Origin of the sequence: Niastella sp. OAS944 (assembly GCA_024809215.1) — a bacterium.
Classification (GTDB): domain Bacteria; phylum Bacteroidota; class Bacteroidia; order Chitinophagales; family Chitinophagaceae; genus Niastella.
In genome coordinates this window covers 2573258-2630928 of record JANUBW010000001.1, presented here as the reverse complement: position 1 = coordinate 2630928, position 57671 = coordinate 2573258, and the positions used below count along the sequence as shown (strand labels likewise).

Genomic DNA, 57671 nt, shown 5'->3' with positions numbered 1-57671 from the left:
AAAAAATAAGTGATTTTTTTCCGCCATTTGAAAACTTCCGGGTAATCCCTTAGCGAAAGGCAATAATTATTAGTAGCAGGAAACCTAATAGATTGACACTGCTTAAAGTTTGTTTATGGAAGGCAAATGGAAAGATTATTTCACTTTCTCTAAGAAAGAACGCATTGGTATTTACACCCTGTTGCTGTTGATTGTAGGAACTGCCATACTTCCTCAATTTTTAACATCTCCCTCATTGAACAAAGAACTTACGGCTTCAGCTATTCAACTGGAAAAAGCACCTGTTCAACCCGAAAAAGAATTCACCCGGCGATTGACCTATGAAAAAAGGCCGGATGTTAACCCACCAGCTACGGTTTTCCGGTTCAACCCCAATACATTGGATGAAGCCGGCTGGAAAAAGCTGGGACTGCCTGATCGTACGGTTCGCACCATCTTAAACTACAGGAACAAGGGTGGTAAGTTTAGAACTATTGCCGACCTGCAGAAAATGTATAGTTTAAAACCGGCAGACTTCAACCGCCTGCAGCCATATGTGCAAATAGAAGCGCCGCCATTCCATTATACTGGGCGGCCATCGATGAAATATGTAAAGGCGCCTCCCACAGTGATCGATATTAACCTGGCCGATACAACAGCATTTATTGCATTGCCCGGTATTGGCAGCAAGCTGGCCAGCCGCATTGTTAACTTTCGCAATAAATTGGGTGGCTTTTATTCGGTAGAACAGGTGGGGGAAACGTTCGGCCTAACCGATTCAACCTTTCAAATAATAAAACCGCGGTTACAATGTGAGCCGGTTGTGCAAAAGATAAACATCAATACGGCCGATGTAAACACCCTGAAACAGCACCCATACATTCGCTGGAATGTGGCCAATGCCATTGTGCAATACCGTCAGCAGCATGGAGTTTTTAATACCCGCGAGCAGTTGCAGCAAATAGTGCTGGTGACACCCGAACTATACCAGAAAATTGAACAATATATAGCGGTTGAGTGAGAACGTGACTGTTTACGCTAAATATTGATAATTAGGTGAGTAGGCACAATACTTCGGAACATAGTATTAAATATCCTAAAAAGAATTACTAACATTTGTTAGTGTGTCAAAAATAATATTATATTGCATCGACCTTTAACGATTCTTGCGAGTAATTCAGGTATATTTAAGTATGAACTTTCAAACTTCAGAACTTACAGATCAGGTTGCACAATCTACCCGCGATTTTGCGCAACAGCATATAAAGCCTTATGTGATGGAGTGGGATGAAACCCAGGAGTTTCCCATGCAGGTTTTTAAGGAAATGGGTAAACTGGGTTTAATGGGCGTACTGGTACCTGAAACTTATGGCGGCGCAGGTCTTTCCTATTATGAATATGTAGCCATAATAGTAGAAGTGTCCAAAGTATGCGGTTCCATTGGTTTAAGTTTAGCCGCGCACAATTCGCTTTGCACGGGCCATATGTTGAGTTTTGGCGATGAAGACCAAAAGCGAAAATACCTGCCAAAGCTGGCTACCGGCGAATGGCTGGGTGCGTGGGGGTTAACTGAACCTAATACCGGAAGCGATGCTGCCAATATGAAAACAGTGGCTATAAAAGACGGCGATCATTGGGTATTGAATGGCACCAAATGCTGGATCACCCATGGTAAAAGTGCCGATGTAGCCGTTGTAATAGCCCGAACCGGTGAACCAAGGACAAAGGATAATGCTACCGCATTTATAGTTGAACGCGGCACACCCGGTTTCAGGGGTGGTAAAAAAGAGAACAAGCTGGGGATGCGGGCCAGCGAAACCGCCGAAATGATCTTCGACAATTGCCGCATACCCGATAGTAACCGGTTGGGAAACTTCGGCGATGGCTTTAAACAATCATTGAAGGTGTTGGACGGCGGCCGCATTTCAATAGCTGCGTTGGCGTTAGGTATTGCCAAAGGCGCATACGAAGCGTCTATTCAATATGCAAAAGAGCGTCATCAGTTCGATCAGCCCATTGCTAATTTTCAGGGTATTTCCTTTAAGCTGGCCGATATGGCTACTGAAATAGCCGCTGCTGAATTGCTGATACTGCAGGCCTGCGATTTGAAAATGCGTGGTCAGGTAATGAGTAAAGAAGCCGCCATGGCCAAGTATTATGCCAGTGAAGTGGCCGTGAAAGTAGCTAATGAGGCTGTGCAGATCTTTGGCGGATATGGTTACACGAAAGACTTCCCTGTTGAAAAATTTTATCGCGATAGTAAATTATGCACCATTGGCGAAGGCACATCTGAAATACAAAAGATCGTCATTGCCCGTGAAGTGTTAAGAGCTTAATTGATGAATACTGCTCAACGGTTGCTTGTCATGACAGAGATCCTCCCGATGTATCGGGAGGATTTTTTATTTATTGGCAGCCACTTAAATAGTACAAAAAACAGGCATGGTTAAAGATTATGCGCCATGCCGTTCCTGTAGTACATTTATGGTATGAATAAAGAAGTCAATTACGTGCTGCAGGGCTTCTTACTAACGCTTGTGGTTATAGGAGCCTTTAAATTTGGTGGCTATCTATTAACAATTCCTCCGCCGCCTGAAGAACCTGAGACTAAAGGAATGCAAGACGTTTGTGGTAATGCCCCCAATCCCAAAGATCCCGCTAAGTTTTCTGCAGCAAAAGCATTATTCCTTGATAATTGTGCCTCGTGTCATTCATTATTTAAAGATATGACCGGGCCTTTGCTCATGAATGTACAGCAAAGGGTTGAAAAGAAGGTGATATATGCGTGGATTCGAAATCCGGCTGCGGTATTAAAATCCGGCGATCCTTATTTCAATGGGCTTAAACAAAAGTTTGGCGGCGCAATGATGACCGGGTTTCCCAATTTAACCGATGGGGAAATTGATGCCATACTCGAATACATCAGCGCTTATTCGGCATCGCGGCCTGTGGCGGCAAACTGAGCTTACGGCATAAAATCATCAGCGTCCTTAGGCCCATACTTATCAAACAACTTATCTATGGCGCCGCCAAAGATGGGGAATTTCTCTTTTGCAAAATTCTTTACGATCTCAACCGCTTTGTAAGCCTGTTGCTCAGTTAATCCTTCTGCCATTAGTTTCTTTATCAGTTCTTCCATAACAATATTTTGAGAGGGTAATTTAAAAAGAAATAAAAAAACGCCAGTGTGATTGCTGACGTTTTTTAATGTATTTACATCCCTTAGGGAAAGATTATGCAACTTTCAAAAGGCTCATCTTGCTCTTGTCGAAGTTCTTCTTCGCGTATTCCAGGGTCAAATGGAATACGGTTTGTTTTGAAGAAGGAAGTTCAAACATAGCATCGGTGAGAATGCTTTCGCAAATGCTGCGTAGGCCACGTGCGCCCAGTTTGTATTCCATAGCCTTATCAACCATGAAATCCAGCACTTCATTATCTACGTTCAACTGAATGCCTTCCAGTTCAAATAAACGCTTGTATTGTTTTATCAACGCATTTTTAGGTTCCGTTAAAATAGAACGAAGCGTTGCCTTATCGAGCGGGTTCAGGTGAGTAACTACAGGCAAACGGCCCAGTAACTCAGGAATTAAGCCGAACGATTTAAGGTCAGTGGCATTAATGTATTGCAGCAGGTTCTTTTTCATATGCTCCTGCAGCTCTTTGTTTACATTAAAACCAATGGCGTTGGTGTTAACCCGGCGGGCAATCACTTTATCAATACCATCAAACGCACCGCCACAAATGAAGAGGATATTTTGGGTATTGATCTTTATCAGTTTTTGCTCAGGGTGTTTACGGCCGCCTTGTGGGGGAACCAGTACATCGGTACCTTCCAAAAGCTTCAATAAACCCTGTTGAACGCCTTCGCCGCTCACATCGCGCGTAATAGAAGGGTTATCGCCTTTGCGGGCAATTTTATCAATTTCATCGATGTAAACGATGCCTCTTTCGGCAGCGGCTACGTCATAATTGCATACCTGTAAAAGACGGGTAAGAATACTTTCCACATCTTCGCCCACATAACCGGCTTCGGTGAATACGGTAGCATCTACAATAGCGAACGGCACATTCAGCAAACGGGCTATGGTTTTGGCCAGCAACGTTTTACCGGTACCGGTTTCACCAACCATTACGATGTTGCTTTTTTCAATATCAACCTCGTTATCGGCTGGTTTTTGTTGCAAACGTTTGTAGTGGTTATATACAGCTACTGCTAATACTTTTTTAGCCTCATCCTGACCAATCACATATTCATCCAGAAAGCGTTTAACCTCAATGGGTTTCTTAACATTCAGTTTGAAGGATGTAGAAGGTGGGGTACTTTCATGGCGGATCATCAGCTCCTGTTCAATGATCTCGCGTGCATGCTCAACGCAATTTTCACAAATGTGTCCTTCCTGCCCGGCAATAAGAATCTTTACTTCATCGCGGCTGCGTCCGCAAAAAGAACAGTGTAGTGTTGTTTTAGCCATGTTTAGTATAAATCGCTTACAAAGGTATCTAAATGGAACTCCAAAACCCAATTAAAAATCCCAAACTCCTTTTCTATAATATTAGTATGCGGAATTTGGGACTTTTACAGGTTTACATCTACTTATAACTTTTCAACTACCTGATCTACAATGCCATATTCAATTGCTTCTTTTGCATCCATCCAGTAGTCGCGATCGAAATCTTTCATAACCGCCTCAAATTTCTTTCCACAATTCTCAGCCAGAATGCGGGCGCCAATTTCTTTGGTCTTTTTAATTTGTTTGGCCTGAATTTCAAGGTCGGCACTAACCCCCTGCATATAACCGCCTAAGCTGGGCTGGTGTATCATTACTTCGCCATGCGGGTAGATCATGCGTTTGCCTTTAGCTCCGGCGCTTAACAATATAGAACCCATTGAGGCGGCCAAACCCATACAAATGGTGCTAACCGGACTTTTTAACATGCGCATGGTATCGTACATGACCATACCGCTGGTTACCACGCCACCGGGGCTGTTTATAAAGAATTTGATCTCTTCGCCTGGTTTGTCGGCATCGAGAAGCAACAAACGGGTTACTATATCACGTGCCGACTTATCATCTACTACACCCCACAGATACACAGCTCTTTTTTCAAAAAAGAACTTTTCCATCTTCTTCGCTAGTACCCCAAAATCCTGTTTTTCTTCTTTGCCGTTTTCTTTTGGTTCGTCTTCTTCATCCATGCGAAATGGCTGAAATAAATGATTAGAATATATCTCCATGATATTTTTATTTGAAGTTCGATATGATTTAAAAGTTCTGGTAAAGAAAGAATTAGTCTTCTTTCTTCTCTTTACGTGGGTTAATGAGCAGCACTTCGTCAACCAGGCCATATTCTTTGGCTTCTTCAGAAGTTAACCAGTAGTCGCGCTCGCAATCCTTGTCTACCTGTTTTACGGTTTTACCGGTGTGGTTAGCAATGATATCGTACAGGTTCTTTTTGATCTTTTTGATCTCCTGAACGGTGATCTCGATATCGCTGCCCTGGCCGCCAATGGCGCCGCTGGGCTGGTGCAACATTACCCGGCTGTGCCTTAAGGCTGTACGTTTACCCTGTGTACCAGCGCAAAGCAATACGGCGGCCATAGATGCTGCCATACCAATACAAATGGTAGAAACGTCGGGGGTAATGTAGTTCATAGTGTCGTACATACCTAAACCAGAGTACACATTACCACCGGGGCTGTTGATGTACATCTGAATGTCGCGTGTACGATCGGTGCTTTCGAGGAACAACATTTGGGCAGTTACGATATTGGCTACCTCGTCATTGATAGGATAGCCAAGGAAAATGATGCGGTCCATCATTAACCGACTATATACGTCCATGACAGCGATGTTCATTGGACGTTCTTCAATAATATTGGGAGTGAGGTTCGTAACCTGGTGTTTTTGGTAACTGTACAGGGTATTGCTTGAAATACCTCTGTGGTGTACCGCGTATTTTTCAAATTCTTTTCCAAGATTCATAGTACTTTTCTATTATTTGAGTGGGCAATTTAAGTCTTTGTGGAATATCAAATACCGTGCAACACAAAAAAACAGTCATTTTGGCCTAAGAACCTAATAAACAAGCCTTTTGGAGCTGCTATACAGGCAGTCGACGTGGCAAAAAAAGGCACAATTTGCCCATTCTGCAGCCTAACAGCCACTGATATGTAAAAAAGTCTGCCAGGGTAGCACGGGGCCGCCGGATCGGCTTTGAATTAGCTTATTTTGGCATGAATAATAAGTGCTTTTTTAACAATTATCTTTCGGGCCTGCTAAGAACTTAAAAAACAACATATACCGGTAAATGGTTCTACCTACGTACAAACAATTGTTTGTAGCCGAAATTGTTAAATGGCCGATTTAGTCCACTCGTTTGGTAGAAAAAATTTTTGATATCCATTTTGATACTTTATCTTTGACCTACAAATTGAGTAGACTTAAAATATGTTTCGCTCCCACACCATACACATAATGTACATCTCCACTTGCAACAAATACTGTTGTTGCTGCTAATACTCAATTGATTGATTGTTACTTTGTCCCGATCGTGCATCTTAGCTACTGGTTCCAGATTAATGAATGAAATGAATGATTAAAGCATATGAGCTCACCACTACAGTCAAACTTGTCAGTTTTAACCCACCAATCAGATAGACTAAATATCCGTGATTTTATAAAATTGCTTACTGAACAGTTCCCTGGTAAGGTTACATTTTCAACCAGCTTCAGTTATGAAGACCAGGTAATTGCACATGAAATACTCAGCAATGAACTGCCTGTAAACATTTTTACATTGGATACCGGACGGTTATTCGCAGAAACGTATTCCGTTTGGAACAATACCAATGAGAAATATCACGCAAACATCCACGCCTACTATCCCGATTATCGATTGCTGGAAGAATTCGTCACCGACAAAGGTCCCAATGCATTTTATGAATCATTGGAGAACCGCAAACAATGCTGCTTTATACGTAAAGTAGAACCGCTGAAAAGAGCGCTGGCGGGCAACTCGATCTGGATTACCGGATTGCGTGCCGAACATTCACCCGATCGCCAGGACCTCAGCGTTATTGAATGGGACGAAACCAACCAGATCATCAAATACAATCCTATTCTCCACTGGACAACTGAACAAGTAAAAAAATACATCGACGACAACAATGTGCCTTATAACATTCTGCACGACCGTGGCTTTGTAAGTATCGGTTGCGCTCCATGTACCCGCGCCATTCGCCCCGGAGAAGATTTCAGGGCCGGCCGCTGGTGGTGGGAAGACGCATCAAAAAAAGAATGTGGTCTGCATATACATAAATAATTATTAACTGAATTCCGAAATATAGAATATGAGTAAGTATAGTTTAGATTATCTGGATCATTTGGAATCGGAAGCTATTCATATCTTCCGCGAAGTAGCAGGGCAATTTGAAAGACCGGCTTTATTATTCTCCGGTGGTAAAGACTCTATCACCTTGGTACAACTGGCGTTAAAAGCATTTCGCCCCGGTAAATTTCCCTTCCCGCTGGTACACATCGATACCGGCCACAACTTCCCCGAAGCACTGAAATACCGCGATGAGCTGGCTGAGAGGCTTGGCGAAAAATTAATTGTACGTAACGTAGAAGATACTATAAAAGCAAAAAATCTTACTGAACCTAAAGGAAAGTTTGCCAGCCGTAATGCGTTGCAAACTTTTACTTTATTAGATACCATCGAGGAGTTCAAGTTTGATGCCTGTATTGGTGGCGCCCGTCGCGATGAAGAAAAAGCAAGAGCAAAAGAACGCATCTTCTCTGTACGTGATGAATTTGGTCAATGGGACCCCAAACTGCAACGCCCCGAATTATGGAATACCTATAACGGTAGAATAAATAAAGGAGAGAACGTACGTGTGTTCCCCATCAGTAACTGGACGGAGCTCGACGTGTGGAATTATATCCGCCGCGAAAAGATAGAGCTGCCTTCTATTTACTTCTCACACGAACGCGATGTTATTGACCACGAAGGACAATTGGTAGCTGTAAGCGATTTTATAAAATTAGATGCTACTGATACCGTGCTGAAGAAAACAGTACGCTATCGTACCGTAGGTGATATGACCTGTACCGCAGCGGTAGAATCAAAAGCTGATAATATCGATGATATCATCAGCGAGATCACAGCCACTAAAACCAGCGAACGCGGTGAAACCCGTATCGATGATAAAGTGTCTGAAGCAGCGATGGAAGACAGAAAGAAAAACGGCTATTTCTAATTACAGCAACCCAAACTCAAAATTCTTTTTAATAATGGATTTACTCAGATTTATAACCGCCGGTAGTGTTGATGATGGCAAAAGCACATTGATAGGCCGTTTATTATACGATAGCAAAAGTATAATGATCGATCAGCTGGAGGCAATTGAAAAACAAAGTAAGAATAAAGAACAGGGTGAAATAGACCTAGCTCTGTTAACCGATGGGTTACGTGCCGAAAGAGAGCAGGGTATCACTATAGATGTAGCGTATAAATATTTCTCTACGCCTAAACGTAAGTTTATCATTGCCGATGCGCCCGGGCATATTCAATATACCCGTAACATGGTTACCGGTGCATCAACAGCCGACCTGGCCATTATTTTGGTTGATGCGCGTAACGGTGTTGTTGAACAAACCCGCCGTCACTCCATCATCGCTTCATTATTGAAGATCCCGCATGTGGTAGTGGCCGTAAATAAAATGGACCTGGTTAATTACTCGCAGGATGTTTACAACAACATTGTGATTGATTATGTAGAAGTGGCAAAATCACTGGGCCTGAATGATGTTACTTACATTCCCCTCAGCGCCATGTATGGCGATAACATTGTTGAAAAATCTGAAAAGCTGGCCTGGTATGAAGGTCCTTCTTTATTAAGCTTCCTCGAAAGCGTAGAAGTAGAGCAGGATATCAATCTTACCGATCCCCGCTTCCCTGTGCAATATGTGATCCGCCCGCAAACCGATGATCTGCACGATTACCGCGGTTATGCCGGAAAAGTGATCAGCGGTATTTATAAAAAAGGCGATGCCATTACGGTTCTGCCTGCAGGCAAGACCAGCAAAATTCAAAAAATTGAACACAACGGGGTAGAAGTAGATGAAGTGTTTGCACCGCAAAGCGCCATCCTTCACCTTGAAGATGATATAGACATCAGTCGTGGCGATGTTATCGCAAAAAGCGATAACCTGCCAAAAACAACCCAGGAGCTGGATGTTGTATTGTGCTGGATGGATAACAAACCTTTGACAACAGGTAATAAATATTTATTACAGATCAACAGCCGGGTAGTAAAAAGTGTGATCAAGGAAATTGAGTACAAGCTCGATGTGAACACCCTGCAAAAGACAGATGCTACTTCAGCCGGCTTGAACGATGTAATAAAAGTGAAAATAAAAACAGCGTCGCCCATACCGTACGATTCATATAGCGATTTGCGCGAGAACGGTGGCGCCATTTTGATAGATGAAACAAGCCACGTAACAGTAGGCGCCTGTATGATCCAATAATTCTATAGTTGAGTGTAACCAGGTTGTTAAACTTTGAACAATGAAACTATGAGCACGAAGGAATTTATACAGCATTTATTTGCACAGCATCAAAAAGTGGATAGGTCATTTCCCGATAAAGAATTGGCCGAGCAGTTCATTGATCAAATGTTCAACCTGTTGTTTCTTCCCAGCAGAAAGTGTCATCAGCCACACGACCTTGAAAAAGAGTTCACCTTATTAAAAGGTCATTTATTAAGCCTGGCGTACGATGTAGTGCATAAAGAAGAAAAAGCGGTACACATTGCCGAAACCTTCTTTGAAGCAATACCTGAACTGTATGCCAAATTGATAAAAGATGCGCAGGCATTGCTGGCATTTGACCCCGCTGCGCGTTCGGTTGAAGAAGTGATAGTGGCTTATCCGGGTTTTTATGCAACAGCCGTTTACCGCTTATCGCACCAGTTATGGGAGCAGGGCGTAGAAGTGCTGCCAAGATTGTTCACCGAATATTCGCATAGCAAAACCGGTATCGATATACATCCCGGCGCGCGCATTGGTGAAGCATTTTGCATTGACCATGGAACAGGTATCGTGATTGGCGAAACAACCGAAATTGGCAATAATGTAAAAATATACCAGGGTGTAACGTTAGGCGCTTTGAACGTTTCGAAAGACAATGTTGCAAAACGCCACCCTACAATTGAAGATAGTGTGACTATATATTCCGGAGCCACCATTTTAGGCGGAACAACGGTAATAGGAAAAGATAGCATCATTGGTGGTAATGTTTGGCTAACGTATAGTGTGCCCTCAAACTCCGTGGTATATCATAAAAGTGAAGTAAAGGTGCGTGATAAGAACCCGTTTCCGGAACCATTAAACTTCGTCATATAAAAAACTGATTTGTTATGATCACAGAACAACCAAGCACAACGAATAATATTTCTGATAACCAAAACAACCAGCGTATGAGAGCCGGTAATATTTTAGAGACCATCGGTCAAACCCCGCATGTTAGAATAAACAGGCTGTTTGGCAATGACCACGAAGTATGGATAAAACTGGAACGCAACAACCCCGGTAACAGCATTAAAGACCGTATTGCATTATCCATGATCGAAGATGCAGAGAAGAAAGGTATCCTTAATAAGGACAGTGTTATCATTGAACCTACATCGGGCAACACCGGTATTGGTTTGGCCATGGTAGCAGCGGTAAAAGGATACAAGTTGATTTTGGTTATGCCCGAATCGATGAGTGTTGAAAGAAGACAATTGATGGAATTGTATGGCGCTACTTTCGAATTAACGCCCCGCGAAAAAGGTATGAAGGGCGCTATTGAAAAAGCAAAGGAACTGGTTGCAGCAACGCCTAATTCCTGGATGCCACAGCAGTTCGACAATGCGGCTAACGTAAAAGTGCACCGCGAAACAACGGCGCAGGAAATTCTGGCAAGCTTCCCCGACGGTATCGATTACCTGATCACCGGCGTAGGTACCGGCGGTCACATTACCGGTGTGGCAGAGGTGCTGAAAGCAAAATTCCCCAACCTGAAAGTACTGGCTGTAGAACCAGAGCTATCTGCTGTTATCAGCGGAGGCGCTCCCGGCCCGCACCCATTACAGGGTCTTGGTGCTGGTTTTATTCCTTCTATTCTGCAAACAAATTTGCTCGATGGAACTGTACAGGTAGGTAAAGACGAATCTTTCACTTACGCACAACGCCTGGCCAAAGAAGAAGGTATTCTGGCTGGTATTTCAACCGGCGCAGCACTGGCAGCAGTAGGAAAGGCATTGGCCGATATTCCAAAAGGCGCCCGTGTACTTACATTCAATTACGATACCGGCGAAAGATATTTGTCAATCGACGGTTTATATAAATAGTTCGCCCGTACATGCAAACGAACCCAACATATGGTAAAGTGATACTGGCTGCTGCCGGTCCCGGCGATCCGGAACTGGTAACGGTAAAAACAGTGCGCTACCTGCAAAAGGCCGAAGTGGTTTTGGCCGATCGCCTGGTAAGCGAAGTAATATTGCAGGAGTATGTGAACAGCAATGCCGAGGTGGTTTTTGTGGGTAAGCAATGCAGCCGCGGTTCATCAACACCGCAGTATACCATTAATGAACTGATGGTGCATTATGCAATGCAGGGCAAGCTGGTTGTACGGTTAAAAGGGGGCGATGCATCGATGTTCTCTAACATTCTCGATGAATTACAAACCCTGGTACAACACAATATACCATATGAAATTGTGCCCGGTGTAACCGCCGCCCTTGGTGCAGCAGCTTATGCCGGAATGCCATTAACGGCCAGAGGGTATACCACCTCCGTGCGTTTTTTAACCAGCTACAAACTGGATGTTGTAACCGAAACGTACTGGAAAGAACTGGCCCAAACCAATGATACCCTGGTTTTTTATATGTCGTCTGAAACCCTGGACCATGTGGTTGACAACCTGGTAAAGCATAATATAGGAGACGAAAAGTTGCTGGCGGTAATAGAGCAGGCAACCACGCCGTTACAAAACGTACACGTAACCAATCTATATAAATACGATGAGCAGCTTCGGGGAAAAACATTTGTTTCCCCGTCGCTGGTCATCATAGGTAAAGTGGTGGCCTTGCACGAACAGTTCAAGTGGATTGAGAACAGCAACAGCGCCGAGCATTATTTTAAACCACTGGCAAAACTGATTACAACGACACCCGATTCTGAAAATGCGGAAAAAGTAAATAAACATGTTAGCAGAGCATAAACTGAAATTGTTACAGGATTTAGTAAGGTCTTCTACAAAGGAAGAGCTGGTTTGGATGAATGGATTCCTCGCCGGCGTTCTTATGAATTGCCACGAGCAGCCGGCATTGGCTTCAGCTCCAACAGCTGCCAGTGCACCTGCAACAGCAGCAGCACCCGTTGCAGCACCTGCAGCTCCATCAGTATCCAAGATCACCATTGCTTATGGTACTGAAACCGGTAACTCAAAAAAGCTGGCAACCGAAATGGCTGCCAAAGCAAAAAAGAGCGGCATTCAGGCCAAAGTGGTAAGCCTCGACCAATACAGGCTGAACGACCTGGCTAAAGAAGAATACTTCTTTACCATCATCAGCACCCAGGGCGAAGGCGAACCACCTGCTACAGCGAAGAAATTCTACGACCATATTCATCAGAACGGGTTCAAGCTGCCCCAAATGAAATTCGGTGTACTGGCACTGGGCGATACTTCGTATCCCCTGTTCTGCAAAGCCGGCGAAGATGTTTATCAACAGTTACATAAACTGGGCGGACAACCGGTTGCTCCGTTAATTAAATGCGATACCGATTACCAGGGCGATGCCGATGGCTGGTTCTCGCAGGTGTTGCATTCGCTTACAACAACTACCAGCAGCAACGGTACAGCATCAGTTGGCGCCGTAGTGGCTAAAAAGCCGGCTGGTAAAAAAACATATGCTGGTACTATTATTACCAATGTTAATTTAAACGATAGAGGTTCAAGCAAAGCAACCCATCATATAGAAATTACAGCAGATGACCTGGAATACCAACCCGGTGATTCAATTGGTATCATTCCAGAGAATGCACCTGCTGTAGTAGACGCTATCCTTGCCATTGCCGGCATCGATGGGAAAAAATCAGTTGCCTTTCGTAACGAAACACATACAGTTGTAGAGTTACTAAAGAAAAAACTGAACATTGCTTATTTACCCGAGCGCGTAGTAAAACAATACGCTGCCATAGTAAAACAGGATATTCCTGAAACAAAGATCAGTTTACTCGATCTGCTGAAAATATACCCGGTAAGCAATGCCGCGCAGTTCGAAGATGTGATTGGCATTCTTGAACCAATTACCCCCAGATTATATTCAATTTCATCATCGCCCCAGGCGCATAGCGGTGAGGTGCATGTCACCATTGCCCGCGATAATTTTAAGGTGAACGGTGAAGTAAAGCAGGGTTTATGCTCAAACTACCTGGCTGAACTGGCAGTTGACAGTTCACTGGAATTTTATGTTCACAAGAACAACCAGTTCCGTTTACCCGCTCCTGAAAAAGATGTAATTATGATTGGGCCCGGTACCGGTATTGCGCCATTCAGATCCTTCATTGCTGAGCGCGATGCGGCCGGCGCCGAAGGACGTAACTGGCTCTTCTTTGGCGACCAGCATTTCGTTACCGACTTCCTGTATCAAACAGAATTGCAGAACTGGATGCAGACCGGTGTACTAACAAAAATGAACGTAGCCTTTTCAAGAGATCAGGCAACTAAAATATATGTGCAGCACAAAATGCTGCAACACGCCAGGGAGTTGTATGAGTGGTTGCAAAATGGCGCTTATGTATACATATGCGGCGCCAAGGAACCAATGAGTGTGGATGTGGAGAACACCCTTCTGCAGATCATTGAGCGTTTTGGTAACAAAACATCTGTACAGGCTATTGATTATTTAAATAACCTGAAAGAAGAAGGCCGGTTCCTCAAGGACGTGTATTAGTGAAAGTGAGTTTACATTTTTCCACATTGAACATTGAAAATTATGAGCACGAATCAAAATAATTTGTCTTCTACCGAGAAAATAAAAATGGCCAGCGATGGCTTGCGCGGTACGTTAAAAGAAAGCCTGCACGATGAGTTAACAGGTGCTATCCGTGAAGATGATCAGGCATTGGTTAAGTTTCATGGTATGTACCAGCAGGATGATCGCGATCGCCGTGAAGAGCGCAGCGCCAAAAAACTGGAATGGTTGTATTCATATATGCTCCGTTTGCGTTTACCCGGTGGATTTATGACCGGTGAACAATACGTGGGCCTGCATAATATTGCCGGTGAACATTCAACCGGAGTTATAAAGATCACTACCCGCCAAACCATACAGCTGCATGGCATTTTAAAATCGCATGTAAAGCCAACTATTAAGGCTTTCAACACCATACTCATTGATTCTATTTCAGCTTGTGGCGATGTGAACCGTAATGTGGCTTGTGCTTCACACCCCAAGTTCTCACCAATACATGAAGAAATATTTTCCTACGCGGGAAAAATAAGCAAATTGGGTTTGCCAAAAACAAAAGCCTATTATGAAATATGGCTCGATGAAAAGCCCTTGCTTGACCCTAAGGAAAAAGAAGAAGTAGAAAAAGATCCATTATACCAGGACCGCTATCTGCCCCGTAAGTTCAAAATAGGTATCGCCATTCCGCCAAACAACGACGTGGATGTATTTACCAATGACCTGGGTCTTATTGCCATTGTTGAAAATGACAAACTGATAGGGTTTAATATTGCTGCCGGTGGTGGCCTGGGAACTACGCATGGTAACGCTGCCACTTACCCGCGCCTGGCCTCTATGCTGGGTTTTGTACGTGGTGAAGAGCAAACGCTTAAAGCGGTGCTGGAAGTTATTACCATTCAGCGCGACCATGGTAACCGCAGCGATCGTAAGCTGAGCCGCCTGAAATACACCATCGATAAAATGGGTGTGGAAGCATTTAAAGCAGAACTGGAAAAACGTTGCGGTTTCAAACTCGAAGAGCCAAAACCATATACCTTCACCAGCAGAAAGGATGAATATGGCTGGTATAAGAACCACGAAGGCAAATGGTATTATACTGTATTTATTGAAAATGGCCGTATAGCCGATGAAAAGGTGGCGCTAAAAACAGCCTTGCTGGAAGTGGCAAAAACCGGTAAAGCCAATTTCAGGTTTACGAGTAACCAGGGCCTCATCATCAGCGACATTTTGCAAAAGGATAAAAAGGCTATAGAAAAGATATTGACCGATTTTGGTATTATTGCGCATACTGACGGTGCAGGCGCCGTACGTAAAAATGCCATTGCCTGTGTTGCCTTTAATACGTGTTCACTGGCGCTGGCCGAAGCACAACGCTACATGCCAACGCTCATCACTAAAGTGGAGCCTATATTGGCAAAATATGGCCTGCAGGATGAGGAGATCTCGATGCGTATGACCGGTTGCCCCAACGGTTGCGGAAGGCCGTATGCAGCGGAGATCGGTTTTATAGGTACTGCCTATGGCCGTTATAATTTACATTTGGGTGGCGACCGTGAAGGTTTCCGTTTGAATAAAAAGTACAAAGAAAATATCGATGAGCCCGCAATTTTGAAGGAGCTTGATGAACTGTTTGAGAGATACAGCAAGAACAGAAAGTCTGGTGAAACATTCGGCGATTTTGCGGTTCGCGAAAAGTTGGTAACGTTTTAAATACTGCTGACGAGCATGACGACAGAACAAAAACTACCGGTAAAACAAACAAACGGCGCTCCTGCCGATCAGGGCAACCTTTTATTTCCAGTTTTCTTAAAGCTGGAAGACCTAAAGGTATTGCTGGTAGGAGGGGGAAAAGTGGGGGCAGAAAAACTATCTGCCATACTTGGCAATTCACCCGCAGCGCCCGTTACTGTTGTCGCAATCAGCATTTCTGACGAAGTTCATAAACTGGCAAAACATCATCCTAATGTTACACTTCATGAGCGGGCTTTTGTAGAAGCCGACCTGGAGAACAAAGACCTGGTGGTGATTGCAGTGAACGAAAAAGAATCAAGCCTGGCTATACGGGCGGCTGCCAAGGATAAAAAGATCCTGGTGAACGTAGCCGATACGCCCGAGCAGTGTGATTTTTACCTGAGCTCAATTGTACAAAAAGGCAATTTGAAAATAGCCATTTCTACCAATGGCAAATCACCTACTGCTGCCAAGCGTATAAAGGAAGTATTGAACCATGCGTTGCCCAATGAACTCGACGACATGATCAATAACCTGCATGCAGTAAGAAATAAACTGAATGGCAATTTTGAGTATAAGGTAAAACGCCTGAATGAAATTACCCGCATCCTGGTTGAAAAGGATAATGTGGAAAGAGAGCGGCGCTGGCGCAAGATCGCTACGTATTCGCTCATCGCGTTCGGGTTGATGCTCATAGGCCACTTTATATTCTCATACTTACCATTTCAACGAATAGCCGATGATACCGTAAAATGGTACTCACATCTCGATAAGAATTTCCACTGGATGCTGCTGGCCGGTTTTCTGGCGCAGCTGGTTGATGGTGCTTTAGGGATGGGGTATGGTGTTACCAGTGCTACCATTCTGTTAACAGCAGGTGTTAGCCCGGCTGCTATGAGTGGTAGTATACACACGGCCGAAATGTTTGCCAGTGGCGCATCGGGCTATAGCCACTATAAATTCGGGAACGTAAACAAAAAGTTGTTCAAGGCTTTAGTGATACCGGGGGTAATAGGAGCTGTGTTGGGCGCAATATTGTTAGTAAAGTTTGGTGACGCACAAACAGCTTATATAAAACCCGTTATTGCCACCTATACTATGTTGCTGGGTTTACGTATACTTTGGAATGCGTTTAAAAAAGAGCAGAAAAAAAAGAAATTCAAACACTATGGCTGGCTGGCCGCTTTTGGCGGTTTCCTCGATTCATTTGGCGGTGGCGGTTGGGGACCCATTGTGACAACTACCTTAATTACCAAGGGCCGTAGTCCGCGGTTTGTGATAGGCTCAGTAAGCCTCACCGAATTTTTTGTTACCCTGGCCAGTGCATTTTCATTCTTTTTTATGTTAGGGGTAACCCACTGGCAGGTGATAGTGGCCCTTATATTAGGCGGTTTAATTGCTGCACCTGTGGCTGCAAGGCTGGCCGGAAAATTACCCCGTAAAACTTCCCTGATCTTATTGGGTATTTTGGTGGTCATCTGGAGCCTGAAAATCATAGTTAAGATCTTTTAAATAGTAGATCCCGGCAGAAATATGGCCGGGATTTAAATTATGTTATTAGTCTACTAAAAAAATGGACTATATTCGCATCGAATTAGCCCGGTAACTAACTAAATGCCGGGTTTTTTTAAGCTCTTTTAGTCTATTAAATTAATAGACATGATTAGTTGATCAATGCATCCCGGTTCTTCGCAATACCGGGATTTATTATAAAAAAATAGTCTATTAAAATAATAGGCTTGTACAGGCAAAATAAACGAACAATGAAACACGCAAACCAAATCGGCTGGACAAGGATTTCGCAAGCCCTGTTCAGTTATCTGTTCCCACATTTTAAACGACCCAAGCTGAAGTACGCTATTCTCGCATCACTGGCCGTTCTAATGTGTTCAGCTGCTAACTCTCAGGCAGTTGCCCTTATTGAGATCTCAGGAACGGTTATTAACCAGGAAAAAAATGCGCCCTTGCCCGATGTAAGCGTGCAGATCAAGGGTTCTGTAACCGGTACTATAACAGATAATACCGGAAGCTTTCTGCTTCGTACAAAACAAAAATTACCCTTCACCCTGGTATTTTCATCTATAGGTTTTAAAGCGCAGGAACTGGAAGTAAAAAGCCTGGGTTCAAAACTGCAGGTGGCCATGGTAACCCAAACCGTGTTAGGTAATGAAGTAGTAGTTACCGCTTCACGCTTACCCGAAAGTATTTTAAAATCGCCCGTGGCTATTGAAAAGCTCGATATCAGGGCTATTCGCGAAACGCCGGCTCCCAATTTTTATGATGCCCTCGAAAATGTAAAGGGTGTTCAAATGACCACTTCAAGCTTAACTTTTAAAGTGCCCAATACACGCGGCTTTAATATCCCCAATAACTTCCGCTTTATGCAATTGGTAGATGGGGTAGATATGCAGGCGGCAACGCTGGGTGTTCCCCTGGGAAATGCCATTGGGCCCACAGAGTTGGATATTCAAAGCGTGGAAATAACACCAGGCGCTGCCTCAGCTTTATACGGTATGAACGCCATTAATGGTATGGCCAACCTGCTCACAAAAAATCCGTTCAATAACCAGGGTTTAAGTTTGTATCATAAAACAGGTGTTAACCATGTTGATGGTAAAGATCATGATGCTTCTATCTTAACTGAGTCGGCTATCAGATATGCCAAAGCATTCAACAATAAGTTTGCTTTTAAAGTAAATGCAGGTTATATGCAAGGGGTTGACTGGCGTTCAAATACCCGCCTCGATCAAAACCCTAATAATTTGAAAAGCGCCAATCCTGGTTTTGCCGCGCTCGATGGTGAGAACAATACGGCTTTTGATGGCTGGAACAAATATGGCGATGATGCGTTGGCCGGAAGTAACACCTCGTCTATAAGCGGTTTAACTATTGATGGTAAGAATAACCAAACTTTGCGCGTAACCCGCACCGGCTATTGGGAAACCGACCTCGTTAGCCCGAAGGTGAGCAACCTGAAAGTGGATGCGGCATTACATTACCGCCTTACTGAGAATGTAGAAGCATCTTATTCTTACCGCTATGGTAAAATGGATGGCGTATTTCAACGTGGTAACAAAATTCGTTTGGAAGATGTGGTAGTACAGAACCATCATCTGGAAGTGAAGGGCAATAATTTCGTTGTTCGGGGTTATGTATCGCTTGAGAATACAGGTAAGTCATATAACGTAAAACCGCTTGCAGATAATTTGGACCTGTACAGCGGTGGTAACAGTACTGATTGGGCTAAAAAGTATAAGGATACATTGGTGCAATATGGTAAAGATCATGGTGGATTAACTTCTGCTAACCTGGCAGATGCGAATGCTTATGCCCGTGCTGCGGCAGATAGAAATCGTGCGCAGCCTGGTACACCTTACTTCGATTCGTTGAAGAATGTTATTATTGGACTTAATAACTGGGATATTCAGTCAAAAACAATTCCCGATGCGCCGATAACCGGTGGTGCAGCGCTTCGTCAAAAAAGCCGTATGTACCATACCGAAGGCCAGTGGGACCTGTCGAAATATACCAAGAAAGTAGTTGACCTGCTAGTTGGCGCCGATGCCCGTATTTATGAGATCATCCCGGATGGAAATAACTTCGTTGATTTTAGTCGCCCCATTGCAGAAAGAAACAAACCCGTAATGGTAGATGGCAAAGTGCCCGATAGTAGCGATTTCGGCAACAATGTATATTATAAGAAATTCGGTGGTTTTGCGCAGGTAACAAAAACCTTCTTTGACGAAAAGTTGAAACTGTTTGGTTCGTTACGTTATGATTATAACCCGGAGTTCGATCCTAAATTTACTCCACGTTTGGCTGCGGTGTATACTTTCAACCAGCGTCATAATTTCCGTTTTACCTTCCAGCAGGGATACCGTTTCCCGGCTTTGTTTGAAGCATTATCGTATGTTAACAACGGCCGTGTAAAACGCGTGGGTAGCTTATCATATATCAATGAGGGATTGGGTTATCTCGAGAACAGCTATACACAGGCTTCTGTAGTGAACTTCAATGCAGCAGTAGCAGCGGCAGGAAATACAGATGCAGCAGCACTGGCTAACCGCGATCTGTTAGTAGTAGCCAATTTGCCAAAGGCGCGTCCTGAGCAGATCACTTCATTTGAAGTGGGATATAAAAGTGTGTTGCTTGATAATAAACTGATCATAGATGTAGATGCTTATACAAACAGATACCAGGGTTTCCTGGGTCAGGTACAGGTGTATGTGCCTATAGGTGAAACTGTAGGTTCAGATGCCGCTGTTATTGCCATGATAGATCGTAACCGCGACATTACTACAGCCGGTGGTGGTAACGCCGCCAGCAAAGGCCAGGAGCGATACCGTGTATATACCAATGCAAAAAATGCTTATAACAACTATGGTTCGGCATTGGGGGTTACTTACAATTTCTATAAGAAATTTACTGTTGGCGGTAATGTAAACTACAATAAAATGAAGGCCAACAAAACCGACGATATTTTTGTAACAGGGTTCAATACACCAGAATGGTCAACCAACTTATCGTTTGGTAACCGTGAAATTGCAAAGAACGTTGGGTTTAACATTGTATGGCGGTGGCAGGATTCGTTCCTGTGGGAGAGCCCATTGGTAACGGGTAAAATTGCAGCGTACAGTACGCTCGATGCACAGGTTACTTACCGTGTTCCAAAAGTAAATGGAAGCGTTAAGCTGGGCGGCGCCAATTTGTTGAACAACCGTTATATTCAATATGCAGGTGGTCCAACAATCGGTGGCTTATACTATGTAGCGTTTACAATTGATGGGTTGTTGAAATAGGGTGAAAGAAAAAATATGCTAAGGTGGGTGCCCTTTCAAAGGGCGCTCACCTTTTTTGTTTGTGCGGGTATCCGCGAAAACATTATGCCTGGTTCTCAATTAAGTAGCATCAAATTCTCATGAAAAAAGAACTTTTTTCATGAGGATCGGGATTATTTTTTAATAAAAAGCCCTGTTTTCATGAGAAACCGCATATGCATTTAAGAGAAATCATTTTTTTCACGAAAATGGTTATCGTTTTCATGAAAATTCATCCAATTTCGTGAAAACAGGAATATTTAATAAATGAAATATCAGTTTTTCATGAGAAATGGATTTCTTTTTAAAAGAATAGTTTTGTTTTCATGAAAAGTAGTTTGTATCTCATGCGAATTAGATATTCATTATGTACTTGTATAATGTTTATGTTGTCAAGTCGATCATTCGTGAAATGTTCATTGGTATCTTCACATAAATAGTAATGTTATAAAACCTGCAACTCATCTTTTCTAAATGAAAGTTTAGTTAGTTCTTTAACAATTTTCATTTCTTTACCTGTTATTGGACTTCTCATAGTCATACGTTTTCAAATGAGTAATTCATTGTATCCTTCGCATAATGAAATTGGCATTGCATTGCTGTTTCAATTAAGTATCCTCCGTTATTCCTGGTAGCTGACTATTTACCGACTTTTCGCTCTAACCATTTTGCTTACCTGATGATACTGATGGCGGTCATTTTTTTCGCGACAAAAGACGACATTATACGACAAAAGACGACACTTTTGAAGGGGCTTGATTGAAACTGCATTTGGTCACCCTATCTTTGATCTGTCAATGCGAACAATGTGGATGAAGCGGTTTTGAATAAATTTAGTGTAGATAATCGCGTTAGAAATGATGACGACGGTCAGGGTTTTGGAACTTAAAAATACCGCTAAAAGTTCAACCAATAAGTAGTAACCCTATGAATTGTTGTCAAATGTTGTCAAGTATTGTCAAAATTTGGAAATCGCCTTTCCGTTAACGTAGATTTGTATCGAACAAATGAACAAGATGTATAAACGAACAGATGTGTACTTGCAATTGACCATGTTCATCATCGTTCCCGCTCCTCAAATAATGTAGCAGCTTGCAATCGAAAACCATTGCATCTGCCACCGGCTTACCGGAAACTAGGATGCGATGGACGCTGTGACTCCCAATTGTTTTAATGTACAATGCATTTAACAACTGTATCCCGATTTATCGGGGTTCATTTGAACGCACTTTCATTGGCCAATGAAGTTGCAGGTTTGATTTGTAGCCTGACTTGAATCATTATTTATTAATTATCTAAATTTTAGTTTATGAAAAAGACTATAATTACGTTTAAGAAAGACCGTGACCTGGTAACCACTATCAAGCGCGTGTTAGAAAAATTGAAAAACAATGCGGTGTTTCCCAATCCGCCGTTGGCTTTGGCTGAACTCGAAAAACTGCTTCCTGAGTTAGAGGCAGCGCTTGTGAGAGCCAAAACCCGGGATATGGAATGGGTGGCTGTTAAAAACGGTAAGAAGGCTATTGCACTGCAATTGCTGGAGCAACTGGCACAATATGTAACCTCCGTCAGTAATGATGACCGTGGTATGATCCTGAGTAGCGGTTTTTATGTTACAGACGAACAAACTGCCCGGCCTGTACCCGCTATTGAAACGCTGGAAGTTGAGCTTGGTTCGGCTGGTGAGGCTACCACCCGGGCTGGCAATATAACAGGTGCAATTGCTTTTGTGCACCAGTATACAACCGAAGCGCCAGGCCCCGATACCGTTTGGGTAAGCGAGGAAAGTTCCGTTCGTAACTACACGTTCAGGGGACTGGCTTCCGACAAACGGCACTGGTTCCGCGTGGTAGCCATTGGTCGCAGAGGAAAAAAGGCTTATTCGCCGGTTGTTTCCAGATCGATACAGTAAACGATCAAGACATATCTTAATAGTGAGCGGGACTGCGCAAGCGGTCCCGTAGTTTTAATGTGCTATTATTCCAGCATTTCGTCGTCAGCCAGACCAGTTACCTCTCTGATTATTTGCATGGCTGCAGCTTTCGTAAGATTATCACTATTCTTTTGTATGTATCGTGAAATTGTAAATTCGGTACAACCCAATGCGTCCATCAAACGCCGCCGGATAACCGGGGTGTTTATGGCTTTTAAGGCTTGGGGGCTTAGTTTGAATTCCTTTCTACCGCCAATGGTATTTAAGCCAGGAGACTTTGCGTTCAATAGTTTCCTAAGAACGATATTCCTGGGTGCGATGTTGTTTTATCCTGGCCGCTATCTGCACGGATAAATTTGAAGGTGCTAACACTGCGGTTAAAAATCTGGTTCTTCGAGAAAGTGAGAAGCAGCCCATTCGATTAATATTTAATTATTTCATTACCTTGTATAAGAGTAAGGATCTGTTAAGCAATAAACTTGAAGAAGGAATAGCTGAACAAGTGGAGTTATATTTTTCTTCTTTACAACATACCTTTCAAAGGCACATAATAAAACATTGGGATTCCTATCTGTGGGATGTAGTTAGAGGAATATCGCCATTAGTTGGAAAAATATTTATTGTTTCCATGGCAAAGCATACTCCTGATGAATATAAAAAGGCCCTTGATAAATTTATGGAAGAATCAAAATTCCTTTCCTTCTTAATTAAAGAATGGTTTATTGATTTTGATAAAAATAAAGCTCCTGTTGGGATTGATTTGAGTAGTAAGGATTTATTGCTTCCAGGAGAATATTGGAGCAAGTTTGTCAGTATGATGACGGACTTTAAAAAAGGTACTTGGAGTGAGGATGATCGTAGTTGTTTTGCATTTTTCTTTACTTACTTACCAAAAGAATTAACTTGGAACATCCAATGGAACCAATAGAAATCCACCAAAACAAAAGAACCCTTATACCAGTGCTGGCTATTTTTTTTGCATCGGTGATCGGTATGGTTTATTATGCATTTTTTTCAGGAGAATGGGATAAGATGCCTATTTTAAAATTGGTGTATGCTTTAATCTCCGCAATTATATTGATTGGTATTTACTTTTATGTACGGAAATTCATCAAGAATGAACCAGTTTTAATTTTAAGTAAATCTGAAATAACAATAATTGAAAGGGCTAAGTCTGTTACATACCTATGGATCCAGGTTCTTGAATGGCGAATTGAAGATTCCGATAGTTCCTGGGATTTAATAATTAAAACAGCTGAAGATAAGAAGACGGTCAATATCAACTGGCTTGAAAAAGACCATGAAGAAATTAAAGAATTGATCATTACCTATAGCGGAAAAGCTCCACGCGTATAGCTTCTTTCCTTACTTATTATACTGCAATTCCAGAGCTACATAACTTTTCCCTTTTAGCTGCATGGTCCTTACGCGTAGGCTGGCTGGTTTTGGCATCCACGGTGGCAATAAGGTGCCCCGCCTCATCGTATTTGTAGGCGGTGGAATCTGCTGTGATCTGACCATTTATCTCATATCGCGATATTTTTTTGAGAAGAAGGAGTGGGGTGTTGTCGGGTTTATCCCCCTCGTCGTTGGAGTTCTTATTACAGGATATTAGTGTAAATGCTACTAACGTAAAAACAACGAAATAGAATCGCTTCATAGGCAAGTTTTAATACAACAAACTACAAAAATTCTGTGATCAACAAAAGATGTTTATACTTAAACTGCTCCCTTCCTCATTTCTCTCGGCGTTGCATTCGTCCACGATTTAAAAGCCTTTCTGAACGCCGTTAGATCTGAATAGCCCAATATATCAGATACCTCTGATATTTTTATTGCCGGGTTTTGCATTAATTGAAGGGCAATATCTTTTCTTATTTCTCCTGCTATATCGCGGAAAGTAGTTTGTTCCTGCAACAGCTTGCGTTGCAAATTGCGTGGTGTTGTATTCAATGCCGAGGCTGCTTCTTCAATGGTTGGTATTCTTCCCTTGAATTGCATGAATAAAACCTGCTTTAAATTTTCGGTTGTACTATTGGTTTCAAACAACTCATGCTTATCGGCCACAATGGCGCTGAATGTTTGAAACATGGATTGATCGGCTGTAAGTATAGGAGTAAATATGTCTTCCTTACTTAGGATTATCCGGTTAACATCTTTATTGAAAAGTACCTCACAGCCAAAGAACTTCCGGTATTCTGAGACCTCGCGCATTTCGTTTGTTAGTTCTACTCTTAGCGGAACAATATGCTTTCCTGCAAGAGAGCCAAGTGTATTAACTATTACTGCTATCAGAAAATCATTGGCCTGCCTGGCAGGTTCCGGATATTTCATTGTCCAGACCTTGTTTTGCTCAATTTCCAGCACAGCCACATCATTGACTATATACCTGTATACAATCATGGGCGCCTGCATATAGCCATACCGGTGTAACATCTGAAGGCCTTGATCGATGTCTTTGCTGCTTTGGATCAAAAAGCCAACCATTCCCTGGAGTACCCTTTTGGCGCCCATACCTATATGTAAGCCGATCAGCGGGTCGCCTGAGAGTTTCATAAGAGGTACCCAAATGAGCGCCGCCTTTTCCCATTCAACCATGCATTCCGAGTCGCTAATGTCTTCAGGGCTAACGCCCGACATTTGGCAAAGTGTATCAAAAGCGGCCCCCATTGAAGTGGCAGTCTGAAAAATAGTGCGGATGGTAGTTCCCGGTAACCCCATGACGTAAATTATATCATTTTAGGCAGAAAATATCCCTTTTTCCGCCTCAAAAATGATGGTGCTTTGTGTTCTCAATCAAATTATATGGAATCAACTAAAAACATATTTCTAAAAAAATGGGTGCGCGGCAACCTGGCCGTTTACATTGGTGCGTTAGGCATTTTACATCCTCTTATAGCCCATGGTTTTACCGGCGATCACGACAAGCTGTTAACAACCTGCCAGTTTGTTATGCATACCGTGTCTTTATTTGTTTTTGCTTTCTTTTTGGTAACAACCCAAAACAAGACATTTCAAATTGCAGTTAACCGCAAAACCCTGGCCGGCATATGGCCATACTTATTCTTTACTCCCTGGATGTTCTGGCTTGGTTATTATACCCTTTACATACCCTTCGACATATTGTTTATGGTTTTGTCAATTGGCATTATCAATGCCATTCAACTAAAACCGCTGGTTAAGCTTCCAACAAAATGGGTACGGCAATGCATCCTGGGTTACCTGCTGGCAGCAGTAGCCGGTATTGTAATAGGGCTGGGCGCTCACCTGCTTTTCTTTAGAAACCTGCAGGGAATTACGCGTGATTTTGCTACCTGGCTTTCAATCAGTATTCCTGCCTCCCTTGTTATAGCTTATCGTTTCAAATATATTTTAAAAACACAGATCATCATGCCCGAAGATCGCGAGGCTGAGATCATTTCAGAACAGAAAAATCAACTTTCAAAAGTTGCATAAAAGTATAAACCATGAAAAGCAATATGATTATTCCAGTAGTATATAGTATTGTAATAGCAGCGTGCAGCAAAACTGATAATGATAAAGATACAACCGACACGCCAGGTTCTAAAACTGGTATAGTAAGCGGTGTTGTAACCGATAATAAGAACCTGCCGGTGAAAGATGCACGAATAACTATAGAGCATACCGTATGGTATAACAGTTATCTCTTTGCTTCCAGTAATAATGAAGGAAGGTATCAGGTATCATTACCCCAGGACCCCGCTGGCGACTGGACGGCCAAAGCCCAGCTTACAAAAACAGCGTACGGACAAACCTATAAGTTCGACCTGGAACCAGATAAAACCGATGCCTTTAATAAGGCCGCTGGCGCGGTGCGTAACTTTAAATGGAAACTAAGTGGCCAGCGACCCGGTGGTACCGGCTACTACGGTGCACATGTTGACCTGTACCAGTTTGGCGCCGATGTAGACATGACTAAGATAAAATTGTTATTTACTCCCTATCCGGGTGAAACGAATTTGATTGATGGCACCACTGCTGTTTCATTTGAAAGAACAGTGGAAGATGTAGCCGGCACTTTTATGGTAAAGGATGTACCCATTGGAAAATACATCATCAAGGCTGTATATGCAGGTAAAAAACTATTACTTAATAACCGGCACGAAGATGATAATAATGAAGAAAGTAAAACGGTAGTATTTGGTAAGAACGGTTACCTGGGAGAAACAGAGTACAATATTGAGTTTTATATAACAGAATAAAAATAACCCTCCCAATTTATTGGGAGGGTTTAATAAAATTTATGCGTGCTCACCCATATGCATACATACTTCTGCACAATGGCGGCAGGCTACTTCACATTTGCGGCAATGTTCTATTTCCCTATGTTTACTACATTCATCGGCGCAGCGATTACAAATTTCAGCGCATAACTGACACAACTGTTCGCTCATTAAACCATTCATGCTCATCACCTGTGCTGCTGTTGTACAAATGGCTGCGCACTCTAGATCCAGTTGAATGCAGGCTGTTAACTCACTGGCCTCATCTTCCTGCGTACAGGCTATGGCACAATGATTACAAATGGTGGCGCACCGCTGGCAGGCTTCAATACATTCCTGAAAATGTTCGTGTGGCATAACTTACAGTTTTAAATTAACAATAAGGTTCTGCATCAGGTAAATTTGGCTGAAAATATTATACCATACATGTTACTGTTTGTTTTTCAGGAGTTAGGACTAATTGAACAGTTAATTCAAGGGGATTAGGTTCTACAATAGGAGACTAAAAAAGGTTCAGTAAATAGCCGGCAATAGCCCCGCCCAGAATAATGTAGGCTGAATTTATTTTTTTCATAAAGAGCAACAGCAGGCTTACTATACCTATCAATACAGATCGCCAGTCTGTGATGGCATCTTTTGCCAGCACATAACATACGGCAAAAATAACTGCAACACTTGCCACATTTACGCCATCGAGAAAAGCTGCAAATGCAGTTGAACTTCTCATCTTCTTCACCAGCGGATTCAGCAGCGCAACAAATAAAAACGAAGGAAGAAAAATTGCAATGGTTGAAACAATAGCACCAGTGATACCATTTATTTGATAACCAATAAAAGTTACAGCGGAGAATACCGGGCCGGGTGTGAACTGTCCCACAGCTATAGCATCTGTGAGCTGTTGATGTGTTAAGATACCATTGGCAACCAGCTCGCTTTCTATATAAGCAAACAATACATAACCGCTGCCATAAAGAATGGCGCCAATTTTTAGAAACACAAAAAATAATTTCCAGTTAGTTGTGACTGCAGGTAGCAGCGTAGTGGTATTTATTTGAAGCAAAAAGGGTACAATTCCATAGGTGCTATTGTTGTATTGTTTTTTGTAGGTAGCCAATAGCAACGCAATTAAACCTGCCCCGAAAATAATATAGATCTCGTTGATGTTAAGAAACGACAATACAAGCGCGAGCAGTCCTATTATTGTTAATTGAACCGTTTTTAACGACTGCTTTGCCAATGGAAAAACGGCACTGAGAATAATGGCGATTATCGCCGGTTTAATTCCATAAATAAAAGGCCGTACATTGGGCAGTTGGCCATAGTGTTTATACAACCAGGCAAATAAACCGGTAATGATCACTGCCGGTAAAATAAAACAGGCGCCCGCTACAATCAATCCTTTAGCTCCCGCTCTTTCGCGCCCAATATGCATGGTCATTTCGGTGCTGTTAGGCCCCGGAATAAGATTGGTAGCCCCCACCAGGTCGAGGAAATGTTGGGCCCCCATCCATTGCCGCCGGGTCACTACTTCCTGTTGCATAAGCGCAATATGCGCTGCCGGTCCGCCAAAGCCAATAATGCCTAGTTTCAGGAACAGCCTTGCTATTTCAGCGAGGTCCGATTGTTTGGTTATCGTTTTATTTTTACCGGTCATGTGGTTATAAACATCACCTTGTAAAAATAAGATTTATTGCATTGCATGATATTTGTTAGTCTGTACGTTTAGAAGCACTTCCGGTTTTCTACAAAATCTATGGGTAGCTTTATACAATGGCCAATCATGCTACCATTCGTCGCCTCACCGAATTTTTAGGTTTAAAGAGAAGTGTTGTGTATCTCTTTGGGCTCACTATCCTCATGATCACCGGTGAAAAGTTGTGGGACCGCTTTCTGCCCAAATACCTCGAAGGAATAGGCGCTACAACGCTTATCATTGGCGCGCTGGGCTTTTTACAGAATTTATTAAACGCATTTTGGTCGCTGCCCGGTGGTTACCTGGCCGACAGGCTGGGCCATCGGAGATCGTTCCTGCTTTTTAATGGGATGGCTGTTGCCGGATATCTGGTTGCCATTTTCTTTACCAACTGGATAGCGGTTTTTATTGGTATTATATTCTTTTCGGCATGGAGTGCTGTTTCGCTGCCGGCAAGTATGTCGCTGATAGCTGGTTCGCTTGGTAGCGCTAAAACTGCTATGGGGATTTCAATGCATGCCATCATCAGGCGTATACCAATGGCTGTTGGGCCAATTATAGGCGGCGTTTTTATTACTACTTACGGGCTGATTGCCGGAATAAGGGCCGCATTTATTGTTTCTCTTATTCTTTGCCTGCTGGGTATGATGTTGCAGTTGTTTGTAAAAGATACATCAACCCGTTCTTACCAGCCAGTTCATCCTTTTGTGTTGTGGCGGCAATTAGACCCGCGATTAAAGAACCTGCTGGTATCAGATATACTTATTCGCTTTTGCGAGCAAATACCCTATGTGTTTGTGGTGATCTGGTGTTTAGATGTGATAAAGGTTTCGCCCGAACAATTTGGTCTGCTTACCGCCCTTGAAATGATTACAGCTGCATTGATCTATATACCGGTGGCCAGTTTTTCGGACCGGGTTGAACGAAAACCTTTTGTAGTGATCACGTTTATTTTCTTTACCATTTTTCCGGTGATCCTGTTTTTCAGCACCAGCTTTACGGCGCTGGTAATTGCATTTGTAGTACGCGGACTGAAAGAGTTTGGCGAACCAACCCGTAAGGCGATCATCCTTGATCTTTGTCCGACCCATGCAAAGGCCCGTGGCTATGGATTGTATTATTTTGTGCGCGATCTTATAGTTTCATTTGCCGCATTTGTAGGTGGCATTATCTGGAAGGTAGGTCCCGCTTTCAACTTCTTTACCGCTGCCGCTTTTGGCGTAATAGGCACTTTGATCTTTGTGTTTTATGGTAAAGGAATAGAAGTTAAAAAGTGATGTTTATTGTTTTGGGCGCGAGGTGTCGCGAGGCATTTTAATGGTATCTAATTTCATTGGAACATTATTGTTTTTGGGTGGCAATTGGTTTGTACTCTTTGCAGACATAGGGGTGCCGTTGGCATTGGTTTGATCGTCGGGATTAAAAGTAACCGGCATCGGACTTTTGCAATAAGCCATGCCCAGGAACAGGAACCCGATGATATATAAAGCATTTCGTTTCATATAATTACCGTTTCTTATTAATTATATGAAAAATCTGTTCCAGCTCTGTATAATGGGGAACTGTGGCTACGGTGTTTCTGTAAAATGCGTACTTACCAGTGTGGTTACAAAAGGTAAGGTAACTATCAGGAACAGCCAGCTAATGTTTAAGAACATCATCCGATGCTTATTTATTACTCAAATATCCCATGCATCTTTCCATTTTTTAAATTCAGCCTGAGATACAAAATATCGTGCAAAATTTCCTTCATGTAATGACATAAGTGCGATTTCTACAGCATAAACGAATTTATCCTGGTCTTCTGATGGTAGTTGCAACTTCTTGTCATTTATGAAGGCTGTAGCTGTTGGGCGATCGGCGCCTTTAGAAATTATTTCAGTGATAAGTGAAACTATCTGTTTATGGTACTTTAATTTGAATGGGTCAGGAGTACCTACAACTTGCCGAATGGCAGCATATTGATATGATGAACGCTCGTACGCCCAGAGAAATACATCTTTCATCAGTTCTACACGATTCAGTTCATAAATACCTATCAACGCCTGGATGTAATATTCTTTGGGTACATCTATAAATGAAAGTGGCGACAGGTTCTGGCGATAAAATGGAATGTTGGCGGCCAAACGCGAAACGCGTTTATTAACGTCCTCAAATGGTTGTAGGTAAGGTAAGTGCACCATCATAAAAAAAGCCTGTTCAAATGGATTTTCAATTTGGGCCACTTTTTCTAACAACAACTCAAACATTTCTTCAAGCAATTGAGGTACATCAAGTGGGGTATATACACAACTACTTATTCCTACGGCATGTGAACGCAGCCTGCCCGATGCTTCCAGTGTGGGTAGCAGGTTGTATGACAATATTCCATGCAGACTAAGTATGGTGCTGCGATTAAATTGCATATCCTCAATGCACCTTATCATAAACTCTATAGCGTCCTTATGGTTAAGGAGCATTTGCGCTTCCCGTACCGATTTGTTATCGGCAATATGGCCTTGCTTAATAAGACGCTCCGTATCTAATAAAGAATAAGTGTTGCCTTCTAGGCGGCTCGAGTTCCATGAAAGATCAATAAGCAACCGGTTGAGTATTTCTTTGGCATAAGTTCCAACAGGTTGATCTTCCCTGGCTGTTATACCAATTGCAGCCAGTTTTTCCTTTTCCTGCTGTGTTAAATAACTGTCGATGTTGGGTTTGTATTTTTCGAGAAATTCCCGGTTATAACCCACAGGTTTACGGCGCTGTATTGGAAGCGTTATAAGTGAAATTATTTCCTGGCTCTTTTCTGATAAAGGCAAAGTATGGTAACGCTCCTGTGACTCTTCTACCCATGATCCCACAGTAACTGGCTTTTCATAATAATACCGGGTAGATCGTTTATCGCCGGTTGTTTGCACAAGGCCTAATTTAATAAGGTCTGCCATTCGCCTCTGTAAGGTTCTAATTTCAATATCCAGTCCGGGTGTTGACCTTATTTCTTCAATGGAAGCGCCGGCTTCCATCGGACGAAGTATTCTAAGTATTGCGTCAATTTGTTGAGCTGTCTTACTGCTTTTTGCCATTACGCGACAGTTTATACCCCCAAATTACAACTTATGCGTCAGGATTTGCCCTTTCTCCGTCAGTTTTTCTTTTGTGCGTCAATTTTATGCACAAAATTGACGCACAAAATTGCCGTGGTTACTTCTTCCCCTCCTTCGTCAATAATGCGCGGTTCACTACTTGTTGCATCAATTCTTCCCGCTGGCTACGGCTGATTGGAATTTGCTTATTGTGGATGTGTACCGTATTTCCCTCAATAGCTTTTATATGAGCCAGGCTGATTAGAAAGGATTTGTGAACCCGAAAAAAATCATTGGGCGGCAGGTTCTCTTCAACCGATTTAAAAGTAAGATGTACAATGATCTTTTTTAATACGGTATGAATGAGCACATAGTTTTGCATCGCTTCCACACAAACAATATCGGCCAGCATTACCTTTTCATAAAGGTTACTATGCTTCAGGAATATATAATCGAGCGGTGCCTGCTGGTCTTGTACCGGTGTTTTTTGCAACAGGCGGTAATAGTCATGCGCTTTATTTACCGATTTAATAAACCTTTCCAGCGGAATAGGTTTTAATAAATAATCGAGCACATGAAGCCTGAAACCTTCCAGCGCATAATCGGGATAGGCGGTTGTAATGATCGTGATGGGTGGTTTGCTAAGGGTTTCCAAAAATGAAAGTCCCGTTAATTTGGGCATGTTTATATCCAGGAACATGAGGTCAATAGTATCGTTCTGCAATGCATTCTGCGCCAGCAATGCATTTTTATAACTGCCCGCTATTTCCAGAAATTCAATTTCCCGGGCATACTGTTCAATGCCTTCGCGCGCCAGTGCTTCATCATCTACGATAATACATTTCATTTTATTCATACTCCTGAAGATGTAATGATAACTTTACCTTGAAAATATTTTCCTTGCGTTCTATTACTAATTGATGTTGCTCATTATATAGCAATGACAACCGTTTTTTTACATTTTCCAGTCCAATACCGCCTGCTTTGTTGTTACTGGTAATATCACCCGGGGCATCGCAGGTATTTTCAACTGTAAAGTTTAATCTGTTATCCTGCAAGGTCATGCCGATTGTTACGTAGTTGCCGGTGGGGTGGTCGCGTGATACATGTTTAAAAGCATTTTCTACAAAAGGCGACAAAATAAAAGGCGCAATACGAAAATATTCAGGCACCTCTATCCAGTTACACTCCACCCGTACATCATTACCCCATCTTACTTTTTCAACGTTCACATAATTTTGCAAATAAGCGATCTCTTCTTTCAACAAAATATATTCTTTAGTGCTGTCGTACAAATGATGACGAAGCATATCCGAAAATTTCATCAATACAGAAGAAGCCTGTTGAACATCTTTATGCATCAGCACATGTATGCTATTGATAACATTAAAAAGAAAGTGTGGGTTCACCTGGTCGCGCAGCAATTTCAACTCGGCTTCCAAATGCGCGGTTTGCAACTGGCGGTGCTTCTTTTCAATAATGGCATGCTCCCGGTAAAACCTTAACCCGCAAATGTTACCCATTATAAGCGCGGCGCTCACCAGCATGTTACACCATTTGTACATGAATGGCCGGGCATCTGGCAAAAAAATAGTATCAATCCAGGTAAACACAAATGCCATCAGCATACAGGCAACCAGCGCAAGTGCAGCAAACTTCAGTAACTGCTTCCGTTGAATATATGCAGGCAATAGCACATCTGTCATAAAATGAGTGATCACAATACATGCGGCAAAAACAATCGTCACATATTTGAGGCACTGACCAGTCGGTAATGGAGTTTGGGTCCAGATCTGAAAGAAGATCCCAAATGCCAGTAATGACCATACGACCAGCATCTGAATTCGCCATTTTAAATACATATCTGCCTGCTGATTTTAATATTAAAAAAACGCCTTTGTTCATATGCCTGTTTTTAAAAGTGTATACGAACGCCGGCACTTGCAAACCAATTTGTTGAAAGCTTGTGTTCGGGCATGGTTTTGAACATTTCTGACAGGCTTTTCTTTCTATAGTCTACACTTCTTAAAAAGGCAGTTCCGCCCGCAATGTTAACACTGATGAGGTTGCTAAGATAAAAATTGTTTTCCCAGCCCACAGTCATTTCTTTATAGCTTAATAATCTTCTGTCATCCTTATACTTCTCCACATCAAACGATCCGCCATTCATGCGAACGGCAATCGCCGTCTCAACAAAGTCGTTTAATTTATGTGACACCCTGAATTTTTCGGGAACCACTATTTCCACTTTAAACTTTTTACCTGTGTTCCATTGTACATACAGGCCAGGTAACAGCATAGGCGTTCCAAAGGCATTGGTGAAAGCGGCGCCAAAACCATATACAAACTTTGCATTTTGTTGTTTTATAAATAGCACGCCACCATTGATAAAAATATCTTTATAACTGATCTTCTCAAGGTCTGTATAAACGCCTGTTGAAACCATTGCCATTAACGACCATTTGCCGCGCAGATTACGGGTATGCAATAAAGATATATCTGTTGCCAGCAGTTCGTTGGGCATAATGGCATTTTCATATTTTTCATTGGTAAACTTCATGTAACTGCCGCTTACTGCCATTGACCAGTTTCGAAAGGCGCCCGTGCTGGTGTCTTTCCAGGTAGAAAGATTGAAGGCAATTCCCATCGACAGGCGTTTTGTAGCTGTTGTGGAATGTGTTTTTACACTGTCCTCGGGCCTTATGTAGCGGGATGCCGGAAGATAATCGGTATTGATGGCAATACCTGGTCCGTTGAGTGATGATGGCCCCAGTTGCGCGTCTGCGTTAAAAAAGCCCAATAAGAGCAGGAACAGGATAGAACTCGGTTTTGTCACGAACGTCATTATAAAAATAGTTTTGTGACTGCGAAATAACCGGAGGGCTGATAATTCAAAAAGATAGTTTGATGAACGTGCAGTAGCTGTTGACGAATGACCAAAACTGAGCTGTTAATTTGTATTTTTATAAAAACACAATAAAACAATGATAGTTCCGGTAAAGAACAGCGACTTTGCAACCGTTCATGAGATCATTAACGATGGGGCTTCAGCGTATAAAGGTATTATTCCGGCCGATAGATGGCACGAGCCCTATATGTCTGTAGAAGAATTGCAGGCGCAGATTGACGATCGGGTAAAATTCTGGTGCTATTTCGACGATGGTAAAATGATTGGTGTAATGGGCATCCAGGATAAGGGCGATGTTACTTTAATTCGGCATGCCTATGTTCGTACTGCTGCAAGGAGTAAAGGTATTGGCGGAAAGCTGCTTCAACACCTGTCAACATTGGTATCAACCCCCATTTTAATTGGCACCTGGGCCGATGCCAGCTGGGCGATCGGCTTCTATCAAAAACATGGTTACCGGCTGGTTTCGTTTAACGAAAAAGAGCAATTGCTCAGGAAATACTGGAACATCCCTCTCCGGCAAATAGATACTTCGGTTGTGCTGGCGAGCGCCAATTGGGTGGGGGTTTAACTTTCTTCTAACCCAACCACCCCTTCAGCACCTCTCCAATCTTCCCCGTCTCAACCATAAACCCATCATGCCCATACACCGAATCTATTTCAACCAGGGTACAATTGCCCAGGTGTTGCTGCATATGGCGTTGTTCTTCGAGGGGGCAAAGAATATCGCTGGTAATGCCTATCAGTAATGTTTTTTGTTGTACGCTTTTCAGCATGGCTTCGGCATCGCCACCGCGGCCGCGGCCAATATGGTGGGTGTCCAGTGCTTTGGTAAGCAGCCAATAGCTATAGGCATTAAAGCGTTTTACCAATTTTTCGCCCTGGTAATTTATATAAGAGGCGGCTTTGTAGTTGTCGAGTTTTTCGGTATCGGTATCGGTTTGCTTTTGCACCATAATGCCATAGTTGCGGTAGGTAAGCATACCTATGGCGCGGGCAGCCTTCAGGCCTTTTTGTCCGGCCTCGGGTGTATTTTGGTTCCACGTGCAATCGGCCTCAATGGCCAGGCGTTGGGTAGCGTGTACAGCTATTCCCCAGGCGCTTTCGGTGGGTGAGGTGGCCAGCAAAAACAGGTTCCTGATCACTTCTTTTTCCATAATGCTCCATTCCAGGGCCTGGTAACCACCCATGCTGCCACCCATTAGCAGGTGAATGCTGTCTATTTCCAGGTGCCGGCGCAGCAAAATATGGGCATTTACCATATCTCGAATGGTGATCAGCGGAAATTCATGCATCCAGGGGGCGCCCGTTTTTGGGTTCATACTCAATGGTCCCGTGGTGCCGTAACATGAGCCAAGGATGTTGGCGCAAACAATATAGTACTTTTCGGGGTTAATTACACAGCCGGTTCCCACCACACCAGCCCACCAGTCGGCGGCATCGGAGTTGGCGGTTAAGGCATGACATACCCAAATGACGTTGCTTTTATCGGCATTTAACGTCCCATAAGTATGATATGCAATGGTTAATGAAGGCAGTTGCGCCCCGTTTTCGAGATTGAAAGGATGATTATATTCAAAACGCTTCATTGGCCCCAGGCTAAATTAAGGGTGCAAAGTAAATGCTTGCATGAATTACATTTGCAAAAATCTTTACCATGATAAAAATTGAATTGGAAAGGGTAGAAGGAGAATACGGATTTGAAGCAAAAGATGCCAATGGGCATATAGTTCGTATGGATACCAGTCCCGATAACGGAGGTACCAATTTTGGCGTTCGCCCCATGCAAATGCTGTTAATGGGCCTGGGCGGCTGTAGCGGCATCGATATCGTGAGCATCCTCAAAAAGCAGCGCCAAACCATCGACGGCTTCAATATGAAGATAGAAGGGGAGCGCGAACCGGGTAAAGAACCATCAATTTGGAAAAACGTGACCATCATTTTTGAGCTTACCGGCAATATTGACCCCGATAAAGCTAAAAGGGCCTGCGAATTGTCGATGGATAAATACTGTTCCGTTGCCGAAACCCTGCGCCGTGCAGGCGGAGAGCTGAAATGGGAGGTAAGGGTGAACCAGTTAACAAGTTAACAGGTTGACGAGTTAACAAGAAAAGCCATTTTGGCCGCCAGCGTCGGTGCTACTATCACCGTCTGTTGCGTCGCACTCTTGTACGCCTCGAACACGGCTCAGCAATTAAAGCCTGTAACCGATAGTCGCGAGTCCGGAAAATTAAAGCCCTGGAACTTGAAACCTGAAACCTGGAACTGTATTTCCCGGTAACCGGAAACCCGGTAGCAGGAAACTTACGAACTTAATAACTCAATAACTAACTAACTCGAGATGCATCCAATAAGCAAAGCAATACGCATTCATACCGACCGTACCAACGAAATGGAACATTCTTCACCCATGTTCCTCACCAGCAGCTTCTGCTTCGATAATTCTGAAGATATGCGGGCTGCTTTTGCCGATGAAACCGACGACAATATTTACAGCCGCTTCAGTAACCCCACCGTTCAGGAGTTTGTTGACCGTATGGTTGCCCTTGAAGGTGCTGAAGCCGGTTACGCCACGTCATCGGGCATGAGTGCCATCTTTGCTTCATTTATGGCATTGTTGAAAAAAGGCGATCACCTGCTCAGTTGCAACGCTATCTTTGGCAGCACCCACACTGTGATCACCAAGATCCTGCCTAAGTTCGGCATCGAGTACACTTATGTGCCTGCCGATAAACCCGAAGAATGGGAAAAAGCCATTCAACCCAATACCAAAATGTTCTATATAGAAACGCCTACCAATCCCGGTCTGGAGATCGTTGACCTGGAAGCCGCTTCTAACGTCTGCAAAAAGCATAACCTTTTATTGAATGTCGACAACTGTTTTGCCACACCGGTAAACCAACGCCCTATCGATTTTGGGGCCGACCTGGTTGTACACTCTGCTACCAAATGGATCGATGGGCAGGGACGTGTGCTCGGGGGCGTTATAGTTGGTAAAAAAGCGCTCATTCACGATATATATTTATTCTGCCGCAGTACCGGCCCGGCACTATCTGCCTTTAATGCCTGGGTACTGAGCAAAAGTCTTGAAACGCTCGATGTTCGTATGGAGCGCCATGGCGGTAATGCTTTGCAACTGGCAAAGGCGTTGGAAGGCCATCCAAAGATCAAATGGCTTAAATATCCTTTCCTGGCCAGTCACCCGCAGCACCGTATTGCATTAAAGCAAATGAAGAATGGCGGCGGTATTGTTTGTTTTGAACTGGCGGGTGGTTTACAAAGCGGCAAAAAGTTCCTCGATAACCTGAAAATGTTGTCGCTTACCGCCAATTTGGGTGATACCAAAAGTATTGCGTCGCACCCGGCCAGTACAACCCACGCTAAATTAACCGAGCAGGAGCGACTGGCGGTGAACATAACACCCGGATTAATACGTATTTCTGTAGGTTTAGAACATGTTGATGATATCATCAGCGATATTCGACAGGCGCTGGAGAATTGTTAGGCTGTGTCATGGTTACACCTTTTTGGAGTGACGGGAATCATCGATTTCAATGCCTGCTATCATTTCATAGAGATTATTGGAACATTAACTTTATCACAGATTCTTTTTCATAATAAAAAGTTTTAAAAATTGAGCTGGTAAACGGGTTGGTTCTCCAACCCGTTTGTGTTTTATCAAGCCCTGTAAAAATCGTATCTTATATAAAAAAGGATATGAAACGAGAGGCGTTGGAAGAAGTGGTTGATAAGCATATAAGCAGTATTGAAAAACACAGCGAACGCCTGCCTGGTAAGTTCGACAAAGAAGATATTCACGACCTGCGAGTTAACTATAAAAAAGTAAGGGCTTTTCTAAGATTGCTGCTGATTGAAAAAAATACCGGCGACCTGCATATACCCCATAAATTAAAAGCGCTTTATCATGATGCCGGCAAGGTGCGGGATATGCAATTGTTCCTTGATGAGCTGCACCAATTGCCTGTTGTATTTCAATTGCCCCACTGTAACTCCCATTGGAACCGGCAATTGTTTGCCGATAAAGAAGAAGCCGTAACTGCAATAGAGGTAGTACATTTCAAAAAGATCATTTCTTCACTTACTGATGAGCTGCCAAAAGAACTGCACGACGTTACGTTAAAGAAATTCCTGCATCAGAAAGTGGCAGCCATTCACATCTTATTACTGGCCGCCGATGACGAACACGATCTGCATAGTATTCGTAAACAATTAAAAGATATTATTTACGTCATTCGCATCTTTGAGAACGATTGGGGTATTTCATTCCCAATACGAGGTGTAAGCGAAAAGAAGTTAAGCGATATGGCCTCCCTGCTGGGCGACTTTAACGACCGTTGCCTGGCCATTTCGTTGTTACAATCGGGTTATAATAATAATGAGAACGAAAATGCTGTTTTAAAGCAATTGGAAAATAGCTGGCAAATACAAAAGAATTCTCAACAACAAGAACTGTTGCAGAGGGTTAGGGAATTGCGTATTGAGCATGCGTTCTGAAAACAGCTATAAGCCATAAGCTGTAAGCTGCAAGCAAAAACAGGCGAGTCTCGAATGTCAGCTAAAAACTGAGAACTGAGAACTAAGAACTAAGAACTTTCTCCATAGCCATACTTCTCGATCCTTTAATAAGAAAGTAAGTATCGTTGAATGCCTGTCCTTTAAACCACTCCGCCGCTTCTGCCGAATTAGCCTTTTTAATAAACGGATGATCGAGCTTTAAGAAATCGCCACCAACCAGCACTACCGCTTTCCATGGGTGTTGTTTAATAAGCTCAATAATGGCCTCATGTTCCTGCAGGCTTTCATGACCCAGTTCGGCCATTCCGCCCAGCATCAATACTTTGTTGGCAGCGTGTATGCCGGCAAAGTTCTCAATAGCCAGTTTCATGCTGGTAGGATTGGCATTATAGGCATCGAGAATAAATTTATTACCGTTCTTCTCAATTAACTGCGAACGGCTGTTCGAAGGAGTATACTGCTCAATAGCTGTTTTTATTTTCTCATCGGGTATCTTGAAGAACCTGCCTGCGGTCACGGCTACAAGCACGTTAGGCAGGTTGTAGCTTCCCACCAGTTGCGTTTGTATGGTGGCGCCTTTTGTAATTGATACCGTTAAAAATGGCTCACTTTGTTGCACTGTACCCTGTATATCTACGGCATCTGTAGTGCCGTATTTGATAACGGTAGGTATGCCAACGCTCATGGTTTGCAGGTAATCGTAATCCCACATTACAAAGGCGGTACCCCCATGGGCGCGCAGGTAATCGTACAGTTCGCCTTTTCCTTTGCGCACACCTTCGATGCTGCCAAAACCTTCTAAATGCGCTTTGCCGCAATTGGTAATAATGCCATGGGTGGGCAGGGTGTATTCACAATAGCTGGCAATTTCGCGCAGGTGATTGGCGCCCATTTCTATCACGGCCATCTGGGCATCGTCTTTAACTGATAAAATGGTAAGCGGAATACCAATATGATTGTTCAGGTTGCCCTGGGTGGTGTAAGTTTTATAACCAGCCGAAAGAACGGCATGCACCAGTTCTTTGGTTGTTGTTTTTCCGTTGCTGCCGGTAATGGCTATAAATGGTATGTTGAACTGCTGGCGATGGTATTTGGCCAGCTGCTGCAGGGTGGTGAGCACATCGTCAACAACAATAATGCGGTCGTTTGGGGTAGCAGGGGCTTCATCAACAATGGCATATGCCGAGCCGGCCTCCAATGCTGCGGTAGCAAACTGGTTACCGTTGAAGTTGGGCCCTTTTAATGCAAAGAAGAGATCGCCTGTTTTCAGTTTCCGGGTATCGGTTTGTACCGAAGGATATTGCCGGTATATTTTGTAGAGTTGATCAATGGTCATAAGCAAATTTAGTTGATAAGTTGATATCCCTCTCCTTCAACCAGGGGAGGGTCCAACAAAAAAGCCTCCCGATTAATCGAGAGGCTCTTAGAATTTGAAAAGTCAATTTATCGTTTTCTTGTGTTCTGGCGTCTTGTTGGGTAATTGATACCGGTTTTGCGGCCATTACCTTCAGGGCTACCCAGGCGGTCCATTGCGCAACGGAAACCTACTGTAGAACTTCCCTGATCTTCTTCCAGGAAGCGACGTGTACCTGGGCTTAACCAGTAAGGACGGTCGTTCCAGCTACCACCTTTAATTACACGCGATTTATCGCTGATGAGCGTAGTCATACCATAACCACGGCCATTTGCTCTGTTCTTGTCGATATCAGTTTCACCATAACCTACACCGCTGATCAAAGAGTCACCATCGAGATAGTTGATAACGTTACCCTTTTGATAGTTACGGCGGTTTTTGCTTTCTTCGTCAGTTACGTATACCGTTTTAACGCGGCCTAAGCTATCTTTTTCAAACTCACCATCTTTGTTTTTGTAAACGTTCTGGTAGTGGTTACCACGATAAGGAGAAACGTCATCGTTATCGGTGGGTGACAGCGGACGGTAAATATCACCGGTCCACTCGCTCACGTTACCAGACATATTATAGATACCGAATGAGTTAGGGAAGAAAGAGTTAACCGGTGCAGTGTATACAGCGCGGTCGTTCAAACCACCGGCCACACCCATGTTATCACCATTACCGCGTTTGAAGTTGGCCAGGAAGGTACCTTGCCATGCGCCACGGCGGCTATCACGTAAACCGTTCACATTCTGCGTCCATGAGAACACTTGTTTGTTAGTTATCAACTCCTCACCACGTTTGCCTTCTTTGCGGCTTGGGTTAGGGTTTTGACCAACCAGACCCATGGCGGCGTATTCCCACTCAGCTTCTGTTGGGAGACGGTAGTTCGGTAACAAAATACCATCTTCGAAATTTACTGTAGTTCTGGGCGTACCGTTCGGGTTCTTTAAAGGGTTCTTTTTAGAACGAACCTGGTTACCAGGAGTAGGCGTAGTTAAACCAAGCAAATAAGCTTTGGTGTTGAACGACTCACTTCCCTGACCCTGAATATTTTTAACGGCTGTTTTGTTAATGAAGCCCTTATCAAGCAACGCTTTTTCGTTTACACGGTCACTGCGCCATAAACAAAAGTCGTGTGCCTGTCTCCAGGTTACACCCACAACAGGATAGTAGTTGTATGATGGGTGGCGGAGGTAGTACTCAACCAAAGGCTCGTTGTAAGCCAGCTCACTGCGCCATACCAGGGTATCGGGCAATGCACCTGCGCGTACATCTTTATATTCATCACCATCGAATACGTTGTTTATCCAGTACAAATATTCACGATAGTGAATGTTTGCTACCTCAGTACGATCGATGTAGAAAGAGTTTACTGTTTTACGGGTAGGAATGTTATTCCACTCACCCATAACATCTTCTTCGGTGGCGCCCATGGTGAAGGTACCGCCCTGAACAAACACCAGTCCGGGACCAGTACGTTGTTCTTTCTCACGGGATACCTGATAACCGCCCATGTTTTTGTCATTGTAATTCCAACCGGTAACGTCCGACTTCTCTTTCTTGTTGGACTTACAGGATGAAACTGCGGCAGCGCAGGATAGTACGATAAATAGGTTTTTCAAATTCATTTTGATGACTTTTGCCTTTAGTTCAATTTGGTTAAACGCTATTGCGAATCAAATATTGTACGGCTTTTTCATTTGCTTTTCCACAAAAACAAGCAGGACGGCGAATATACCGGTTTTTAGTAAAACAACCTGTATTACAGTGTGTTTTGGCCTCGTTAATTTGTGGAGGCCGCGCTGGTTTTTACCTGCGTTATCCACCATTCAAATTTTAAGCCGGGTATGTTGGGGTGCGGATTATTTTTTTTCCCGGTACATAATTCCTCCGGGATTCATGGTATAAAATGAATTATTTTTGGCCAGATGCGCTGTAGACCTTTTATCCACCTTATGATGGCAGGCATATTTGTCATGAACCATATGCCAGCGTTATCTCAACGTTCATATACGGCTAATTCCGTGTTGGCGATGGGTAACTGGTATAAAATAAGTTCAACAGCTCCCGGCATTTACAAAATCGACCTCCCCTTCCTTAGTTCCCTTGGCATAAACACAACCTCATTATCATCATCGGCTATCAGATTATTCGGCAATGGCTGCCAGCTGCTGCCCGAAAAACCAATCAACTCAAAACCCGACGATCTTATTGAAAACGCTTTATGGATCGAAGATGGGGGGGATGGACAGTTAAATGGCTCCGATTACGTACTGTTTTATGCTGCCGGTCCACATGCCTGGATAAAAGATTCTGCCAACAAAACCTTTCTGCACCATCGGAATATATATACCGACACCGCCTACTATTACCTGAACATTGGCGCAAACGGAAAAAGAATTCAAACCACAAATATTACCACCACACCCAATACCACCATCACCCAGGCCACCCGCAGCTATTTTTATGAACTGGATACAGTGAACTTCCTCAGCAGCGGCCGCCAATGGTATGGCGAAGAGTTTTCGAACAATGGCGGCAAACCGCTCACCCGCAGCTATACGGTGAACATGCCTAATATACTGGCTGGCTCCATTTCAGCTGCTTGTGTTGCCCGCTCTTTTGGTGTGGTTAGCCGTTTTGCTGTAAGCGTTAACAATCAGCAGGCTATGCAACTAAGCCTGCCCGCTACCACCAATGGCGCCTACGATCCTTTTGCTACAGCGGCCCAGTCAACGGCCGTCTTCAACATCAGCCAGTCGCCGTTAACCGTTCGGTTCGATTATTCCCAGGGCAGTGCAGGCAGCCAGGGTTGGCTCGACTGGTTTGAAATACAGGCCCAGGTTGACCTTTCGATGAATGGCGTTGATCAACTGCTTTTTCGCGACTGGAACAGTGTTGGCCCCGGCAGGGTGGGGGCTTTTACAATTAAGAACACCACGGCCGCCACCCAGGTATGGGATATAACCGACCCGCTGCAACCCGTTCGCATGCAGGGTTCTATGAATGGCAGTGAACTGCGTTTTGTAAACGAATGCAGCCGGTTGCACGAATACATGGTATTCAACAATACCGGCTTTTTAACACCCGGCAAAGTAGGGGCGGTGCCCAACCAGAATTTACATGGCGGCGCCATTCCACAATATATAATAATAACACACCCCAGTATATTGGGTCAGGCCCAGCGGCTGGCCCAATATCATCAGCAACGCGATAACCTGCAAACGGTGGTGGTTACGGCAAACCAGGTATTTAATGAATTTTCATCGGGTTCGCCCGACCCTGCAGCATTACGCGATTATGTAAAAATGTTCTATGACCGGGCCGGCGGCGATAGCGCCAAAGCCCCTCAATACCTGTTGCTTTTTGGCGATGCCTCGTTCGATTATCGCACGCGCATCAGCAACAATACCAACCTGTTGCCCTGTTGGGAAAGCCCCGCTTCGCTGGAACCGCTTACCACCTATACCTCCGACGATTTCTTTGGCCTGCTGGGCGATAACGACGATATAAATGGAACAGGCACCTACCTGCTCGATATTGGTATTGGTCGCATTCCTGCAAAAAATGAGCGGGAAGCACAATACATAGTAGACAAGATCATCGCTTATAACGATACCAAAAGCCTGGGCCCCTGGCGCAATGAATGCACTTTTGTGGCTGATGATGAAGACAATAACCTGCACCTGCAGGATGCCGAAACCATGACGGCTACAGTTACCGCCGCCGCACCCCAGCAAAACATTGATAAATTATACCTCGATCTTTTTCAGCAGGAAAGCAATTCGGCCGGTAGTCGTTACCCGATAGTAAACCTGGCTATAAATAATAAAATATATAATGGTACCCTGGTTTGGAACTTTACCGGTCATGGTGGATACCGCCGCCTGGCCGAAGAAGTGGTAATTGACCAGGACATAATAAACACTTTCAACAACCCTAATAAACTGCCCCTGTTCATAACCGCTACCTGCGATGTGGCGCCATACGATAATCCGCTCGTAAGCTCAATAGGTGAAAACCTGTTGTTGCGCGAAAGAACGGGCGCCATTGCTTTAATGACCACCACCCGGTTGGTATTTGCTTTCAGCAACCGGGTAATGAATGAGAATTACCTGAAAACGGCTTTTCAAAAAAAGCCCGACAGCAGCTACCGCACACTGGGCGAAGCCGTGCGCCAGGCCAAGAACATAACCTATAATTTTTTAGGCGATGTAGTAAATAACCGCAAATTCACCCTGCTGGGCGATCCGGCATTGAGTATTGCTTTCCCTGCCTACCAGGTTACCACCACGGCCGTAAATGGTGTGGCGATAAGCAATATACCCGATACCTTAAAAGCTTTATCGGAATATACCATCAGCGGTACGGTGCAGGACAAAATGGGCAATACCCTCAATGATTTTAACGGTATCATATACCCTACCATTTTCGACAAAGCGCAAACCATAAATACCCTTGGCAACGACCCTGGCAGCCAGGTGGTTCCCATTCAGGTACAAAAAAATATCCTGTTCAAGGGAAAGGCTTCGGTAACCAATGGCCGTTTTGATTTTAGTTTTATAGTGCCTAAAGACATTAGCTATCAATACGGTAATGGAAAAATTAGCTATTACACCGATAACGGCAGCAAAGACGGCAGCGGGGTATTAAAAAATATTATTATCGGCGGCTCAGGAAATGGTGTGGTAGACCCCCTCGGTCCATCTATTAAAGCGTATTTAAATGACGAGAAGTTTGTGAATGGCAGCATTACCAACAACCGGCCTGTGTTGCTGGTTAAGCTGGCCGATTCAAGTGGCATTAATATCTTAGGTACGGGCATTGGGCATAACCTGGTGGCAATACTTGATAATGATCAAAAAACTGAATTTGTGCTGAATGAATTTTATGAGAGCGACCTGAATAATTATCGCCAGGGAACGGTGCGTTTTCAAATGCCCACACTGGCAGCCGGTACACATACCCTTACCATCAGGGCATGGGATGTTGCCAATAATTCGGGGGAGGCCACCCTCGATTTCAGGGTGGTAGCACAGGAAAGTTTTTCACTAGATCACGTGTTGAATTATCCTAATCCGTTTACAACCCGCACCAGCTTTTGGTTTGAGCATAGCAGACCAGGCGAAGAATTACTTATACAGATTCAGGTATATACGATTACAGGGAAGCTGGTAAAAACGATCAAAAAAACAATATTTTCGCCTGGAAATCGTTCGAGTGACGTGGAATGGGACGCCCGGGATGATTATGGTGATAAAATCGGCCGGGGAGTGTATATTTACCGCCTGAGAGTACAAACTGCAGACGGCAAAGCAGCGGAAAAGCTTGAAAAATTGTTTATACTATAGTCTAATTAGAAAATACTTATTTTAGCCAATCTATCGACAGGAAAATTTACCCAAAATTCTTAATGGTCCGCAACAACAGGCTTTAATGCAAAAGCAAGGGTAATTTTTATGCTACCAAACTGCTATTGAGGAAAATGTTGAAAGCGGAATTGATCCTTAAAGACAACTCAAACAATGAAACGAAAATTTATTAAACTAACTGTAGGTATGTTCCTGTTGGTGGGTGCTAAGTCTGTACAAGCACAAGACCAGGCCAATCCTATTAACGTTGTAACTACAGCCGTACCTTTCTTACGTATTTCACCAGACGCCCGTGCGGGTGGTATGGGCGATTTAGGACTGGCTACATCACCAGATGCCAGCTCTCCATTTTGGAACCTGGCTAAAACGCCGTTCGCTCAAAAGAACTTTAGCATTGGGCTAACGTACACCCCTTGGTTAAAAGACCTGGGATTAAATGATGTTTATTTATTAGGATTAAGCGGATATTATAAATTAGATGAGGAATCTGCCATCGGCGGTTCAGTTCGCTATTTCAGCCTGGGTAACATTCAATTTACCGATCAGGGTGGTCTTGATCTGGGTTCGGGCCGTCCCCGCGAATTTGGTGTTGACTTCGGTTATAGCCGCAAGTTGAGCGACAAGATCGGTTTGGGTATAGCTTTGCGTTATATTCGCTCAAACCTCGCTGGTAGCCTGGCTACAACGGGTACCGCTTACAAACCCGGTTCTACCTTTGCCGGCGACATTTCTTTCTTCTATACCGGACAGAACGAAATGGGCGAAGGCTGGAATTTTGGTGCGGCCGTTACCAATCTGGGCGGAAAGATCGGTTATACCAACGATGCAACTCAAAAGGATTATATCCCAGCTAACTTAGGTTTGGGTACTACTTACACTAAAGCGTTTGACGAAACCAACAAATTAACCTTTGGCCTCGATATTCATAAATTGCTGGTGCCTACACCACCTAATTTTGTAGAGGGCGATACTGCAGTTTCAAATGCGCAGGTTGCTGAGTATAGAAACAAATCAGTAGTAGGCAGCTGGTTCAGCTCATTTAATGATGCCCCCGGCGGTTTCAAAGAAGAGTTGAAAGAATTTCAGTTTTCTTTAGGCGCTGAATATAATTATATGGACCAGTTCTTCTTCCGCGCCGGTTATTTTTATGAGAACAAAGACAAAGGCAACCGTAAATATTTTACCGCTGGTTTAGGTGTTAAATACAATGTGTTTGGTTTGAATTTCTCTTACCTGGTTCCTTCAGGTTCAGGTGTAAACCGCAACCCATTGTCTAATACCCTGCGTTTCGGCCTTATCTTCGACCTCGACGACATCAATGCAGAATAAGCTAATATGCTAATTTGCTAATGTGCAAATAGAATTCAATATATTTGAGCGTCCCGACTTTAGTCGGGACGCTTTTTTTATTAGCACATTAGCAAATTATCACATTATGCGTATTGGGTTTGGAATTGATTTTCATCAGTTAACTGAAGGGCGGGATCTATGGATAGGTGGTGTAAAAATTTCCCATCACAAAGGCGCCCTGGGGCATAGTGATGCCGACGTATTATTACATGCCATTTGCGATGCATTGCTGGGCGCCCTGGCCCTGGGCGACATCGGTGTGCATTTTCCCAATACCGACGCAACTTATAAAGACATCGACAGCAAAATATTGTTGCAGAAAAGCTACGATCTCATAAAAGCCCGTAATTACCGGGTGGTTAATGTGGATACCTCTATTTGTCTTGAAGCCCCCAAGATTAAAAAATATTCAGACCAAATGCGGCAGGTAATTGCCGGCATTCTTGAAATTACCATCGACGATGTTTCGGTAAAAGCAACTACCACAGAAAAGATGGGGTTTGTAGGCCGGGAAGAAGGACTTGTTGCTTATGCCACAGTTTTATTGCAGCCAAAAAATTAGGGATGATGCATTAAATCATACTTCCCGAAATTGAGCTGTATTTAATTATCACATTATCGAATTATCGCATTATCACATTAGCACATTATTTTTGCCCTATGTCAAAAGTAAAAGTTAAGATCATTAACCAGTCGAACAATCCGCTGCCCGAATATGCAACGGACGAAGCAGCCGGCATGGATATACGCGCTTTTATAGAAGCGCCCATCGTTCTCAACTCCCTGGAACGATTTTTAGTACCAACCGGTTTGTTTATCGAATTGCCAAAAGGATACGAAGCACAAATACGCCCACGCAGCGGTTTGGCAATAAAACAGGGATTAACCTGTTTGAACAGTCCCGGTACTATCGATTCTGATTACCGCGGCGAAGTAAAGGTCATTCTAATAAACTTATCGCAGGAACCACAAACCATACACCCCGGCGATCGTATTGCCCAAATGGTTGTACACGATGTAGAACGTGTAAAATGGAAACCCGTTAAATCAATTTCGGTAACAAAGCGCCACGAAGGTGGATTTGGTCATACCGGTAAATCATAATGAATGAAGTATTTTTTTGCCATATGTGTTTTGGCGTTGGTGACATTTTTAACCAGTTGCAGATCAACAAAGACTATTCAAACGGCTATTGCTAAAAAAGATACAGCACAGGTTGTACCGGTAGTTGACCACCGCGCCGATTCTATGCGCTATATTAAAGAGGTTTGGGATACTATTCGCACAAATCACATAAACGACTATCAAACCTTTTCGGCCAAAATAAAGGTTGATTTTGAAGGCGGTGATGGCAAAAAGAACCCACCGGTAAATGCCTTTGTGCGGTTAAAAAAAGACAGCGTGCTGTGGGTTAATATCAGCGCCGTATTAGGTATCGACGCCTTCAGGGTATTGATAACCCCCGATAGCGTAAAGGTTATCAACAAACTTAATAAAACCGTGCAGTTGCGGTCGGTTGAGTATTTGCAGGAGGTAACAAAGATCCCAATGAAGTTCAGCGATCTGCAAAACCTGCTTATTGGCAACCCTATTTTCCTTGATAGCAATATCAACTCGTATAAGAAAGACGATAAGTCTATTTCACTCATGAGCATTGGCGTATTGTTCAAACACCTGCTTACCGTGAATAAAGACGATTATACCCTGCAGCACAGCAAGCTCGATGACGTAGATGCCATCAGAGCGCGTACTGCCTATCTTAGCTATAGCGATTACCAGGTGAAAAATGGTGTTCGGTTTTCAACGCATCGTAAAATTACGGTGTCAGAAAAATCGAAGCTTGACATAGAGATGGAGTTCAAACAGTTTGATTTTAACGTTGATTTAAACTTTCCGTTCAATATTCCTAAAAATTATAAACGGAAATAAGCGTTATTGCATAACTGACGTCCAACCCTTGAAACAACCCCGTGGATCCCATATCCTGCCCAACCGTTAACACTTAAAAATCTTTCAGTATGCTGAAAATGATGATTACCTGTTTTTTGGCCGTGGCAGTGCCCGCAGCCCTGTTTGCACAACAAGGCGGTAGTGAAGAACTGAAGCGGAAGCAGGCGGAAATTCAGCGGGAAATAGATGACCTGAGGAGTACATTGAAGAGTTCGAGAAAGAACACCAAGGCGGGTTTGTTGCAATTATCGATGGTGCAAAAGAAGTTGCGTTTACGCGAACAGGCCATTAACAACATCAACCAGCAGATAGGCGTTATAGAAGGCACTATTTCAAAATCGAAAGGTGAAATAGAACGCTTGAAAGTGGAGCTCGATACTTTAAAGCAACAATATGCCAAAAGCATTGTGTATGCTTATAAGAACCGTAGTAACTACGATTTCCTGAATTTCATTTTTTCGGCTTCCAGTTTCAACGATGCGTTGCGCCGCGTGCAATATCTGCGGGCGTACCGCTTGTACCGCGAAGAGCAGGCGTCAACTATAAAAAGCACCCAGGTGCTGTACATGGATAAAATTGCAGGGCTCGAATCGAGCCGAAAGGAAAAAGACCTGGTTCTGCAAAAACAGGAAAAGCAAAAAGACGAACTGGAAGGGGAGAAGAAAGAAAAGAACGCAATCCTGTCTGAGTTGAAAGCCCGTGAAAATGAGATCTCGAAAGAACTTACTACCAAGCAAAAAGCTGATAACAAATTAAAGAGCGCCATCAAGTCTGCTATCATAAAGGAAATAAATGCTGCCCGCTTAAAAGCGGCAGAGGAAGCAAAAGAAAAAGCGCTGGCCGAGGCAAAAGCGGCTGAAGCAGCAAAGGCGAAAGAAAGAGAGCGCGAAAGAGAAAGAGAAAAAGAGCGCGAGCGCGAAGCGGAAGCGATAGCAAAAGCGAAAAAAGCGAATGAACCGGCACCAACGCCCAAAGCGCCGGTGGTAGCAAAAGTAGAAAAGCCCGAACCCAAAAAAGAAGTAGAAGCTAAAAAGCCCGAAAGCGTGCTGGAAGCAACGCCCGAAGGGTTTAGAATAAGCGGCAGCTTTGAAAGCAACAGAGGCCGGTTGCCCTGGCCCGTTGAAAAAGGACAGGTGAAGATCCACTTCGGGACCTATGCCATCGAGCACACAAAACTGCGTGGTAACAACCCCGGTATTACCCTGGCAACACAACCAGGCGCCATTGTAAGGGCCGTGTTCGAAGGCGAGATCTCGCGTATATTCGATATAGATGGTAACTGGAGTGTACTCATTCGCCATGGTAAATACTTTACGGTTTACAGTAATCTGTCATCAGTGAGTGTAACGAAAGATCAGAAGGTATCGGGCGGACAAATGTTAGGCCGCGCCGCTGCCAATGATGAAGGCCAGGGTGAGATTGAGTTCCTGCTGATGCAGGAGAATAGAAATCTTGATCCCGAAAGATGGATCAGAGGGAAATAAGTTAGCAAGTAAAAACGTTCATAAGTCCGGAAGAGAAATTATGACCCTCTTCCGGGCTTTTTCTTTTATTGATCAGGTTTAAAATTCGACCCCTATGTTAAAGTGGATGGCTACCGGTTTTCTAACGTTGGTAATTACTGTTGCCCTGCATGCCCAGCAGCCGGCTGGCGAGGATCTGAAACAACAACAAATGGAACTTCAGCGCGAGATTGATGAGTTGAACAATACGCTGAAAGATTCAAAACAACAAAGCCGCGCCGGTCAGCGACAGTTGGAGATGGTAAAGAAAAAACTGAGACTTCGTGAGAAGGCCATCGATAATATCAACCGACAGGTGAAGATGTTGGAAGGGAACATAGGTAAATCGAAAAGTAATATCGACAGTTTAAAAGACAGGCTCGATACTATGAAGGTACAATATGCAAGAAATATTGTATACTCCTATAAGCTTCGCAACAACTACGAATACCTGAGTTTTATTTTTTCAGCTAATTCCTTTACCGACGCATTCCGCCGGGCACAATACTTTCGTGCCTATCACCAGTACTGCGAAGACCAGGTAATAGCTATAAAGAACACGCAAAAATTATTGACCGGAAAATTAACCGGGCTTGAAATTGCCCGCCGTGAAAAAGATGCGGTAATTGAAAAACAGGAAAAACAAAAGGAAGAACTGGAAGAGGAAAAGAAAGAAAAGAACGCTATTGTTAAAACCCTCAAAAGCCGGGAAAAAGATATTTTAAAAGAGCTGAACGCCAAAAAGACGGCCTACAAAAAGGTAATGTCGGCAGTAACCAATGCTATCGGCGATGTATATGTAAAAGAATATAAGTCGAACGAATCGCCTGCTGCTAAAAAAGAGGTGAAGAAGCTGGAGTTAACGCCAGAAGGCAAACGCATTAGCGGCAGCTTTGAAGATAATAAAGGCCATTTGCCCTGGCCCGTTGAAAAAGCATCTATTAAAATGCATTTCGGCCGTAATGTACAGGGGCCTGTTGTAACCAACAACCCGGGGTTAACGTTGGAAACCGAACCCGGCGCAACAGTAAAAGCCATTTTTGAAGGCGAGGTAGTGCGCATCTTTGATATAGAAGGCGCCTGGAGTGTAATTGTTCGCCATGGTAAATACTTTAGCGTATACAGCAACCTGCAATCGGTAAATGTATCAAGAAATCAAAAGATAGGTGCCGACCAGTTGGTAGGTATTGCCGCTAAAAATACCGATGGCAATGGGGAGATAGACTTTATTCTTATGCAGGAAATAAAGAACCTTGATCCCGAAAAATGGCTTAAGAAGAAATAAATAAATCACTATAAGAGAAGAGGGTGTCACTTCAAAAGTAAGAGACACCCTCTTTTTATTTTACACCCGGCTGTTTATATTTTGTAAGAACCGGTTATACAGTGCCTCGTATCGGGGTACTATAGTATCAATATCGTATAAGCGCGCATGTGCAGCGGCCTTTGTTTTGAACTTTTGCAGTTTGTTTTCGTCAGACAGCAATTCAATTGCCCGTTGGCCCATGGTGGCTACATCACCAACGTCGGCCAGGTAACCGGTTTCGCCTTCTATATTAACCTCGGGCAAACCACCTGCATTACTTGAAATAACAGGTACGCCCGCAGCCATAGCTTCCAGTGCCGCCAAACCAAAGCTTTCGTAATCGGATGGTAATACAAACAGATCGGAAATAGCCAGTACTTCTTCAATTTGCTCCTGACGGCCAACAAAACGGGTTTCATCATAAATGCCCAACTCACGTGCTAAACTTTCAGCAACCGGTCTTTCGGGGCCATCGCCCACAAACAACAACTTACTTGGCACCTTCTTGTTGAGTTCGGCAAAAATGCGCACCACATCGGTTACCCTTTTCAGCTTACGGAAGTTGGAAGCGTGCAGCACCACTTTTTCATTGTGTGGGGCTATTACGCGGCGGAATGCATCGATGGGCTTTTTACGAAAACGTTTAACATCAACAAAGTTCTGAATGACCTTGATCTCTTTTTCGATCTTGAAATTACGATAGGTTTCTTCGGCCAGGTTTTGCGATACCGCAGTAATGGCATCGCTTTCATTGATAGAGAACGTTACCACCGGGGCAAAGGTTTTGTCGCGGCCTACCAGCGTAATATCGGTACCATGCAGGGTGGTGATCACCGGAATGATCTTTCCTTGTTTCTCCAGGATCTTTTTAGCCATATATGCCGCAGAGGCGTGGGGTATGGCATAATGCACATGCAGCAGATCGATATTATTATTTACAATAACATCAACCATGGTGCTCGATAACGCTGTTTCATATGGCGGATAATCGAACAGGGGATACTGAGGCACCCGTACCTCATGATAAAAAATGTTAGCATTAAACTCACTCAATCGTACGGGTTGCTGGTACGTTATAAAATGTACCTGATGTCCTTTATCAGCCAGTGCCTTTCCCAATTCGGTAGCTAAAACGCCACTGCCACCAAACGTGGGATAGCAAACAATTCCAATGCGCATACTGCGGTTTATATTAAGAGTGTGAAGGTAATTTAAAACAGCCAATTATGCCCAAGGGGATCATTTTGCCTATTTTAGCGTAAAATAACGCACATGAGATTCAAATTGTTTACGCTATTGTTAACAATTATACCTTTTATTGGCCTTGCCCAACAGGATGATTCGTTAAAAATACGGGCAATTGCCAACGAAATACTGCTTCGCAGCCAGGCATACGAAAATTTACGTGTACTTACCAAAAAGGTAGGCGCCAGGCTTACCGGTTCACCACAAACTTATAAAGCAGAGGCCTGGGGCCAGAATGCACTGCAAAAAGCAGGCGCCGACCGGGTAATAGCTCAATCATGTCTTGTACCGCATTGGGTGCGCGGCGGAAAAGACGAAGCATGGATTGTAGGCTCAAAAAACCAACCCCTCGATATTCTGGCGCTTGGAAATTCTATGGGTACCGGACCAAAAGGTATACAGGCCCCTGTTGTATTAATAAATTCATTTGAAGAACTGGAACAAAAGAAAGCCGAAGTAAAGGGAAAGATCGTTTTTTATAACTATAAGTTTAACGATACGTATGTAAGAACTTTTGAAGCTTATCGTGATGCGGTAGGTTATCGCGGTGCAGGTCCCAGCGCGGCGGCACGCCATGGAGCAGTAGGTGTACTTATTCGTTCCATGAGCCATGCAGCTGATAACAATCCACACACCGGTTCTACCCGTTACAACGATTCTTTTCCCAAAATACCTGCAGCTGCCATGGGTTTGCAGGATGCCGACAAACTCGCTGCCGCATTGGAAAAAGCACCGGTAACCCTGTTTCTGAAAACAAATGGTAAAATGTTGCCCGATACGGTGGCGCATAATATCATTGGTGAAATAACCGGTAGTGAATATCCTGATGAAATAATTACCGTAGGTGGCCACCTCGATAGTTGGGACCCTGCCGAAGGTGCGCATGATGATGGAAGTGGCTGTGTTCAATCGATAGAAATACTACGTGCATTGAAAGCCATTGGTTATAAACCCAAACGTACAATAAGGGTAGTATTGTTTGCCAATGAAGAGAATGGGTTGCGTGGCGGTGGCCGTTATGCCGAAGAAGCCCGTCTAAAAAAAGAGAAACACATTTTTGCATTGGAAAGCGATGCAGGTGGGTTTACTCCGCGTGGTTTTGGTTTTACCATGCCTGCCGAATTGCTTAAAAAAGTAAAAAGCTGGTTGCCTTTACTACAGCCCTATGGCATTAGTGAGTTGGAAATGGGCGGCGGTGGCTCTGATATTGGTCCGCTGAACCGGGAGTTAGGTACGCCGCTGGCAGGTTTAGAACCCGATTCGCAAAGGTATTTTGATATACACCATGCCCGCAGCGATGTGTTTGAAGCCGTAAATAAACGCGAACTGGAACTGGGTGCTGTATCTATGGCCGCATTAATATATCTTGTGGATAAATACGGGCTTTAACCAATTGGCAATGTGCAATAGACAATAAGCAATTATTGCCGCGCTAATGTTTGCCAATTGCTTATTGTCTATTGCCAATTGTTCAAGCAACCTAAATTCGATGAGGAAAATTATTTTTATAGTAGTTTCTATTCTTATAGTAGGCTTTGGTATCTTCTTCTACTGGAAATATTTTTATGTGTTTGGCGAAGGAGTGAAATCGGGCCATTTGAATTATGTAGTGCTGAAGGGCGATGTATGGAAAACCTACGAGGGAAAGCTTATACAGGAAGGCATACGGTCACGCACGGTAGGCAGCGTACAATCGTATGAATTTGAGTTTTCGGTAGTGAACAAACAAATTGCCGAAAAGCTAATGGCCAACAGTGGTAAATGGTTCGATTTGCATTACCGCGAGTTTCATAATGTAATTCCCTGGCGCGGCAATACAACTTATATAGTTGATAGTATACTTTCTATGAAGGAAGACAGATAGTTTATACAGCCAGCAAACAAAAGATCACAGGCCGTTTGTGCAGGTCGGGTAGTTTCTTTTTCCAGTCTGCCAGTGTTTTGGTTTGAATAAATTCAGTAGCGGCGGTTATATCGGCTGCCACACACAGTTTGGTAGTGGGTTTACCGTGTTTAATAAGGGTTTCCAGTATTTGATTATTGCGGTAAGGCGTTTCAATAAAGATCTGCGTACAGTTCTTATGGGCCGATTCTGCTTCCAGATCTTTTATAGCCTTTATACGTGCAGAGGTATCGATAGGTAAATAACCTACGAACTGAAATTGCTGCCCGTTCATACCACTGGCCATTAAAGCCATTAAGATACTGCTGGGGCCCACCAATGGTTTTATGGTGGCGCCGGCGGCATGGGCCGCTTCAGTTAACAACTGGCCGGGGTCAGCAACACCGGGGCAACCGGCTTCGCTAAGAATACCAATGGTTTTGTTCTCCCTTAAATGTTTATTGAAGGCCGAAAGCGTGGCTATATTGTTGGTTTTATCTATCAATACCCAGGTGTAGTTATCTATCACCATTTCTTTCCAAATGCTTTTTAAGAAACGGCGGGCCGTACGTTCATTCTCCACAAAAAACACCTGGCATTTGCCAACAGCATCTTTTACATATGCGGGAATAGTTTCTGTAGCATTTTCATGCAACACAGATGGGATCAGATATATAGTACTTGAAGATGTCAATTTAATAACTTTGTTTTTTATGCCTTTCTTTATCCATAAGCACATTAGCATATTATCACATTAGCCCATTATTCCACCCCTACTTTATCGTCACGGTGATATAAACTAATAGTGGCTGCTACTACTGCATAAGCAGGCGCTAATACCCAACCAATAAACGGAACAACGTGCATGAGGTAAAACACCATGCCGTTGCCAATGGCCAGGCCTTTGTGTTTACCAATAAATTGAATGCTTTCTGAAGGCGACAGCTTATGGCGTTCGCAACTATAATCGAGCATCGAAAAGCCGTAGTAATAACATTCAACCAACAACGTGGTAACCGGTACCACCCAGCCTATAAGCGGAATAAAGGAAAGTATAAGCAGGGAAATAGTATACACCGATTGCCATAACGTGTTGCGTAAAGCCAGTTTTATACCCCGTACTATATCGGCCATCAGTTGTTTAAAGCTGAAGGGGAAGTCTTTGCCTTCCATGATCGATTCGGTCTTTTCGCTGAGGTATGCAAAAACCGGGGAACCTATAATAAGGAAAAGATATTTAAAGAGGGAAAAATAGAACAACATCATGATCAGCCGCACCATAATTTCACCCATCAGGAAAAAGAAACTCAGGAACGGGCTGCGTTGCTGATGAAGCCACCGGTCGATGCCGAGCCAATGGTTAAAGCTTGAAACTACCTGGCTGGAAGAGGTCCAGAAAAAATACATGCCCCCTAAAAACAACAGGGTATAAATGATACCCGGAACGATGATCCACTTCCAAAGCCGGTGCTCCCGTATAAAGCGATGCGCCCTGGCATATGACTGAATGGCTGTAACGATTTCTTTCAGCAAGTTTTATAAATTTGATTTTTTCGTTTACTATTGTTGGGCGGGCCCAAACTTAGTAAATATTTTCCTTAGGTCATGATAATCACTAAATTTTGAGTATCATACTGGCCTAATTGTTTCATAAAATATAGTTAAAGCAGCTTCATAAAAGAAAATTGCCACTCAATGTTGCCGATGAAAAAATTAGATACCGGTTTTTATGAGCGGGCCGATGTGGTTAAAATAGCGCGGGAATTGATTGGCAAAGTGCTGGTTACCCAGTTAAGCGGGGCTATGACGTATGGCCGTATTGTTGAAACCGAGGCCTATGCCGGCGCCATTGACCGGGCCTCACATGCTTATGGCAACCGAAGGACCAACCGCACCGAAGTAATGTTCCAGGCCGGCGGCACGGCTTATGTATACCTGTGTTACGGTATTCACCACCTGTTTAATGTGGTTACCAATAAAAAGGATGTGCCCCATGCCGTTCTTATTCGCGCCATTGACCCCATACATGGCATTAATACCATGCTTGAACGCACCGGCAAAAGAGTGGCCGATTATACCCTCACCAAAGGCCCCGGCAACGTATCGAAAGCCCTGGGAATTTTCACAAAACATACGGGCCTAAACTTACTTGACGATGATATTTATATAGCCTCAGATGATTTTGTGCCCCAAAAAAAAGATATTATCGCCACACCCCGTATTGGTGTTGATTATGCCGGTGAAGATGCAAAACTACCTTACCGTTTTATTTTGAGGGATAACCCATATGTGAGTGGGAAGAAAATGAGTTTGTAGTTTGTTGTTTGTAGTTTGTTATTGCTACCGCACTTTATGGTCTTTGATAAACTGCAACTTCGCGAGGCTCGCATAACCACAAACAACAAACCATAAACCACAAACTGAATCTAGGGTAGCAAGGCTTTATAAAATGGAATTAATTCTTTAGCGAGAATTTCATGGTCCTCAACACTCGGATGACCTGTACATCCTTTGGCATTCATGGGTAGAAAGAAATACAGCGCTACCCGTTTACCCTTGGGATACAACGCATCAACCTTTCCTTTTACAGCTGTAAGGCAATTCTGTAATAAAGCACGCTTTTGATCGTGCAGCATGGCGCTGCTTAGCAGGGCTATTTGCGCTGCCGGGTATTTTGTTTTTACCAGCTGCACAAACTGAATATACTGGTTTACAAAAGCGGCGCTGTCGAAC

The 57671-nt window shown here is 43.5% G+C and carries 53 protein-coding genes (1 of these 53 cut by a window edge); 33 read left to right on the top strand and 20 right to left on the bottom strand.

All coding sequences use genetic code 11. From position 1 onward, the window contains the following. Nucleotides 1-115 precede the first annotated feature (115 nt). The 3 genes from GGD38_RS10125 (at nucleotide 116) to GGD38_RS10115 (ending at nucleotide 2942) form a co-directional block, all read left to right on the top strand. Nucleotides 116-1000: a ComEA family DNA-binding protein gene (locus tag GGD38_RS10125; protein WP_375298111.1), complete on the top strand. Its 885-nt coding sequence runs from the start codon at nucleotides 116-118 to the stop codon at nucleotides 998-1000. A gap of 172 nt (nucleotides 1001-1172) precedes the next feature. Next, entirely contained in the window at nucleotides 1173-2315 is a 1143-nt protein-coding gene (locus GGD38_RS10120) for an acyl-CoA dehydrogenase family protein (RefSeq protein ID WP_375298112.1), read from the top strand. A gap of 153 nt (nucleotides 2316-2468) precedes the next feature. Continuing rightward, a complete protein-coding gene (locus GGD38_RS10115; protein WP_375298113.1) occupies nucleotides 2469-2942 on the top strand; it encodes a c-type cytochrome in 474 nt (157 codons plus the stop codon). Nucleotides 2943-2944: 2 nt separating this feature from the next. Here the strand turns inward: GGD38_RS10115 and GGD38_RS10110 are convergent, their stop codons facing one another. From GGD38_RS10110 to GGD38_RS10095, 4 genes are all read right to left on the bottom strand, one after another. Further along, a complete protein-coding gene (locus tag GGD38_RS10110; RefSeq protein WP_375298114.1) occupies nucleotides 2945-3118 on the bottom strand; it encodes a hypothetical protein in 174 nt (57 codons plus the stop codon). Nucleotides 3119-3212: 94 nt separating this feature from the next. Next, nucleotides 3213-4451, bottom strand: a complete 1239-nt coding sequence (clpX, locus tag GGD38_RS10105; protein ID WP_375298115.1) for an ATP-dependent Clp protease ATP-binding subunit ClpX — start codon at nucleotides 4449-4451, stop codon at nucleotides 3213-3215. A gap of 122 nt (nucleotides 4452-4573) precedes the next feature. Next, entirely contained in the window at nucleotides 4574-5215 is a 642-nt protein-coding gene (locus GGD38_RS10100; protein ID WP_375298116.1) for a ClpP family protease, read from the bottom strand. A gap of 52 nt (nucleotides 5216-5267) precedes the next feature. Continuing rightward, a complete protein-coding gene (locus tag GGD38_RS10095) occupies nucleotides 5268-5963 on the bottom strand; it encodes a ClpP family protease (protein ID WP_375298117.1) in 696 nt (231 codons plus the stop codon). A gap of 622 nt (nucleotides 5964-6585) precedes the next feature. Here GGD38_RS10095 and GGD38_RS10090 point away from each other — a divergent pair. From GGD38_RS10090 to GGD38_RS10030, 13 genes are all read left to right on the top strand, one after another. Further along, nucleotides 6586-7302 carry a phosphoadenylyl-sulfate reductase gene (locus GGD38_RS10090; protein ID WP_375298118.1) on the top strand — a complete coding sequence of 239 codons (717 nt, stop codon included), beginning with the start codon at nucleotides 6586-6588 and terminating at the stop codon, nucleotides 7300-7302. Nucleotides 7303-7330: 28 nt separating this feature from the next. Next, nucleotides 7331-8239: a sulfate adenylyltransferase subunit CysD gene (cysD, locus tag GGD38_RS10085; protein ID WP_375298119.1), complete on the top strand. Its 909-nt coding sequence runs from the start codon at nucleotides 7331-7333 to the stop codon at nucleotides 8237-8239. Nucleotides 8240-8273: 34 nt separating this feature from the next. After that, nucleotides 8274-9512 carry a sulfate adenylyltransferase subunit 1 gene (locus GGD38_RS10080; RefSeq protein ID WP_375298120.1) on the top strand — a complete coding sequence of 413 codons (1239 nt, stop codon included), beginning with the start codon at nucleotides 8274-8276 and terminating at the stop codon, nucleotides 9510-9512. A gap of 48 nt (nucleotides 9513-9560) precedes the next feature. Beyond that, nucleotides 9561-10388: a serine O-acetyltransferase EpsC gene (gene epsC, locus GGD38_RS10075; protein WP_375298121.1), complete on the top strand. Its 828-nt coding sequence runs from the start codon at nucleotides 9561-9563 to the stop codon at nucleotides 10386-10388. 14 nt (nucleotides 10389-10402) lie between these two features. Beyond that, the gene (cysK, locus tag GGD38_RS10070) at nucleotides 10403-11377 is read left to right on the top strand and encodes a cysteine synthase A (protein WP_375298122.1); all 975 of its coding nucleotides are present in this window, start codon (nucleotides 10403-10405) and stop codon (nucleotides 11375-11377) included. Between the two features lie 11 nt (nucleotides 11378-11388). Further along, nucleotides 11389-12252, top strand: coding sequence for a uroporphyrinogen-III C-methyltransferase (gene cobA / locus GGD38_RS10065; protein WP_375298123.1), 864 nt, complete (start codon nucleotides 11389-11391; stop codon nucleotides 12250-12252). Beyond that, nucleotides 12236-13987 (top strand): sulfite reductase flavoprotein subunit alpha, encoded by a 1752-nt coding sequence (locus GGD38_RS10060; protein ID WP_375298124.1) that lies wholly within the window; start codon nucleotides 12236-12238, stop codon nucleotides 13985-13987. Before cobA ends, GGD38_RS10060 begins: the two co-directional genes overlap by 17 nt. Nucleotides 13988-14029: 42 nt before the next feature. Further along, on the top strand, nucleotides 14030-15715 hold the full coding sequence (locus GGD38_RS10055; RefSeq protein WP_375298125.1) for an NADPH-dependent assimilatory sulfite reductase hemoprotein subunit: 1686 nt from the start codon (nucleotides 14030-14032) through the stop codon (nucleotides 15713-15715). A 15-nt stretch (nucleotides 15716-15730) separates the two neighbouring features. Next, nucleotides 15731-17248 (top strand): TSUP family transporter, encoded by a 1518-nt coding sequence (locus GGD38_RS10050; RefSeq protein WP_375298126.1) that lies wholly within the window; start codon nucleotides 15731-15733, stop codon nucleotides 17246-17248. Nucleotides 17249-17499: 251 nt separating this feature from the next. Beyond that, a complete protein-coding gene (locus GGD38_RS10045) occupies nucleotides 17500-20535 on the top strand; it encodes a TonB-dependent receptor (RefSeq protein ID WP_375298127.1) in 3036 nt (1011 codons plus the stop codon). Nucleotides 20536-21862: 1327 nt separating this feature from the next. Next, nucleotides 21863-22465 carry a hypothetical protein gene (locus GGD38_RS10040; protein ID WP_375298128.1) on the top strand — a complete coding sequence of 201 codons (603 nt, stop codon included), beginning with the start codon at nucleotides 21863-21865 and terminating at the stop codon, nucleotides 22463-22465. A gap of 466 nt (nucleotides 22466-22931) precedes the next feature. After that, nucleotides 22932-23414: a hypothetical protein gene (locus tag GGD38_RS10035; RefSeq protein WP_375298130.1), complete on the top strand. Its 483-nt coding sequence runs from the start codon at nucleotides 22932-22934 to the stop codon at nucleotides 23412-23414. Beyond that, nucleotides 23402-23842, top strand: coding sequence for a hypothetical protein (locus tag GGD38_RS10030; protein ID WP_375298131.1), 441 nt, complete (start codon nucleotides 23402-23404; stop codon nucleotides 23840-23842). Before GGD38_RS10035 ends, GGD38_RS10030 begins: the two co-directional genes overlap by 13 nt. A gap of 16 nt (nucleotides 23843-23858) precedes the next feature. Here GGD38_RS10030 and GGD38_RS10025 read toward each other — a convergent pair whose 3' ends face one another. Together GGD38_RS10025 and GGD38_RS10020 are read right to left on the bottom strand one after the other, a co-directional pair. Beyond that, nucleotides 23859-24146 (bottom strand): hypothetical protein, encoded by a 288-nt coding sequence (locus tag GGD38_RS10025; RefSeq protein WP_375298132.1) that lies wholly within the window; start codon nucleotides 24144-24146, stop codon nucleotides 23859-23861. A 59-nt stretch (nucleotides 24147-24205) separates the two neighbouring features. Next, entirely contained in the window at nucleotides 24206-25207 is a 1002-nt protein-coding gene (locus tag GGD38_RS10020; RefSeq protein WP_375298133.1) for an AraC family transcriptional regulator ligand-binding domain-containing protein, read from the bottom strand. Between the two features lie 84 nt (nucleotides 25208-25291). Between GGD38_RS10020 and GGD38_RS10015 the strand changes: the two genes are divergently transcribed. Continuing rightward, nucleotides 25292-25942, top strand: coding sequence for a hypothetical protein (locus GGD38_RS10015; protein ID WP_375298134.1), 651 nt, complete (start codon nucleotides 25292-25294; stop codon nucleotides 25940-25942). Between the two features lie 11 nt (nucleotides 25943-25953). Further along, nucleotides 25954-26709, top strand: a complete 756-nt coding sequence (locus GGD38_RS10010) for a hypothetical protein (protein WP_375298135.1) — start codon at nucleotides 25954-25956, stop codon at nucleotides 26707-26709. Between the two features lie 39 nt (nucleotides 26710-26748). Here GGD38_RS10010 and GGD38_RS10005 read toward each other — a convergent pair whose 3' ends face one another. Then, a complete protein-coding gene (locus GGD38_RS10005; RefSeq protein ID WP_375298136.1) occupies nucleotides 26749-27087 on the bottom strand; it encodes a four-helix bundle copper-binding protein in 339 nt (112 codons plus the stop codon). 145 nt (nucleotides 27088-27232) lie between these two features. Then, nucleotides 27233-28384, bottom strand: a complete 1152-nt coding sequence (gene chrA, locus GGD38_RS10000; protein WP_375298137.1) for a chromate efflux transporter — start codon at nucleotides 28382-28384, stop codon at nucleotides 27233-27235. Between the two features lie 116 nt (nucleotides 28385-28500). On the opposite strand from chrA, the gene GGD38_RS09995 reads away from it, so the two are divergent. Next, nucleotides 28501-29700, top strand: a complete 1200-nt coding sequence (locus GGD38_RS09995; RefSeq protein ID WP_375298138.1) for an MFS transporter — start codon at nucleotides 28501-28503, stop codon at nucleotides 29698-29700. 3 nt (nucleotides 29701-29703) lie between these two features. On the opposite strand, the gene GGD38_RS09990 is transcribed toward GGD38_RS09995, so the two are convergent. From GGD38_RS09990 to GGD38_RS09970, 5 genes are all read right to left on the bottom strand, one after another. Then, nucleotides 29704-29925 carry a hypothetical protein gene (locus tag GGD38_RS09990; RefSeq protein WP_375298139.1) on the bottom strand — a complete coding sequence of 74 codons (222 nt, stop codon included), beginning with the start codon at nucleotides 29923-29925 and terminating at the stop codon, nucleotides 29704-29706. A gap of 177 nt (nucleotides 29926-30102) precedes the next feature. After that, nucleotides 30103-31488 carry a Fic family protein gene (locus GGD38_RS09985; protein WP_375298140.1) on the bottom strand — a complete coding sequence of 462 codons (1386 nt, stop codon included), beginning with the start codon at nucleotides 31486-31488 and terminating at the stop codon, nucleotides 30103-30105. Between the two features lie 118 nt (nucleotides 31489-31606). Next, the gene (locus tag GGD38_RS09980; RefSeq protein WP_375298141.1) at nucleotides 31607-32344 is read right to left on the bottom strand and encodes a LytR/AlgR family response regulator transcription factor; all 738 of its coding nucleotides are present in this window, start codon (nucleotides 32342-32344) and stop codon (nucleotides 31607-31609) included. Beyond that, nucleotides 32337-33350 (bottom strand): sensor histidine kinase, encoded by a 1014-nt coding sequence (locus GGD38_RS09975; protein ID WP_375298142.1) that lies wholly within the window; start codon nucleotides 33348-33350, stop codon nucleotides 32337-32339. The genes GGD38_RS09980 and GGD38_RS09975 overlap by 8 nt, the downstream gene beginning before the upstream one ends. A gap of 53 nt (nucleotides 33351-33403) precedes the next feature. After that, nucleotides 33404-34333: a DUF6268 family outer membrane beta-barrel protein gene (locus tag GGD38_RS09970; protein ID WP_375298143.1), complete on the bottom strand. Its 930-nt coding sequence runs from the start codon at nucleotides 34331-34333 to the stop codon at nucleotides 33404-33406. Between the two features lie 139 nt (nucleotides 34334-34472). On the opposite strand from GGD38_RS09970, the gene GGD38_RS09965 reads away from it, so the two are divergent. Then, nucleotides 34473-34967 (top strand): GNAT family N-acetyltransferase, encoded by a 495-nt coding sequence (locus tag GGD38_RS09965; protein WP_375298144.1) that lies wholly within the window; start codon nucleotides 34473-34475, stop codon nucleotides 34965-34967. Nucleotides 34968-34974: 7 nt separating this feature from the next. On the opposite strand, the gene metX is transcribed toward GGD38_RS09965, so the two are convergent. Further along, nucleotides 34975-35985, bottom strand: a complete 1011-nt coding sequence (gene metX / locus GGD38_RS09960) for a homoserine O-acetyltransferase (RefSeq protein ID WP_375298145.1) — start codon at nucleotides 35983-35985, stop codon at nucleotides 34975-34977. Nucleotides 35986-36053: 68 nt separating this feature from the next. Here metX and GGD38_RS09955 point away from each other — a divergent pair, with 68 nt between their 5' ends. The 3 genes from GGD38_RS09955 to GGD38_RS09945 all read left to right on the top strand — a co-directional run bounded on the left by GGD38_RS09955 (nucleotide 36054) and on the right by GGD38_RS09945 (nucleotide 38911). Continuing rightward, nucleotides 36054-36485: an OsmC family protein gene (locus tag GGD38_RS09955; RefSeq protein ID WP_375298146.1), complete on the top strand. Its 432-nt coding sequence runs from the start codon at nucleotides 36054-36056 to the stop codon at nucleotides 36483-36485. A gap of 252 nt (nucleotides 36486-36737) precedes the next feature. After that, entirely contained in the window at nucleotides 36738-37901 is a 1164-nt protein-coding gene (locus GGD38_RS09950; RefSeq protein WP_375298147.1) for an O-succinylhomoserine sulfhydrylase, read from the top strand. 212 nt (nucleotides 37902-38113) lie between these two features. Then, a complete protein-coding gene (locus GGD38_RS09945) occupies nucleotides 38114-38911 on the top strand; it encodes a CHAD domain-containing protein (protein WP_375298148.1) in 798 nt (265 codons plus the stop codon). 82 nt (nucleotides 38912-38993) lie between these two features. Here the strand turns inward: GGD38_RS09945 and murF are convergent, their stop codons facing one another. Both murF and GGD38_RS09935 read right to left on the bottom strand, forming a co-directional pair. Further along, nucleotides 38994-40268 (bottom strand): UDP-N-acetylmuramoyl-tripeptide--D-alanyl-D-alanine ligase, encoded by a 1275-nt coding sequence (gene murF / locus GGD38_RS09940; protein WP_375298149.1) that lies wholly within the window; start codon nucleotides 40266-40268, stop codon nucleotides 38994-38996. A gap of 107 nt (nucleotides 40269-40375) precedes the next feature. Next, a complete protein-coding gene (locus GGD38_RS09935) occupies nucleotides 40376-41959 on the bottom strand; it encodes an SUMF1/EgtB/PvdO family nonheme iron enzyme (RefSeq protein ID WP_375298150.1) in 1584 nt (527 codons plus the stop codon). Nucleotides 41960-42316: 357 nt separating this feature from the next. Between GGD38_RS09935 and porU the strand changes: the two genes are divergently transcribed. The 7 genes from porU (at nucleotide 42317) to GGD38_RS09900 (ending at nucleotide 51790) form a co-directional block, all read left to right on the top strand. After that, the gene (porU, locus tag GGD38_RS09930; RefSeq protein ID WP_375298151.1) at nucleotides 42317-45682 is read left to right on the top strand and encodes a type IX secretion system sortase PorU; all 3366 of its coding nucleotides are present in this window, start codon (nucleotides 42317-42319) and stop codon (nucleotides 45680-45682) included. Between the two features lie 174 nt (nucleotides 45683-45856). Next, nucleotides 45857-47032 (top strand): type IX secretion system outer membrane channel protein PorV, encoded by a 1176-nt coding sequence (porV, locus tag GGD38_RS09925; RefSeq protein WP_375298152.1) that lies wholly within the window; start codon nucleotides 45857-45859, stop codon nucleotides 47030-47032. 106 nt (nucleotides 47033-47138) lie between these two features. Further along, nucleotides 47139-47615 (top strand): 2-C-methyl-D-erythritol 2,4-cyclodiphosphate synthase, encoded by a 477-nt coding sequence (gene ispF / locus GGD38_RS09920; RefSeq protein ID WP_375298153.1) that lies wholly within the window; start codon nucleotides 47139-47141, stop codon nucleotides 47613-47615. 98 nt (nucleotides 47616-47713) lie between these two features. Beyond that, nucleotides 47714-48157 carry a dUTP diphosphatase gene (gene dut / locus GGD38_RS09915; protein WP_375298154.1) on the top strand — a complete coding sequence of 148 codons (444 nt, stop codon included), beginning with the start codon at nucleotides 47714-47716 and terminating at the stop codon, nucleotides 48155-48157. A 3-nt stretch (nucleotides 48158-48160) separates the two neighbouring features. After that, nucleotides 48161-48982, top strand: a complete 822-nt coding sequence (locus GGD38_RS09910) for a DUF4292 domain-containing protein (protein ID WP_375298155.1) — start codon at nucleotides 48161-48163, stop codon at nucleotides 48980-48982. Nucleotides 48983-49071: 89 nt separating this feature from the next. Beyond that, nucleotides 49072-50487 (top strand): murein hydrolase activator EnvC family protein, encoded by a 1416-nt coding sequence (locus GGD38_RS09905; protein WP_375298156.1) that lies wholly within the window; start codon nucleotides 49072-49074, stop codon nucleotides 50485-50487. 94 nt (nucleotides 50488-50581) lie between these two features. Beyond that, nucleotides 50582-51790, top strand: a complete 1209-nt coding sequence (locus GGD38_RS09900) for a murein hydrolase activator EnvC family protein (RefSeq protein WP_375298157.1) — start codon at nucleotides 50582-50584, stop codon at nucleotides 51788-51790. 60 nt (nucleotides 51791-51850) lie between these two features. Here GGD38_RS09900 and bshA read toward each other — a convergent pair whose 3' ends face one another. Further along, entirely contained in the window at nucleotides 51851-52990 is a 1140-nt protein-coding gene (bshA, locus tag GGD38_RS09895) for an N-acetyl-alpha-D-glucosaminyl L-malate synthase BshA (RefSeq protein WP_375298158.1), read from the bottom strand. Between the two features lie 93 nt (nucleotides 52991-53083). Here bshA and GGD38_RS09890 point away from each other — a divergent pair, with 93 nt between their 5' ends. Continuing rightward, on the top strand, nucleotides 53084-54445 hold the full coding sequence (locus GGD38_RS09890; protein WP_375298159.1) for a M20/M25/M40 family metallo-hydrolase: 1362 nt from the start codon (nucleotides 53084-53086) through the stop codon (nucleotides 54443-54445). A gap of 100 nt (nucleotides 54446-54545) precedes the next feature. Then, complete coding sequence (locus GGD38_RS09885) at nucleotides 54546-54920, top strand: hypothetical protein (protein WP_375298160.1); 375 nt, start codon at nucleotides 54546-54548, stop codon at nucleotides 54918-54920. A gap of 1 nt (nucleotide 54921) precedes the next feature. Here the strand turns inward: GGD38_RS09885 and GGD38_RS09880 are convergent, their stop codons facing one another. Both GGD38_RS09880 and GGD38_RS09875 read right to left on the bottom strand, forming a co-directional pair. Further along, nucleotides 54922-55632, bottom strand: a complete 711-nt coding sequence (locus GGD38_RS09880) for an SAM-dependent methyltransferase (RefSeq protein ID WP_375303800.1) — start codon at nucleotides 55630-55632, stop codon at nucleotides 54922-54924. A gap of 68 nt (nucleotides 55633-55700) precedes the next feature. Beyond that, a complete protein-coding gene (locus GGD38_RS09875) occupies nucleotides 55701-56471 on the bottom strand; it encodes an EI24 domain-containing protein (protein ID WP_375298162.1) in 771 nt (256 codons plus the stop codon). A 171-nt stretch (nucleotides 56472-56642) separates the two neighbouring features. On the opposite strand from GGD38_RS09875, the gene GGD38_RS09870 reads away from it, so the two are divergent. Next, nucleotides 56643-57254 carry a DNA-3-methyladenine glycosylase gene (locus tag GGD38_RS09870; protein ID WP_375298163.1) on the top strand — a complete coding sequence of 204 codons (612 nt, stop codon included), beginning with the start codon at nucleotides 56643-56645 and terminating at the stop codon, nucleotides 57252-57254. Between the two features lie 110 nt (nucleotides 57255-57364). Here the strand turns inward: GGD38_RS09870 and GGD38_RS09865 are convergent, their stop codons facing one another. Further along, nucleotides 57365-57671: the 3' end of a GDSL-type esterase/lipase family protein gene (locus tag GGD38_RS09865; RefSeq protein WP_375298164.1), read on the bottom strand. 806 nt of this gene lie beyond the right edge of the window; only the last 307 of its 1113 coding nucleotides appear in the window; the start codon falls outside the window, past its right edge — the gene reads right to left on this strand; it ends in the stop codon at nucleotides 57365-57367.

Excerpts from the sequence above, each read along its gene's own strand:
- GGD38_RS10125 (WP_375298111.1), top strand. The coding sequence starts at position 116 with ATGGAAGGCAAATGGAAAGATTATTTCACTTTCTCTAAGAAAGAACGC.
- GGD38_RS10120 (WP_375298112.1), top strand. The coding sequence starts at position 1,173 with ATGAACTTTCAAACTTCAGAACTTACAGATCAGGTTGCACAATCTACC.
- GGD38_RS10115 (WP_375298113.1), top strand. The coding sequence starts at position 2,469 with ATGAATAAAGAAGTCAATTACGTGCTGCAGGGCTTCTTACTAACGCTT.
- GGD38_RS10110 (WP_375298114.1), bottom strand. The coding sequence starts at position 3,118 with ATGGAAGAACTGATAAAGAAACTAATGGCAGAAGGATTAACTGAGCAA.
- clpX (WP_375298115.1), bottom strand. The coding sequence starts at position 4,451 with ATGGCTAAAACAACACTACACTGTTCTTTTTGCGGACGCAGCCGCGAT.
- GGD38_RS10100 (WP_375298116.1), bottom strand. The coding sequence starts at position 5,215 with ATGGAGATATATTCTAATCATTTATTTCAGCCATTTCGCATGGATGAA.
- GGD38_RS10095 (WP_375298117.1), bottom strand. The coding sequence starts at position 5,963 with ATGAATCTTGGAAAAGAATTTGAAAAATACGCGGTACACCACAGAGGT.
- GGD38_RS10090 (WP_375298118.1), top strand. The coding sequence starts at position 6,586 with ATGAGCTCACCACTACAGTCAAACTTGTCAGTTTTAACCCACCAATCA.
- cysD (WP_375298119.1), top strand. The coding sequence starts at position 7,331 with ATGAGTAAGTATAGTTTAGATTATCTGGATCATTTGGAATCGGAAGCT.
- GGD38_RS10080 (WP_375298120.1), top strand. The coding sequence starts at position 8,274 with ATGGATTTACTCAGATTTATAACCGCCGGTAGTGTTGATGATGGCAAA.
- epsC (WP_375298121.1), top strand. The coding sequence starts at position 9,561 with ATGAGCACGAAGGAATTTATACAGCATTTATTTGCACAGCATCAAAAA.
- cysK (WP_375298122.1), top strand. The coding sequence starts at position 10,403 with ATGATCACAGAACAACCAAGCACAACGAATAATATTTCTGATAACCAA.
- cobA (WP_375298123.1), top strand. The coding sequence starts at position 11,389 with ATGCAAACGAACCCAACATATGGTAAAGTGATACTGGCTGCTGCCGGT.
- GGD38_RS10060 (WP_375298124.1), top strand. The coding sequence starts at position 12,236 with ATGTTAGCAGAGCATAAACTGAAATTGTTACAGGATTTAGTAAGGTCT.
- GGD38_RS10055 (WP_375298125.1), top strand. The coding sequence starts at position 14,030 with ATGAGCACGAATCAAAATAATTTGTCTTCTACCGAGAAAATAAAAATG.
- GGD38_RS10050 (WP_375298126.1), top strand. The coding sequence starts at position 15,731 with ATGACGACAGAACAAAAACTACCGGTAAAACAAACAAACGGCGCTCCT.
- GGD38_RS10045 (WP_375298127.1), top strand. The coding sequence starts at position 17,500 with ATGAAACACGCAAACCAAATCGGCTGGACAAGGATTTCGCAAGCCCTG.
- GGD38_RS10040 (WP_375298128.1), top strand. The coding sequence starts at position 21,863 with ATGAAAAAGACTATAATTACGTTTAAGAAAGACCGTGACCTGGTAACC.
- GGD38_RS10030 (WP_375298131.1), top strand. The coding sequence starts at position 23,402 with ATGGAACCAATAGAAATCCACCAAAACAAAAGAACCCTTATACCAGTG.
- GGD38_RS10025 (WP_375298132.1), bottom strand. The coding sequence starts at position 24,146 with ATGAAGCGATTCTATTTCGTTGTTTTTACGTTAGTAGCATTTACACTA.
- GGD38_RS10020 (WP_375298133.1), bottom strand. The coding sequence starts at position 25,207 with ATGGGGTTACCGGGAACTACCATCCGCACTATTTTTCAGACTGCCACT.
- GGD38_RS10015 (WP_375298134.1), top strand. The coding sequence starts at position 25,292 with ATGGAATCAACTAAAAACATATTTCTAAAAAAATGGGTGCGCGGCAAC.
- GGD38_RS10010 (WP_375298135.1), top strand. The coding sequence starts at position 25,954 with ATGAAAAGCAATATGATTATTCCAGTAGTATATAGTATTGTAATAGCA.
- GGD38_RS10005 (WP_375298136.1), bottom strand. The coding sequence starts at position 27,087 with ATGCCACACGAACATTTTCAGGAATGTATTGAAGCCTGCCAGCGGTGC.
- chrA (WP_375298137.1), bottom strand. The coding sequence starts at position 28,384 with ATGACCGGTAAAAATAAAACGATAACCAAACAATCGGACCTCGCTGAA.
- GGD38_RS09995 (WP_375298138.1), top strand. The coding sequence starts at position 28,501 with ATGGCCAATCATGCTACCATTCGTCGCCTCACCGAATTTTTAGGTTTA.
- GGD38_RS09990 (WP_375298139.1), bottom strand. The coding sequence starts at position 29,925 with ATGAAACGAAATGCTTTATATATCATCGGGTTCCTGTTCCTGGGCATG.
- GGD38_RS09985 (WP_375298140.1), bottom strand. The coding sequence starts at position 31,488 with ATGGCAAAAAGCAGTAAGACAGCTCAACAAATTGACGCAATACTTAGA.
- GGD38_RS09980 (WP_375298141.1), bottom strand. The coding sequence starts at position 32,344 with ATGAATAAAATGAAATGTATTATCGTAGATGATGAAGCACTGGCGCGC.
- GGD38_RS09975 (WP_375298142.1), bottom strand. The coding sequence starts at position 33,350 with ATGTATTTAAAATGGCGAATTCAGATGCTGGTCGTATGGTCATTACTG.
- GGD38_RS09970 (WP_375298143.1), bottom strand. The coding sequence starts at position 34,333 with ATGACGTTCGTGACAAAACCGAGTTCTATCCTGTTCCTGCTCTTATTG.
- GGD38_RS09965 (WP_375298144.1), top strand. The coding sequence starts at position 34,473 with ATGATAGTTCCGGTAAAGAACAGCGACTTTGCAACCGTTCATGAGATC.
- metX (WP_375298145.1), bottom strand. The coding sequence starts at position 35,985 with ATGAAGCGTTTTGAATATAATCATCCTTTCAATCTCGAAAACGGGGCG.
- GGD38_RS09955 (WP_375298146.1), top strand. The coding sequence starts at position 36,054 with ATGATAAAAATTGAATTGGAAAGGGTAGAAGGAGAATACGGATTTGAA.
- GGD38_RS09950 (WP_375298147.1), top strand. The coding sequence starts at position 36,738 with ATGCATCCAATAAGCAAAGCAATACGCATTCATACCGACCGTACCAAC.
- GGD38_RS09945 (WP_375298148.1), top strand. The coding sequence starts at position 38,114 with ATGAAACGAGAGGCGTTGGAAGAAGTGGTTGATAAGCATATAAGCAGT.
- murF (WP_375298149.1), bottom strand. The coding sequence starts at position 40,268 with ATGACCATTGATCAACTCTACAAAATATACCGGCAATATCCTTCGGTA.
- GGD38_RS09935 (WP_375298150.1), bottom strand. The coding sequence starts at position 41,959 with ATGAATTTGAAAAACCTATTTATCGTACTATCCTGCGCTGCCGCAGTT.
- porU (WP_375298151.1), top strand. The coding sequence starts at position 42,317 with ATGCCAGCGTTATCTCAACGTTCATATACGGCTAATTCCGTGTTGGCG.
- porV (WP_375298152.1), top strand. The coding sequence starts at position 45,857 with ATGAAACGAAAATTTATTAAACTAACTGTAGGTATGTTCCTGTTGGTG.
- ispF (WP_375298153.1), top strand. The coding sequence starts at position 47,139 with ATGCGTATTGGGTTTGGAATTGATTTTCATCAGTTAACTGAAGGGCGG.
- dut (WP_375298154.1), top strand. The coding sequence starts at position 47,714 with ATGTCAAAAGTAAAAGTTAAGATCATTAACCAGTCGAACAATCCGCTG.
- GGD38_RS09910 (WP_375298155.1), top strand. The coding sequence starts at position 48,161 with ATGAAGTATTTTTTTGCCATATGTGTTTTGGCGTTGGTGACATTTTTA.
- GGD38_RS09905 (WP_375298156.1), top strand. The coding sequence starts at position 49,072 with ATGCTGAAAATGATGATTACCTGTTTTTTGGCCGTGGCAGTGCCCGCA.
- GGD38_RS09900 (WP_375298157.1), top strand. The coding sequence starts at position 50,582 with ATGTTAAAGTGGATGGCTACCGGTTTTCTAACGTTGGTAATTACTGTT.
- bshA (WP_375298158.1), bottom strand. The coding sequence starts at position 52,990 with ATGCGCATTGGAATTGTTTGCTATCCCACGTTTGGTGGCAGTGGCGTT.
- GGD38_RS09890 (WP_375298159.1), top strand. The coding sequence starts at position 53,084 with ATGAGATTCAAATTGTTTACGCTATTGTTAACAATTATACCTTTTATT.
- GGD38_RS09885 (WP_375298160.1), top strand. The coding sequence starts at position 54,546 with ATGAGGAAAATTATTTTTATAGTAGTTTCTATTCTTATAGTAGGCTTT.
- GGD38_RS09870 (WP_375298163.1), top strand. The coding sequence starts at position 56,643 with ATGAAAAAATTAGATACCGGTTTTTATGAGCGGGCCGATGTGGTTAAA.